The 57,671-nt window shown below is 29.9% G+C and carries 44 protein-coding genes and 2 tRNA genes (1 of these 46 running past the window's edge); 22 read left to right on the top strand and 24 right to left on the bottom strand.

Features of this window, described 5'->3' with window-relative positions:
* The 5 genes from MC378_RS03485 to MC378_RS03465 form a co-directional block, all read right to left on the bottom strand.
* Positions 1–799 carry the beginning of a glycoside hydrolase family 13 protein gene (locus MC378_RS03485; RefSeq protein ID WP_242177334.1) on the bottom strand. 1,100 nt of this gene lie to the left of the window's left edge, so the window shows 799 of its 1,899 coding nt (coding positions 1–799); its start codon is at positions 797–799; the stop codon falls past the left edge of the window.
* Positions 800–843: 44 nt separating this feature from the next.
* Positions 844–3,150, bottom strand: a complete 2,307-nt coding sequence (locus tag MC378_RS03480) for a glycoside hydrolase family 65 protein (protein ID WP_242177333.1) — start codon at positions 3,148–3,150, stop codon at positions 844–846.
* A 90-nt stretch (positions 3,151–3,240) separates the two neighbouring features.
* Positions 3,241–3,894, bottom strand: a complete 654-nt coding sequence (pgmB, locus tag MC378_RS03475; protein ID WP_242177332.1) for a beta-phosphoglucomutase — start codon at positions 3,892–3,894, stop codon at positions 3,241–3,243.
* Positions 3,895–5,424: an MFS transporter gene (locus tag MC378_RS03470; RefSeq protein ID WP_242177331.1), complete on the bottom strand. Its 1,530-nt coding sequence runs from the start codon at positions 5,422–5,424 to the stop codon at positions 3,895–3,897.
* A gap of 144 nt (positions 5,425–5,568) precedes the next feature.
* Positions 5,569–6,609 carry a LacI family DNA-binding transcriptional regulator gene (locus MC378_RS03465; protein ID WP_242177330.1) on the bottom strand — a complete coding sequence of 347 codons (1,041 nt, stop codon included), beginning with the start codon at positions 6,607–6,609 and terminating at the stop codon, positions 5,569–5,571.
* A 181-nt stretch (positions 6,610–6,790) separates the two neighbouring features.
* On the opposite strand from MC378_RS03465, the gene MC378_RS03460 reads away from it, so the two are divergent.
* The 8 genes from MC378_RS03460 to MC378_RS03425 all read left to right on the top strand — a co-directional run bounded on the left by MC378_RS03460 (position 6,791) and on the right by MC378_RS03425 (position 26,458).
* Positions 6,791–9,727, top strand: coding sequence for a SusC/RagA family TonB-linked outer membrane protein (locus MC378_RS03460; RefSeq protein ID WP_242177329.1), 2,937 nt, complete (start codon positions 6,791–6,793; stop codon positions 9,725–9,727).
* 17 nt (positions 9,728–9,744) lie between these two features.
* Positions 9,745–11,367: a RagB/SusD family nutrient uptake outer membrane protein gene (locus tag MC378_RS03455; protein ID WP_242177328.1), complete on the top strand. Its 1,623-nt coding sequence runs from the start codon at positions 9,745–9,747 to the stop codon at positions 11,365–11,367.
* 19 nt (positions 11,368–11,386) lie between these two features.
* Entirely contained in the window at positions 11,387–12,517 is a 1,131-nt protein-coding gene (locus tag MC378_RS03450) for a SusE domain-containing protein (protein ID WP_242177327.1), read from the top strand.
* 22 nt (positions 12,518–12,539) lie between these two features.
* Positions 12,540–14,219, top strand: coding sequence for a SusE domain-containing protein (locus tag MC378_RS03445; RefSeq protein WP_242177326.1), 1,680 nt, complete (start codon positions 12,540–12,542; stop codon positions 14,217–14,219).
* A 65-nt stretch (positions 14,220–14,284) separates the two neighbouring features.
* Positions 14,285–17,071, top strand: a complete 2,787-nt coding sequence (locus MC378_RS03440; protein ID WP_242177325.1) for an alpha-amylase family glycosyl hydrolase — start codon at positions 14,285–14,287, stop codon at positions 17,069–17,071.
* Positions 17,072–17,085: 14 nt separating this feature from the next.
* Positions 17,086–19,284, top strand: a complete 2,199-nt coding sequence (locus tag MC378_RS03435) for a T9SS type A sorting domain-containing protein (protein ID WP_242177324.1) — start codon at positions 17,086–17,088, stop codon at positions 19,282–19,284.
* A 22-nt stretch (positions 19,285–19,306) separates the two neighbouring features.
* Complete coding sequence (locus MC378_RS03430) at positions 19,307–19,471, top strand: hypothetical protein (protein ID WP_242177323.1); 165 nt, start codon at positions 19,307–19,309, stop codon at positions 19,469–19,471.
* A gap of 708 nt (positions 19,472–20,179) precedes the next feature.
* Complete coding sequence (locus tag MC378_RS03425; RefSeq protein ID WP_242177322.1) at positions 20,180–26,458, top strand: proprotein convertase P-domain-containing protein; 6,279 nt, start codon at positions 20,180–20,182, stop codon at positions 26,456–26,458.
* A 66-nt stretch (positions 26,459–26,524) separates the two neighbouring features.
* On the opposite strand, the gene MC378_RS03420 is transcribed toward MC378_RS03425, so the two are convergent.
* Both MC378_RS03420 and MC378_RS03415 read right to left on the bottom strand, forming a co-directional pair.
* Entirely contained in the window at positions 26,525–27,658 is a 1,134-nt protein-coding gene (locus MC378_RS03420) for a cysteine desulfurase family protein (protein ID WP_242177321.1), read from the bottom strand.
* Between the two features lie 20 nt (positions 27,659–27,678).
* Complete coding sequence (locus tag MC378_RS03415; RefSeq protein ID WP_242177320.1) at positions 27,679–28,227, bottom strand: Smr/MutS family protein; 549 nt, start codon at positions 28,225–28,227, stop codon at positions 27,679–27,681.
* Between the two features lie 63 nt (positions 28,228–28,290).
* Here MC378_RS03415 and MC378_RS03410 point away from each other — a divergent pair, with 63 nt between their 5' ends.
* Positions 28,291–28,923, top strand: a complete 633-nt coding sequence (locus tag MC378_RS03410; RefSeq protein WP_242177319.1) for a low molecular weight phosphatase family protein — start codon at positions 28,291–28,293, stop codon at positions 28,921–28,923.
* Here MC378_RS03410 and ppk2 (MC378_RS03405) read toward each other — a convergent pair.
* Together ppk2 (MC378_RS03405) and ppk2 (MC378_RS03400) are read right to left on the bottom strand one after the other, a co-directional pair.
* Positions 28,920–29,705, bottom strand: coding sequence for a polyphosphate kinase 2 (gene ppk2 / locus MC378_RS03405; protein ID WP_242177318.1), 786 nt, complete (start codon positions 29,703–29,705; stop codon positions 28,920–28,922). The two genes, MC378_RS03410 and ppk2 (MC378_RS03405), sit on opposite strands and share 4 nt — an antisense overlap.
* Position 29,706: 1 nt before the next feature.
* A complete protein-coding gene (gene ppk2 / locus MC378_RS03400) occupies positions 29,707–30,567 on the bottom strand; it encodes a polyphosphate kinase 2 (protein WP_242177317.1) in 861 nt (286 codons plus the stop codon).
* A 92-nt stretch (positions 30,568–30,659) separates the two neighbouring features.
* On the opposite strand from ppk2 (MC378_RS03400), the gene MC378_RS03395 reads away from it, so the two are divergent.
* Positions 30,660–31,607, top strand: a complete 948-nt coding sequence (locus MC378_RS03395; RefSeq protein ID WP_242177316.1) for a lipid A deacylase LpxR family protein — start codon at positions 30,660–30,662, stop codon at positions 31,605–31,607.
* Here the strand turns inward: MC378_RS03395 and MC378_RS03390 are convergent.
* The gene (locus MC378_RS03390; protein ID WP_242177315.1) at positions 31,604–33,028 is read right to left on the bottom strand and encodes an ATP-dependent DNA helicase; all 1,425 of its coding nucleotides are present in this window, start codon (positions 33,026–33,028) and stop codon (positions 31,604–31,606) included. The genes MC378_RS03395 and MC378_RS03390 overlap by 4 nt on opposite strands.
* Before the next feature lie 104 nt (positions 33,029–33,132).
* Between MC378_RS03390 and MC378_RS03385 the strand changes: the two genes are divergently transcribed.
* Genes MC378_RS03385 through MC378_RS03375 form a run of 3 tightly spaced genes read left to right on the top strand, consistent with a single transcriptional unit; the run spans position 33,133 to position 35,205 of the window.
* On the top strand, positions 33,133–33,870 hold the full coding sequence (locus tag MC378_RS03385; protein ID WP_242177314.1) for a TMEM165/GDT1 family protein: 738 nt from the start codon (positions 33,133–33,135) through the stop codon (positions 33,868–33,870).
* On the top strand, positions 33,836–34,672 hold the full coding sequence (locus MC378_RS03380; RefSeq protein WP_242177313.1) for a DUF3822 family protein: 837 nt from the start codon (positions 33,836–33,838) through the stop codon (positions 34,670–34,672). Before MC378_RS03385 ends, MC378_RS03380 begins: the two co-directional genes overlap by 35 nt.
* Positions 34,669–35,205 (top strand): RsmD family RNA methyltransferase, encoded by a 537-nt coding sequence (locus MC378_RS03375; RefSeq protein ID WP_242177312.1) that lies wholly within the window; start codon positions 34,669–34,671, stop codon positions 35,203–35,205. The genes MC378_RS03380 and MC378_RS03375 overlap by 4 nt, the downstream gene beginning before the upstream one ends.
* Positions 35,206–35,462: 257 nt before the next feature.
* Here the strand turns inward: MC378_RS03375 and MC378_RS03370 are convergent, their stop codons facing one another.
* The 5 genes from MC378_RS03370 to MC378_RS03350 are packed head-to-tail and all read right to left on the bottom strand — an operon-like array spanning position 35,463 to position 40,532.
* Complete coding sequence (locus tag MC378_RS03370; protein WP_242177311.1) at positions 35,463–36,416, bottom strand: AAA family ATPase; 954 nt, start codon at positions 36,414–36,416, stop codon at positions 35,463–35,465.
* A complete protein-coding gene (locus MC378_RS03365; protein WP_242177310.1) occupies positions 36,416–37,798 on the bottom strand; it encodes a peptidylprolyl isomerase in 1,383 nt (460 codons plus the stop codon). The genes MC378_RS03370 and MC378_RS03365 overlap by 1 nt, the downstream gene beginning before the upstream one ends.
* Positions 37,764–38,612 carry a hypothetical protein gene (locus tag MC378_RS03360; protein WP_242177309.1) on the bottom strand — a complete coding sequence of 283 codons (849 nt, stop codon included), beginning with the start codon at positions 38,610–38,612 and terminating at the stop codon, positions 37,764–37,766. The genes MC378_RS03365 and MC378_RS03360 overlap by 35 nt, the downstream gene beginning before the upstream one ends.
* Positions 38,612–40,246 (bottom strand): peptidylprolyl isomerase, encoded by a 1,635-nt coding sequence (locus tag MC378_RS03355; RefSeq protein ID WP_242177308.1) that lies wholly within the window; start codon positions 40,244–40,246, stop codon positions 38,612–38,614. Before MC378_RS03355 ends, MC378_RS03360 begins: the two co-directional genes overlap by 1 nt.
* A 4-nt stretch (positions 40,247–40,250) precedes the next feature.
* Complete coding sequence (locus MC378_RS03350) at positions 40,251–40,532, bottom strand: DUF493 family protein (RefSeq protein ID WP_242177307.1); 282 nt, start codon at positions 40,530–40,532, stop codon at positions 40,251–40,253.
* 95 nt (positions 40,533–40,627) lie between these two features.
* Between MC378_RS03350 and MC378_RS03345 the strand changes: the two genes are divergently transcribed.
* The 5 genes from MC378_RS03345 (at position 40,628) to MC378_RS03325 (ending at position 45,103) form a co-directional block, all read left to right on the top strand.
* The gene (locus MC378_RS03345; RefSeq protein ID WP_242177306.1) at positions 40,628–41,170 is read left to right on the top strand and encodes an AAA family ATPase; all 543 of its coding nucleotides are present in this window, start codon (positions 40,628–40,630) and stop codon (positions 41,168–41,170) included.
* Positions 41,167–43,059 (top strand): RecQ family ATP-dependent DNA helicase, encoded by a 1,893-nt coding sequence (locus tag MC378_RS03340; RefSeq protein WP_242177305.1) that lies wholly within the window; start codon positions 41,167–41,169, stop codon positions 43,057–43,059. The genes MC378_RS03345 and MC378_RS03340 overlap by 4 nt, the downstream gene beginning before the upstream one ends.
* Before the next feature lie 2 nt (positions 43,060–43,061).
* Positions 43,062–44,006, top strand: coding sequence for a methionyl-tRNA formyltransferase (fmt, locus tag MC378_RS03335; RefSeq protein ID WP_242177304.1), 945 nt, complete (start codon positions 43,062–43,064; stop codon positions 44,004–44,006).
* Positions 44,007–44,193: 187 nt separating this feature from the next.
* A complete protein-coding gene (locus MC378_RS03330) occupies positions 44,194–44,466 on the top strand; it encodes an HU family DNA-binding protein (protein WP_091893855.1) in 273 nt (90 codons plus the stop codon).
* Positions 44,467–44,545: 79 nt separating this feature from the next.
* Positions 44,546–45,103 (top strand): YqgE/AlgH family protein, encoded by a 558-nt coding sequence (locus tag MC378_RS03325; RefSeq protein WP_242177303.1) that lies wholly within the window; start codon positions 44,546–44,548, stop codon positions 45,101–45,103.
* On the opposite strand, the gene MC378_RS03320 is transcribed toward MC378_RS03325, so the two are convergent.
* Positions 45,100–45,933, bottom strand: coding sequence for an aminotransferase class IV (locus MC378_RS03320; protein ID WP_242177302.1), 834 nt, complete (start codon positions 45,931–45,933; stop codon positions 45,100–45,102). The genes MC378_RS03325 and MC378_RS03320 overlap by 4 nt on opposite strands.
* Positions 45,934–46,037: 104 nt before the next feature.
* Positions 46,038–46,421: an START-like domain-containing protein gene (locus MC378_RS03315; RefSeq protein ID WP_242177301.1), complete on the bottom strand. Its 384-nt coding sequence runs from the start codon at positions 46,419–46,421 to the stop codon at positions 46,038–46,040.
* A 112-nt stretch (positions 46,422–46,533) separates the two neighbouring features.
* Between MC378_RS03315 and MC378_RS03310 the strand changes: the two genes are divergently transcribed.
* Positions 46,534–46,607 (top strand) — tRNA-Met (locus MC378_RS03310).
* Between the two features lie 677 nt (positions 46,608–47,284).
* Positions 47,285–47,357 (top strand) — tRNA-Gly (locus MC378_RS03305).
* A 48-nt stretch (positions 47,358–47,405) separates the two neighbouring features.
* On the opposite strand, the gene MC378_RS03300 is transcribed toward MC378_RS03305, so the two are convergent.
* On the bottom strand, positions 47,406–48,062 hold the full coding sequence (locus tag MC378_RS03300; protein WP_242177300.1) for a rhomboid family intramembrane serine protease: 657 nt from the start codon (positions 48,060–48,062) through the stop codon (positions 47,406–47,408).
* Between the two features lie 83 nt (positions 48,063–48,145).
* On the opposite strand from MC378_RS03300, the gene MC378_RS03295 reads away from it, so the two are divergent.
* On the top strand, positions 48,146–49,036 hold the full coding sequence (locus MC378_RS03295; protein WP_242177299.1) for a lysophospholipid acyltransferase family protein: 891 nt from the start codon (positions 48,146–48,148) through the stop codon (positions 49,034–49,036).
* Here MC378_RS03295 and MC378_RS03290 read toward each other — a convergent pair.
* The 4 genes from MC378_RS03290 to rpsA all read right to left on the bottom strand — a co-directional run bounded on the left by MC378_RS03290 (position 49,031) and on the right by rpsA (position 54,894).
* Positions 49,031–50,497, bottom strand: a complete 1,467-nt coding sequence (locus tag MC378_RS03290; protein ID WP_242177298.1) for an aminotransferase class V-fold PLP-dependent enzyme — start codon at positions 50,495–50,497, stop codon at positions 49,031–49,033. The two genes, MC378_RS03295 and MC378_RS03290, sit on opposite strands and share 6 nt — an antisense overlap.
* A gap of 2 nt (positions 50,498–50,499) precedes the next feature.
* Positions 50,500–51,339, bottom strand: coding sequence for a hypothetical protein (locus MC378_RS03285; RefSeq protein WP_242177653.1), 840 nt, complete (start codon positions 51,337–51,339; stop codon positions 50,500–50,502).
* A 1-nt stretch (position 51,340) separates the two neighbouring features.
* Positions 51,341–52,732, bottom strand: a complete 1,392-nt coding sequence (gene glmM, locus MC378_RS03280; RefSeq protein ID WP_242177297.1) for a phosphoglucosamine mutase — start codon at positions 52,730–52,732, stop codon at positions 51,341–51,343.
* Between the two features lie 341 nt (positions 52,733–53,073).
* A complete protein-coding gene (gene rpsA / locus MC378_RS03275; protein ID WP_242177296.1) occupies positions 53,074–54,894 on the bottom strand; it encodes a 30S ribosomal protein S1 in 1,821 nt (606 codons plus the stop codon).
* Between the two features lie 243 nt (positions 54,895–55,137).
* On the opposite strand from rpsA, the gene MC378_RS03270 reads away from it, so the two are divergent.
* A complete protein-coding gene (locus MC378_RS03270; protein ID WP_242177295.1) occupies positions 55,138–55,767 on the top strand; it encodes a 7-carboxy-7-deazaguanine synthase QueE in 630 nt (209 codons plus the stop codon).
* A 3-nt stretch (positions 55,768–55,770) separates the two neighbouring features.
* Here MC378_RS03270 and cmk read toward each other — a convergent pair whose 3' ends face one another.
* Complete coding sequence (cmk, locus tag MC378_RS03265; protein WP_242177294.1) at positions 55,771–56,463, bottom strand: (d)CMP kinase; 693 nt, start codon at positions 56,461–56,463, stop codon at positions 55,771–55,773.
* A 1-nt stretch (position 56,464) separates the two neighbouring features.
* Positions 56,465–57,487, bottom strand: a complete 1,023-nt coding sequence (porQ, locus tag MC378_RS03260) for a type IX secretion system protein PorQ (RefSeq protein ID WP_242177293.1) — start codon at positions 57,485–57,487, stop codon at positions 56,465–56,467.
* Between the last annotated feature and the right edge of the window lie 184 nt (positions 57,488–57,671).

The following is a 57,671-nucleotide window of genomic DNA, read 5'->3' as shown; positions in this document are numbered from 1 at the left end:
TTTGATTATTTACCCAATCACTAAAAGGCAAATCTTTCATCCACCAATGCTCTAAACCACAATGATTAGCCACTTGATCCATGATTAATTTCATTCCTTTTTCTGATAATTTATCGGCTAATTTTTTATAATCAGATAAATTTCCAAAACGAGGATCTACTTTATAAAAATCAGTCATTGCATACCCATGATAAGAACCTTTAGGCATATCATTTATTAAAACTGGTGTTGGCCAAATAGCTGTAAATCCTAAATCAGAAATATAATCCACATGATTTATAATTCCCTGTAAATCACCTCCGTGACGTTTATATCCATCAGATCTATCTAAAGAAGTATCTTTTAATTTTGTATTTACATCATTACTTTCAATTGCATTTGAAAAACGATCTGGTGTAATTAAATAAATAGCATCAGTACTATTAAAACCAATATAATCTTCTGCTAGTTTTTCTCTTGATTTTAATTCGTATGTATGAGTTTTCTTTGTGCCATCTTTAAATGTAAAAATGATATCAAACTTTCCGGATTTTGTTGATTTATCAATTTTTAAATCGATAAATAAATAATTATTGCTTTTTGCTTTGTTTACTTTATCAATAGAAACTCCAACATAAGAAATACTTGGTTTTGACGTTCCAATATTATCATCTTTTACCAACAATTGTAATGAAGTATTTCTTAAACCAACAAACCAATTGGGAGGCTCAACTCTTTCTAATGTTGAATGAGAAATAGAAACTACAGAAACATTTTTTTTCTTTTCTGCATGACTACAGGAAGATATAAAAACGAACATTGATATGATAAAAAAAATGTTTCTGAATAGCTTCATATTTTTATTTAAACAGTTAATAAATTATTAGGAGAAACAGTTACAATTTCTCCATTTACAAAAATGTTAATTTCTTGTTTTCCTTCTAATTCAAAATGAGTTCCATTCTGACCCACATTTACAGTAATTACTTGATTTCTAAAGTTAACTTTAAATGAATATCTTTTCCATCCTTTTGGTATTTTTGGTGAAAAAGAAAGTGTATTATTTAGAACTCTCATTCCTCCAAAACCTTCTACAATACTCATCCAAGTTCCTGCCATAGATGTTATATGCAAACCTTCTTCTACTTCGTGATTATAATCGTCTAAATCTAAACGAGAAGTACGCAAATAGAATGTATATGCTTGTTCCATTCTATTTAACTTTGCTGCTTGAATACTGTGTACACAAGGAGACAATGAACTTTCATGCACAGTAAATGGCTCATAAAAATCGAAATGACGCTCTAATTCTTCTGTTGAAAAATCATTTTCAAACATATAGAAACCTTGTAAAGTATCTGCTTGTTTTATATATGGAGAACGTAAAATTCGGTCCCAACTCCATTTTTGATTGATTGGACGCTGACTTTTATCTAAATCTGCAACGGTAATTAATTCTTTGTCTAAAAATCCATCTTGTTGTAAGAAAACATTGTGCTTTTCTGAATATGGAAAATACATATTATCAGCCACATTTTTCCATTGAGCTAATTCCTCATCAGAGAAATTTACTTTTTCTTTAATTCGGATATAATCTGAAATATGATCAATTTTTACTATATCAATATTTTCTAACGCATAATTGATACACCATTTTGCAATATAATTGGTGTAAAAATTATTGTTTATATTATTTTCGTACTCATTTGGACCTGTTACGCCCAAAATCATAAATTTATTTTTATCTGTTGAAAAAGTTGCTCTTTGTTGCCAAAAACGAGCAATACCAATTAAAACTTCTAATCCTTTTTCTGGAATGTAAGAATAATCATCTGTAAAACGGTAATAATTATAAATAGCAAAAGCGATGGCGCCATTTCTATGAATTTCTTCGAAAGTAATTTCCCATTCGTTATGGCACTCTTCACCATTCATAGTAACCATTGGATACAATGCTGCTCCGTTTGAAAAACCAAGTTTTTCAGCATTTTCAATCGCTTTTTCTAAATGATTGTATCTGTACTCTAACAAGGTTCTAGCAACAGATTGATCTTTGGTTGCCATGTAAAAAGGAATACAATAGGCTTCGGTGTCCCAATAGGTACTTCCTCCATATTTTTCTCCTGTAAATCCTTTTGGACCGATATTTAAAGAAGCATCTGTACCTAAATACGTTTGATTCAGTTGAAAAATATTAAAACGAATTCCTTGTTGTGCTTTTACATCACCTTCTATAGTAATATCCGACATATTCCAGATTTGTGCCCAAGATTGTTTTTGCATTTCTAATAAAGCATCAAAACCAAAACCTACCGCTTTGTCTAAAATATCTTTTGCTGCAGCTACTAACTTGTTTTTATCATGATTTCTATCAACCACATAACCACCAAATTTATGAATGGTAAAAGTTTGATTTTGTTTAATTTCTTGTTGATAAGTGCACGAGGTATAATTTAAAGTTTGCTCGTTATTACAACCAGTAATTACCTCATCATTATTGATAAACAATCGAGACTCCATAAACGTACATGTATAAAAATACGTTTTCATGGTTCTTGCTTGAATGAAAGATTGTTGATTGTTTTGAGAAACTTCTAACACATCCCAAAATTGGTCATCCCAATTGGTATCTTCATTTGTAATTCCTGCATCTAAATAAGGAATATATGTAATTTTAGCATCAGAATTTAAAAGAGTCACATTGTAGTTAATGGCTCCTACTTCATCCAATTCTAAACTTAAAAAACGTTTTGTGTCTACTTTAATTTTGATTCCATTTTGTAAAACGGCTTCAAAACTTCTTGACAACCAACCTTCTTTCATGTTTAGTTCTCTCTTAAATTTTGAAACTTCTCTACAGGTATGTAAATCTAGTTTTTCGTCATTTATTAAAACGTTAATTCCAATCCAATTTGGTGCATTTAAAACTTTTGCAAAATACTCTGGATATCCGTTTTTCCACCATCCAACTCTGGTTTTATCTGGATAATAAACACCAGCAATATAACTTCCTTGAAAAGTTTCTCCCGAATAATTCTCTTCAAAATTAGCACGTTGTCCCATGGCTCCATTACCAATACTAAACAAGCTTTCTGAAGATTTTACTTTATCCGAATTAAATCCTTCTTCGATGATAGACCATTCATTTGGTATGATATAATCTTGATTCATTTTATGTCTTTTTGAGGGAAAAGAACAATAGTATTAGAACAAAGAAATTTTTAGGTTTCTCTTTTCTTAATTTGATCTTTTCAATTCTTTTTATCTATTTATTAACTCTTGTACGAAATATGTATCAATTTGAGTAAAGTCATTAAAATTATACTTTGCTTTAGTAAGTACATTTTTATCACCTATACCGATACTTATCATTTCTGCACGATTAGCAGCTTCTACACCTGCAACAGCATCTTCAAAAACAACACAATCTTCTGGTTTAACACCTAATTGTTTTGCCGCCAACAGAAAAACTTCTGGATCTGGTTTTGCCTTTGTTACATTATTTCCGTCTACAATCGTATCAAAATAATGTAGCAGCCCCACTTTCTCTAAGATTGGTTGTGCATTTTTACTTGCAGAACCAAGAGCAATAGGGATGTTTCTTTCTTTTAAAAACTGTAAAATTTTTGGTACATCTGGTAAGATTTCTGATGCATCCATGTTTTTTATATAAGCTAAATAGTCTATGTTTTTTTCGACCATCCAAGTATCAAACTCTTCTTGAGTTGCTTTTCTATTGCCAATTTCTAACAATATTTCTAAACAACGTTTTCTACTTACACCTTTAAATAATTCGTTTTGTTCTTTGGTAAAGTCAAAACCTAATTGATTAGCTAGTTTTTTCCAAGCTAAATAATGATATTTTGCGGTATCAACTATTACACCGTCTAAATCGAATATAAATCCTTTTTTCATTTAATTTGTTTCATTAGATGTTTTATCATCTACTGTTAATGATATAATTCCAGCTAAAATCATTGAGATACCACCAATCAATAATGCATAAATTGGTTGATTGTCAAAAAATGTTGAAACTAAAAACCCTAAAATTGATGCTGCAACTAATTGAGGAATAACAATAAAGAAGTTAAAAACTCCCATATAATATCCCATTTTTGATGCTGGTAAAGAACCAGAAAGCATTGCATAAGGAACAGATAAAATACTTGCCCAAGCAATACCAACCCCTATCATAGGTAACCATTCTATAGTAAAAGTAGTAGGTTCTGAAATAAAGTATAAAGACATTAACCCAAAACCACCTAGTACTAATGCTAAGAAATGAGTAAATTTTCTACTTGTTTTTTTCGCTAAAAGCGGAAGTAAAAAAGCTACTGCTGCTGCAATAATATTATAATTTGCAAACATTTCTCCAACTTGATTAGCTCCCGTATTAAATGCTTCTGAAGTAGTATCGGTAGTTTTATAAATATGTTCTGTTACTGCACTTGTTGTATAAATCCACATAGAAAATAATGAAAACCAAGAAAAGAACTGAACCCAAGCCAATTGCTTCATTACTTTGGGCATAAATTGAAAATCATTTACAATGGTTACAAAACCATTTCTATAATTTTTATTTTTTTGCAAATACCCAGAAATAATTAAAATAATACCTCCTAATGAAATTAAACCTAATGTTAAAACATATAAATCTTTTTTAAGAGCATAATAATTGATAACATAAGTAGAGAGAAGACCAATAAGTAATGTAATTACACCTTTTATAAGATGAGATTTTCCATTGGAAATAAACCAAGATTCTGGTTTTTCTATTTCCTCATAACTAGATTCTTCAGCCTCTTCAAAAACTTTCATTTCTTCTGGAGAATATTCTTTAGAACGCAACACCGTCCATAAAACCGCTATAAAAAAAGCTGCTCCACCAATATAGAATGAATACTTTACTGAATCAGGAATTACGCCTTCAGCAGCTGTATTAGCTACACCAAAATAAGTTAAAACTAAAGGAAGTTTAGAAGCTACATAAGCACCTATACCAATAAAAAAACTTTGCATTGCAAAACCTTTTGTTCTTTGAGAATCTGGCAAATTATCGCCAACAAAAGCTCTAAAAGGTTCCATTGAAACATTAATAGAGGCATCCATAATCCAAAGCATACCTGCCGCAAACCAAAGTACAGAAGAATTTGGCATTATAAATAATGCAAGTGATGCCAAAATTGCCCCAACTAAAAAGTAAGGTCTTCTTCTTCCTAATTTAGGATGCCACGTTCTATCGCTAAAATATCCGATGATGGGTTGTACTATAAGCCCTGTTAAAGGGGCAGCAACCCAAAGTATAGGTATATCTTCTACCTCTGCTCCGAGTGTTTGAAAAATCCTACTAACATTTGCATTTTGTAGAGCAAAGCCCATTTGTATTCCTAGAAATCCAAAACTCATGTTCCAGATTTGCCAAAAACTTAATTTACGCTTTTCCATTATCGTAATTATTAGTTCATACTACGATAAGTACTTTAGACTTATCAATTCATAAATTTTGTGGAATGTAATTTATTGATAAATCTTAATATGGTAACAAATATATGTTATTTTTACAAAGTTGATAAAAAGTCTTTATAAAATTTACGACGACGGTTTCGTAGATTCTCGTAACTTTAAGTCGCTAGAAATCACAATCTTTTTTGGTTTGTAAATTTCCGATTCATTCTCTATTCTTTCTATTAAAACATCAACAGCTTGTTTCCCCATAGTAAAACCATGTTGTGCAATTGTAGTGATAGAAGGAGATGAATATTCTGAGATTAAACCATCTGTAAACCCTATTATTGATATTTCTTTAGGAATACTTAACCCCTTTTCTTTTGCTATTCTCATTGAGTTTGCCGCATAAATTTCATTCACAGCAAAGACAGCATCAATATCTTCTTCAAAAACTTTTTCTATTTGTTTTTTAATATCTTGATTTTCATCAATCTCTACAATTAAATTTGCATCTGTTTTAATATATTCTTCTATTAAAGCTTTTTCATACCCTTGTCTTCTTAAAGCTCCTACATTTACATGGTTTGGAGTTGTTATTAAAGCAATTCTTTTACAACCATTTTCTAACAAATGCTTGGTTGCTTTATAACCAGCACCAACATCATCAACCACCACTTTATCACACAAAATTTCATCAACAACTCTATCAAATAAAACAAAAGGAATCTCTTCAGAAACCAACTCTTTAAAATGGTTAAAGTCTTTATTTTTAAGAGTTTCACTAGCTACAGATAAAATAATTCCGTCTACACTTCCGTTAGACAAAACCTTTAAATTTTCAACTTCTTTCTTATAGGATTCGTTTGAAAAACAAACCATAATATTGTACCCTTTTTTATTAGCTCCTTCTTCTATTCCCATAATAACTGTAGAGAAAAAATGGTGCACTATTTTGGGTAGAATAACCCCTATTACCTTAGTCTTCTGGTTACGTAATTGAAGTGCTAAATGATTGGGTTTATAGTTATAAAGGTTTGCATAAGCCTGAATCTTCTTTTTAGTTTCAGTACTAATCTCATGACTATCTCTTAAAGCTTTAGAAACTGTAGAGGTAGAAACCCCTAATTCCTTTGAAATAGTTTTTATTGTTACTTTTTGCTTCGTTTTTTTATGAAAAGACAAAATTTAAGGTTGTTTTTTTGTTAATATAATGATTTTCATGCTTAAAAGTTTTCAACACGAAACCGTTTTCGTTAGTTTTAAAACATTGAAAATACTGCTTTCATTTATATATTTACTACTGTGGAATGTAAATTTATTGTTAAACAAATCAAATTTACAGTTATTATTTAACAAATTATACATGAAAAAATTTAAATTATTTTTAATTGGTATTCTTTTAAGTACATCTTTTACCATGTTTGCACAACAAACAGTAAAAGGTATTGTAAAAGAAAAATCATCGGGAGATCCTTTACCTGGTGTTAGTGTTGTAGTAAAAGGTACAAATAACGGGTCGGAAACTGACTTTAATGGAAACTTTACTATAGAAAAAGTAAAAACGGGTGATATACTTGTTTTTAGATATTTAGGTTATGCTAATAAAGAAGTTGCAATTACAAGTAATTATAACTTAATAGTAGAACTAGAAGAGTCTTCAGAACAATTAGATGAAATTGTTGTGGTTGGTTATGGTACCACTACAATCAAGGATGCTACAGGTTCTGTAGAAGCAATTACCAGTAAAGAGTTTACTAAAGGTAACATTGTTACTCCAGAAAACTTATTAAGTGGTCGTGTTGCTGGTGTAAATATAATTACAAGTGGCGCACCTGGTTCTGGTTCTCAAATTAGAATTCGTGGTGGGTCTTCTTTAAATGCATCTAATGATCCTTTAATTGTTGTAGACGGTTTAGCAATGTCTGGAACAGCAGGTGGTTCTAGAGGCGTTTTAGCAAGTATCAACCCAAATGATATTGAGTCTTTCTCTGTATTAAAAGATGCTTCTGCAACGGCTATTTATGGGTCTAGAGGTGCAAACGGTGTAATTATAATTACAACTAAAAAAGGTAGAAAAGAATATTCTTTAGATTATGATTTTCAAATGGGTTTTGGTGAAATTAGAGACAGAGTAAATGTTTTTAGTGGAGATGAATTTAGAAACTTAATTAACTCTCAACCAATCACTGGTACAACTATAGACGCAAGTTTATTAGGAACAGCAAATACAAATTGGCAAGATGAAATCTTCCAAAAATCAGTATCTACTCAACATAACTTAACCGTTAGAGGTCAAATATTTGCAAGAATACCTACAAGACTTTCGGTTGGTTTTTCAACAATAGAAGGTAATATACTTACTTCTAACTACGATAGAGCTACTGTATCTGTATCTATGAACCCTAGTTTTTTTGACGATCATTTAAAAGTAAACTTAAATTATAATAGAGCTTTTGAAGATAATAGATTTGCAGATTCTGGTCAGGTAGGTGCGGCTTTAAGATATGATCCTACACAACCTGTTTATGATGCTAGTTCTCCTTTTGGTGGTTTTTATCAGCACTATACAAGAGATGGTTTAGGAAGAGTTTTACTTTCTAACGGGGGTACAAATCCGGTAGCTAATTTATTGCAAAACAGTAATCTTTCTAACGTTTTTAGACATTATGGAAATTTAAAAGTAGATTACAAATTTCATTTCTTACCAGAATTAACAGCAACATTTAATGTTGGTTTTGACAAATCTACAGGAGAAGGTACAAACGTAAGCTCTTCTCAAGGTCCTGCTAGTTACAATAGTTTGTATGTAGGAAACGATTCTGCATATACTAGTGAAGTTTTAAATGAATCTTTAGATGGCTATTTAAACTACGTAAATACTTTTGGTAAAGTAAAAACAGATATTATGGCTGGTTATTCTTATCTAAGGTTTAACGGTTCTGGAACAAGTACAGGAAACAGCAGAAACCCAAATGACCAAGGAGCAACTACTAGTGTATCAACACCTGTTGTTTTAGTCGGATTCTTAGCAAGAGCTAATTTAACTTATAATGAAAAGTACTTATTAACTTTAAACTACAGAAGAGATGGAACTTCTAGATTTGGCCCACAAAACAGATGGGGTAATTTTGGAGGAGCTGCCTTACCTTGGAGAGTTAGTGATGAAGATTTCTTAAAAGACAATGAAGTTCTTTCTGAATTAAAGTTACGTGCTAGTTATGGAGTTAATGGACAACAAGATGGTATTTCTGGAGATTTATATTTAGATAGATATCGTTTTGGAAATACAAATTCTCAATATTTATTTGATGGGACTCCAATTCAATCTACAATTCCTTCAGAAAGAAGTAATTTAAAATGGGAAAACACAGCTACTATAGAATTTGGTGTAGACTATGGTTTATTTAATAATAAATTAACCGGATCTTTCAATGCTTTTAGAAAAAACTCTACAGATCTTTTATCGGATGCTCCAGTAGCAGACGGTAGTAACTTTACAAACAGGGTTCTACAAAATGTTGGAGACTTAGAAGTAAATGGTTTAGAATTCACATTAAATGCAGATGTAATTAAAACCGAAGATTTAAATTGGAACATTAACTTTAATGCAACTTATTTAGATAGAGAAATTAAAGAATTGGCCTTGGATCAAGATATAACTACTGGAGTAATTTCTGGTGGTACTGGAAACTACATACAGTTATATAGTGAAGGTTTTGCTCCTAATTCTTTTTATGTATACAAACAATTATATAATACTGCAGGAGAACCAATTGAAGGTGCTTATGCAGATTTAAATGGTGATAGTATTATTAATTCAAAAGATCGATATTTAAAAGGAGATCCACAAGCAGATTTTACTTTCGGTTTTCAATCTAACATTAATTATAAAAACTTTGATTTAGCTTTTAACTTAAGAGCAAGTGTAGGAAATTATGTTTACAACAATGTAAATTCTTCAACATCACAATATAGTTTATTACTAGATCAAGCTGTTTTAGGAAATATTCCAACAACTGTATTAAACACAAATTTCCAAAGAACTGCTGATGTAATTTTATCGGATATTTATTTAGAAAATGCATCTTTCTTAAAAATGGACAACATTACTTTAGGATATACTTTTGATAGACCTATCAAAAAATTTGCTTCTAACAGTATACGTTTATGGGCTGGTATGCAAAATGTATTTACCATCACAAACTATTCTGGTTTAGATCCTGAAGTATTTGGAGGTATAGATAATACTATTTACCCAAGACCAAGAACATTCTTGGTTGGTGCTAATATTAAATTTTAATTAATAAAAAATTAAAGATGAAAACAATATTTAAAATCGAAAAAATAGCAGCAATACTTCTTGTTATGGTCGTGGCTTTGTCTTCTTGTACGAAAGACTTAAACATTACACCAAAAGATGATCAAGATTTATTAGGTGAAGAGTTTTTTGCAAACGAAACTTCATATAAAGAATTATTGGCAGGAGTATACGCAAACCTTTCACTAACAGGAGTAGATGGTCCTGGATCATCAAACATCGATGGTTTAGATGCAGGAACAAGTCAGTTTGGTAGGGTTTTATTATACCTACAAACTTTATCTGCAGATCAAATGATTTGGTCTTATGAAAATGACCCTGGTACAAGAGAAATGCAACGTAATTTATGGAATGCAGACGATCCAATTATCTTAGGAATGTTTGGTAGAAGCCATGTAACCATTGCTTTTGCAAATAACTTTTTAAGAGAAACTACAGAAGCTAAATTAAACGAAAGAGAAGTTTCTGCCGCTACAAGAACAGAAATTACAAAGTACAGAGCTGAAGCTCGTTTACTAAGAGCAATGTCTTATTATTATATGCTAGACTTATTTGGGCAAGCAAATTTTTCTACAGAAGATGATGCAATAAACGCACAACCACAAGCCTACAACAGAGCTCAACTTTTTGATTATGTTGAATCTGAATTAAAAGCAATTGAAACTAATTTAGCAGATCCATTGACCAATGAACACGGAAGAGCAGACAAAAGTGTTGCTTGGATGATTTTAGCTAAAATGTATTTAAATGCTGAAGTTTATCTTGGACAAGATAAATATACAGATTGTGTAGAATACTGTAATAAAATTATTGGTGGTGGTTATTCTCTAGCCACAGATTATGCTCATAACTTTATGGCAGATAACGATGTCAATTCTGCTAAAAATGAAATCATTTTCCCTTTAATTTCAGACGGAACTTATACGCAAAACTATGGTCCTACAACCGTTATGATTAATGGATCTGTAGGAAGTATAGAAGAAAACGGTGCTGCTTTAGGTGTTGGTGCTACTGGATGGGGTGGAGCTATTAGATTAAGAAAAGAGTTTGTTCAGTTATTTGATGATGGAATTTTTAATAACGATACAAGAAATACCATCTTAAAAGGAACTGCTGCTGAGCCTAGAAGTATTGTAATTACAGATATCTCAAATAAAGATCAAGGGTATGTTTTAGAAAAATATTCTAATGCAAAATCTACAGGAGGTTTCGGTTCTGATCAAACATTTGTAGATACAGATTTTCCTTTATTTAGATTAGCAGATGTATATTTAATGTATGCAGAAGCACATTTAAGAGGCGCTACAAATTCTACAGAAGCAAATGCTTTATTATATGTAAACTTACTAAGAACAAGAGCTAATAACCCACAAAACAATCTTTCTTCTTCAGACTTAACTTTAGATTTTATCTTAGATGAAAGAGCTAGAGAATTACACTGGGAAGCACATAGAAGACAAGATTTAATTCGTTTTGGGAAATTTACTGGTGGTTCATATAACTGGGCATGGAAAGGTAATGGTACTAATGGTATTTCACTACCTGCTTACATGAAATTATTTCCAATTCCAGCAGCAAGTTTAGCTTCTAATCCTAATCTTACTCAAAATGCAGGATACTAATATTAAAAACAAATTACAAATGATGAAAAATATAAAAAGATTTTCAGCAGTTACAATTATTGGGTTGGTTTTACTCATGTTCAATTCTTGTGATGATAACTCTGAAATATTTACAATTTCAGCACCCACAGCACCTATTTTATCTGAATTAAATTTTACTGATTTAGAATTGGATGCTGTAAATACGGCAAATCCTGCTGTAACTTTAAATTGGATTGAAGCAGATTATGGACAACAAGCATCTATAAACTATGCAATACAGTTTTCTAATGATGATGCCTTTACAGCACCAGTAACTGCTGCTACTGTAACTGGTTTAAGTTCTATTACACTATCTGTAAATGAAGTAAATGCGGCAGCTGGTAATGCTGGTTTAAATCCATTTGAATGGTCAACGCTATACATTAGAGTAATCGCTTCTTTGGGTTCTCTAAATAATGAGGCTTCAAATTCAAATACAATTCAAGTGAATGTATATCCTTACTTTAATTATGTCTTTAATGATTATTATTTAGTGGGAAATGGAGTTGCTCCAGGTTGGAACAATAACAATAATAACCCTTTCCTATTTAGAGATGAAAGTGATAGTAATGTTTTCTATTATACTGGCTTTTTCAACAACGCAGGAGGATATGACGAAGGAAGATTTAAGGTTTTAGAAACCAAGGGTTTATGGCAACCTCAATGGGGAGTTACGGACTCTGAAGGTAGTGATGACCCAAGTACTAGTGGAGATATTGCAGGAAACCCAGGAACTCAATCTGATGATCCGGGAAGATTCGGTGTTCCCTCATCTGGTTTTTACACCTTTACTATAAATTTTGCATCAAAAAAATATACTCTAGAACCTTTTGATGCTACAGGAATTACAAGTCCTACTAGCTTAACTTTAACAGGATCTAGTACTGCAGATATTACAATGAATGCTTTAGCTTTTGATGGACACATCTGGTACGCTACAGCTGTAAGATTAACTCCTGGAGATGTAACATTTTTAACAAACTCAGGTGCGTCGTTAGGTAGTACAACCTCTTTTTCTGGTGTAGCTACTGACGGAGGTGGCGCAATACCTGTAATTGTAGAAGATGATTATGATGTTTGGTTTAATGATTTAACAGGTCGTTATATCTTAATCCCATTAAACATATAGTATTAATTTTAAAAGATAAAAGATGAAAATTAATTTAAAAAAATTAAGCTACTTATTTCTTTCTCTAACCCTATTATTAGGTTCATGTGAAGTAGAACAAAGCTTAACAGTTACGAGTCCAGATCCAGAATTTGTATTAGATACCCCTGGAATAAGTAGTGTGTTCTTAAATTTTGCACTACCTAATAATCCTGCATTTACAATTACTTGGAAAGATGAAATAGCTACAGGTGCAGATTATACTGTAGAAATGTCTACAGACAATGAATTTACAACTCCTTTAAGCTTAGGAACAACAGATAGAAATAGTTTTTCTATGTCTGTAGATAACTTTAACAATGCAATTACAAATGCAGGGGTTACAAGTTTTAGAGACGTTGCTATCTATATGAGAATAAAATCTGGTGACAGATTAACAAATACTATTTTACTATTAGTAACCACATATCCTGTAAACGCACCTACTTTTAGTGGGGTTGCAGATGGAGATGCTTTTGTTTTATCATTAGACAATAATGATGCAGTAGCAATTACTGTTGGTTGGGAAGATCCAATATTAGATTCTTCACTAAGTATTGATGTAGAATATATTTTAGAAGCAGCTTTTCCTGGTACTAATTTTGCTACGCCAATTGAAGCGGGTAGAGTCACAAATATGAACTCTATAACGCTTACAAATGCACAGTTAAATGCTGTTGCAATTCAAGCAGGAATTCCAGTTGATACTGCAGGTGATTTAGAATTGAGAATTAGATCAATTATTACCGATAGCGCATCAAGTAGTGTTCTAGAAAGAACTAGTGATTCATTAACAATTAATGTTACAACATATTTAACTGTTTTAGATTTATCTACAACTTGGGGTATTGTTGGTTCTGCTGCTAATGATTGGGGAGCTACTCCAGATTTACCTTTCTTTAAAACTGATGTGGATGGAGTTTTGACAGCCTATGTTACCTTAACTGATGGTGAATTTAAATTTAGAGAAAATAATGATTGGGCAAATAACTTAGGTAGTGACTCTTCTACCGGAGGTGCTTTAACTTCTAACGGAGCTAATATGACTGTTTCTGCAGGTTCATATAAAATTGTACTAGATTTAAACAACATGAATTATACTATCGAATCTTTTTCTCTTGGTATTGTTGGAGGTGCATATAATGATTGGGGAGCTACGCCAGATTTCATGTTAGAATATGATCAATATTCAGATGTTTTTAGAGGAATTGTAACTCTTATTGATGGAGAAATGAAATTCAGAATGAACAATGATTGGGGTACTAACTGGGGTGATAATGGTGCAGATGGTAGATTAGAACTTGATGGAAGTAATATTGTAGTTACAGCAGGAATATACATTGCAACTGTAGATATGAATGATTTATCATACTCTTTAGAACCAATTACTAATGTTTGGGGTCTTGTTGGTGCTGCATATAACGATTGGGGAGCTACTCCAGATGCACAATTTAAAAGAGATTGGTCTAGACCTTTTGATGATATTTGGATTTTAGAAAATGTTACTCTTATAGATGGTGAATATAAATTTAGAGCTAATAATGATTGGGGTCTAAATTATGGAGACAATGATTCTGATGGCGTTTTAGAAGAAAATGGATCCAATCTTTTAGCAACTGCAGGGACTTATACATTCATATTAGATTTCTCTGATCCTGCAAACCCAACTTATACAATAAACTAAGTTTTTATTACTCATATACAAAGGCTATTCTTTTAGAAATAGCCTTTGTTTTAATCTTATCTTTTATGAAAAAAATTACTCTTCTTTTTTTACTTTTTACTTCTTTAGGTTTTAGTCAAGTTACTATTTCCCCTACCCCTTTCGAAGTAACAGAATCTATAACCATTAGTGTAGATGCTACAAGTACTGCAACAGATTGTAATGGATTTAACAATCCAACAAAAGTGTATATGCACTCTGGTGTTGGAGATGAAACAAATGCATGGGGAACAAGTGTTGTTGGTAACTGGGGAACGGATGATGGCGTTGGAGAAATGACCTTTAACTCTTCTAATAACAAATGGGAAATTACTTTTGTTCCTAAAACCTACTACAATTTAACAGATGCACAAGCGGCAACTGTTACTAAAATGGGAATGGTTTTTAGAAATGAAACAGGTGCCCAAGAAATGAAAGACAATGGTTGTGTAGATTTTTTCTTTAATGTGGGGAGTTTTCAACTTACATTAAATTCACCTACAGACCAAACAACTATTTTAAATGCTGGAGATGTTTTACCTATTTCAGCAACTACTACATTACTAGGAGACTTTACTTTAAAAGCTAATGGAACAATTGTAAATCAACAAACAGGTGCTACGTCTTACTCCTTCTCTCCTAACGTTACAGAAAACACTACTTATGTTTTAGAAGCCGTTAATAACGGAGAAACAAAAAGCGTAACTTTTAACGTCATTGTTACACCAACCGTTACAGAAGCTGCTGTCCCTACAGGAATGAAAGACGGAATTAACTTTAATGTATTAGACAATACAAGAGCAACTTTAGTATTTTATGCTCCAATGAAAGATTTTGTTCATGTTATTGGTGATTTTAATAACTGGACCGTTGATAATAATTATTTACTAAAAAAAGACAGTACACAAGATCGTTTTTGGATTGAACTTACTGGGTTAACACCACAAACAGACCACACATACCAATACTTAATTAACGGTACATTAAGAGTGGCAGATCCATACTCTACAGTTGTTTTAACAGAATATAACGATCAATATATAAACACTACTACATATCCAAATTTACCAAGCTATCCAACAGGCTTCACAAACCACGCTGTAACTTTATTAAGAACAGGAGATACGCCTTACAATTGGCAAACAACAAATTTTCAAAAACCTAAAAAAACCGATTTAGTGGTTTATGAAATTTTAATTAGAGACTTTGATGCACTTCATACTTATGATGCTGTAAAAGCAAGACTAGATTACCTTGAAGATCTTGGTATAAATGCCATAGAATTTATGCCTGTTATGGAATTTGATGGCAATGAATCTTGGGGATACAATCCTTCTTTTCATATGGCATTAGACAAGTATTATGGTAATACAACAGCTTTTAAACAGTTTATAGACGAGTGCCACAGCAGAGGCATTGCCGTAATTATAGACGTTGCTTTTAACCACGCAACAGGGCAAAATCCTTATTACAGAATGTATAACACAGATAATGGTGGTTATGAAGGACAAGCAAGTGCAGACAGCCCATTCTTTAATCAAACAGCAACACACTCTTACAGTGTTTTCAACGATTTTAACCATAGCAAACAAGCTGTAAAAGATTATGTAAAAAGAGTTTCTCAATATTGGATTGATGAATATAAAATTGATGGATTTAGATGGGATTTAACAAAAGGTTTTACCCAAAATTGTACTAATAACGATACTTGTACAAATTCTTATCAACAAGATAGAGTAGATATTTTAAAAGAATATGCTGATTATCAATGGGAAAAAGATCCTAATTTCTTTATTATTTTTGAACATTTAGGTACAAATAACGAAGAAACACAGTGGGTAAACTATAGATTAGGTGAAGGTAAAGGAATTATGGTTTGGGGGAATCATAACAACAACTACAACCAAGCAACCATGGGTTTTGGTAACGATGCTGACTTTTCTTGGATTTCATACAAAAACAGAGGTTGGTCTGTACCAGCAAACGTAAGTTATATGGAAAGCCATGACGAAGAACGCTTAATGTATAAAAACCTAACTTTTGGAAATTCTAATGGAAGTTACAATATTAAAAATTTAGATACTGCTTTAGATAGAGAAGAACTTGCTGCTGCCTTTTTCTTTACCGTTCCGGGACCTAAAATGATTTGGCAATTTGGAGAATTAGGATATGACATTTCTATAGAACAAAACGGCAGAACAGGTAACAAACCTATTTTATGGAACTATTTTGATGTACAAGCAAGAAAAGACCTATACAACACTTGGGCTAAATTAATTACATTAAAATTAAAATACGAAATTTTTGAAGCAACAGATTTTACCTTAGATGTAGGAAACGCTAACGGATTAAACAAAATTCATCTTACAGACCCTTCTGCAGCAGAAATACAAAACATTGTAATTATTGGAAATTTTGGTGTTACCACACAAAGTATTGCCCCTTATTTTCAACAAACAGGAACATGGTATAATTTATTAGAAAACAATGCTAGCATAACGGTTACAGATACTACGGCTCCTATTACATTAGCACCAGGAGAATTTAAAGTGTATGCCAACCAACCTGCAACACTTTCTAATGAAGACATTACTTTAGAAAACAATACAATTACCAACATATTTCCTAATCCAACATCAACACATTTTGCAATTTCTAAGGAAGCAACTGCGGTTGATGTTTTTGATATTACAGGAAAACTAGTAAAAAAATACACAGTAAAAAACATTAAAAACAACAAGTTCTTAGTATCAGATTTAAATACCGGAATGTATTTTGTAAGAATAAAAGAGGCCTCTAACAAAACAATTACCAAAAAATTAATTATTAACTAACTAAAACAAAAATTATGAAAAAACATTATTTAGTTACTTTATTAACTACAATGCTTTTCAGCACACTTAGTATTGCACAAACTACAGTTAACTACCCGCAAAGAGAAGCTAATTATCACACTCATTTTGGAAGTGGAGGAGGTAAATATGATAACGGTGTAGATGAACTTGGGATGTGGGCAAATTTTGATGCTAAACAAGCTATAGCTTGGAGAAACTTTACAGATGATGGAACTACAACAGGTAATGCAACAACCATGGAAGTTGGTGATACTTTCAAAATTTCACTTGCTGCTTATCGAGCTTATGGTCAAATAGGAATTTCATTATTATCTTCACCTACTGCCACTGCAACGTGGGAAGATCGAATAAATAATTATGCCGTTCAAGTAAATTTAAATGGTAATGGAGGAGCATATACCCCTTGGGAAATTGTTTCAAATGGAGCAACTGTAAACCCTTCTACTATTTATGGTTCTGAAACTGGTACAATAAATGAATTTGTTTTTACTTTTACTTTAGTTTCTCCAACTAAATTGGAAGTTACTATAGAAAGAACAAATAATACAGCAACTTCATTTACAAAAACTGTTACAATCAATAATTCAGATATCTCAGGTTATTCTATATATGTTGCTGATAATTGGGATGGTGACTCTAATCAAGATATTTTTTGGAAACCAACAACAGAATACGTTTACGCTAATGTTTGGAATGGTAGTACTAGCTCTGATTGGGAAACAGCAGCAAACTGGAGTTCAAATTCAGTGCCAAACTCAGCAACTGCAAACGTTAGAATTCCATCAGGATTAAGCAATTACCCAACTGCATTAAACTCAACAACAGTTAATTATGGTTATATTGAATCTGGAGCAACTTTAATCGCACAAGATGCTTTTACAGGAACTTTAACTTATGAAAGAAGTTTAGGTACAAATAATTGGTATTTAATTTCATCTCCTGTAACCGGTGAAACTGTTACAGATTTTATGGGAGCTCATACTTTAGCTACTGGTACAATTAATACAGATAATAGAGGTATTGCTAAATATATTAATGACGGTTCTGCTTGGAATTATTATCAAGATGGTTATGCAGGTGGAGATACTTTTGCAAACGGACAAGGTTACTCTGTAAGTTTAGCTAACCCTGATGATATTTCATTTACTGGAACTATGCCTATTAATGATGTTACTATTCCAATTACTACTGATACAAATGGTTTCAATTTAGTCGGTAATCCTTATCCTTCTTTTATTGCAGCTAATAACAACGCAAATGGTACAAACAATGTTTTAAAAATAAATGATACTGATAATGATTTCTTAACAGAATCTACAATTTGGTTATGGAATGAAGGCAATAATTCTTACGATATAGTAAATCACACTACCAATAATGCTAGTTTTCAAATTGCTCCAGGACAAGGATTTTTTGTAAGTTCTAATGGTAACAATACACTTAGTATTACAGAAGCTATGCAATCTCATCAAGGTACAGATACTTTTCAAAGAAGTGCAAATACAAGAACTGAAATACAATTGATTGTATCTGATGGAACTAATACCAAAAATGCAGATATTTTTTATATTGATGGTACTACAACTGGTTTTGATAATGGTTATGATAGCTCTATTTTTGGAGGAGTTTCTCATTCTTTTGCTATTTATACTGAAGCCGTTTCCAATGGAACCGGTAAAAAATTAGGGGTTCAATCTTTACCAAACGCAGATTTAGAAACAATGATTATTCCTGTAGGAGTAAAAGCAGCAGCAGGAAAAGAAATTACCTTTACTGCAGAAGCATTTAATTTACCATCGGATATAAAAGTATTTTTAGAAGATAGAGCTACCAATACATTTACACGTTTAGATGAAACAGATAGCCATTACACCATTACTTTAAACAATGCTTTAAACGGAATTGGTAGATTTTATATTCATACAACACCAAGTGTTTTAAAAGTAAACAACAATACTTTAAATACAGTAAGTATTTTTAAAACAAATACCTCTACAATAAGAATAAATGGCTTACCACAAGGAAAAGCAACAGTTTCTTTATTTAATGTGTTAGGAAAACAAGTCGTTAACAACTCTTTTAGTGCCAACGGGGTAAAAGATATTTCTTTACCAAAGTTAGCAACAGGAATTTACATTGTAAAACTGCAAACTGAAACAGGAAATTTAACTAAAAAAATTATTTTAGAATAATCACTAAAAAACGACACAAATCATGAAAAAAAATATAAAAGACACAGATATTACTCGTAAAGAAGCATTAAAAAAAATTGGTAATTATGGTAAATACGCAGCCTTAACGGCCTTAGGAACCTATATGATTTTAAACCCACAAAAGGCACAGGCATCTTCACCTGAAGCTCCTGGTACAGGTTTTTAGTTTTTAAACAACCAAATACATTCCATTTTAAAGGTAGTAATTTTAAATTACTACCTTTTTTTTGTTTTCATTTTTGAGTACATTTTTTTTTAAAAATGTGACTATTTTAAACATCATTTTGTTGATATATAAAATAATTTTTTGTTGATAACGAATTAAAACTTAAATTTGCAGCGTATTCCCCTGTTAAAAAATACGATACTTATGAAAATGTTTTTTTTTCAGTTATTTAATTTTAAGGAAGTTAAACACACACCTACTAACAATTTGAGTATAAAAAACATCTTTTTTCTACATTCTTTTTTTGAGATTTCTTCACATCAAAAACACCACTTAGAAAAAAAACTTCAATACATAACGATACAACTAAAAATGGGGAAAGTCTCTAAGAGACTACAAAAATTTAGGCCAGAATTACAGTTTGTTCACAACTAAGTTAAGGCACAAAAACAATTAGTAAGTTAGGTATTTACACTTTTATGTAGCCACTTATAATCATTAATAAGAGAAAACTGCCATTCACTAATTGATGTAACTCACGTTAAATTGTTCCGAAATAAAGCACTCAATTACAGATAAGAAGTGACTTTTTACATAATAGTGTGTCATAGTTTAGTAAATTGTATATCAAAAAATTACATTGAAAATGTATTTTGTATTCGTAACATAAAAAAAGAAATTATTTTAGATAATAAATCGTTAAAAAAAATGAAAATCAATACCATAAAAACCCTGAAGTTCCCCCTATTCTTCTTCGTAGTATTTTTTTCTTTTTCTCTAGCCATACAAGGGCAAACTACAGAATCAGACACCAATTCAATAATAACATCTATTAATGACAATAGCGATATTGATAAAAAGTTTACAATAACAAATAATGGAGAAATATCTAAAGTAACCATTTTGATAGATATTACACATAGCTGGAGAGGAGATTTAAACATCACATTATCATCTCCAAGTGGTACAACTATTGAATTAATTTCTAACGAAGGTGGTGGTTTAGATAATCTAAATGTTTTATTTGATGACAATGCATCAATTAGCATCACAGATGATGTTGATAATCATAATGCTAATGTGATAAGAATTCCAGAAGAAGCCTTAAGTGCTTTTAATGGTGAAAATCCAGTAGGAATCTGGACTTTAAATATTGCAGATCAAGCCGGTGGAGATACGGGTGCTTTTAATTCTGCTACTTTAAACATTACAAACTTTCCTACAGATGCTGACAACGATGGTGTTACTGATAGTGATGATTTAGATGCAGACAACGACGGTATTTTAAATTCTGATGAAGGTTGTGTTACTACTACATCAAATGGTTTTACATTAAATTCCGCTTTAAGTGTTGCCGGAGATATAAATGCTGGTGGAAAATTAGTCTACGAAGATGCAAACGGAAACCAAGTTATTTTAGAAGCTGCAGGTAAGGCAGGAAGCAATAATGAAATTACAAATAACGGCCCTTTTGATGGAACCATAATAACCAACACCACTACTGGAAATATTGCTTTTGAAATAGGATCAAGTGACGTTAATGACCAACCAAAACTAAAAATTTCTGCATTCTCTGCTACAGGAATTCCTTTTAAAGTAATTTCTATTAATTTTGGTGAAATTGGGAATATGGACAATTCTACTGCTTTAGATGCTATTGCAATGAATATCCCAGGAAAATGGTCTAATTTAACTTCTGGTACAAATACCTTAGGGTCTGCACAAATCACAACCAATCCTGCAGGAGCTACACTAATTCCAGGAAATAATACAACAACACAAGCAGAATTAGATAGTTTCGATTTTACTAACTTTGTAGCACAAGGGGCAGTTTCCGAAGTTATTTATAATAATAGTGATGATACCATACAATTTGGTTATGGAGCAACTTTTACCCCAGATACCCCAACCCCTTCATTTTTCTTAATTGTAGATGATATAAATGTAAGTGGTGGAGGTCGTAATATTTTAGCTGAACTAATAACAACCTCTATAACAGTTAAAGGAATCATTTGTAGAGATACAGATGCAGATGGTACACCAGATTATTTAGATTCAGACAGTGATAATGATGGTTGTAGTGATGCAAACGAAGCCTATTCTGGTTCAATAGCCAATGCAGATGTAGATCAAAACGGTTTTTATGGTACGGGTACTCCTACCGTAGATAATGATGGAAAAGTTATAAGTGCTGCTTATAGTGCTCCTCATTCAAATTATATAAATAATGCTGTAAATACTTGTAATGCTTTAGACACCGATAATGATGGCGTACCAAATATAACGGATTTAGACAACGATAACGACGGTATTTTAGATTTTACTGAAAAAGGTTGTATAACAATTCCTGCGGCTCCGGTAAGTGCAATAGCATCACAAAATAGTATAAGTGACAGCGGTAATATTTATTCGTCGAACAACGAAAGAGCTTCTTTAAATAATGAAAGTGATTATTTAATTTTAGAATTAAACTCTTCTTACAATGTTCCTTCAGGAACTAATATTAATATTGAATCTTATGTAACAAATCTTGGGTTATTTTCTTCAATAGATTTAATCGTTGAACAGTCATTAGATGGTTCTACTTTTACCAATTCAAAAACTATTACAAAAAGTAGTTCAGAAGAAATAAGTACCTATACTTTAAATAATGTAGCCAAGTATATAAGAATTACGATGGAACGTAATGGTGTAAGTATAGCAGGCTCTCTATATATCGACTACGTAGAAGTGCAAGAATTCCCAGGCCCATGTGCTGATGAGTTTTTAGATACCGATGGAGACGGACTACCCAACTACTTAGATTTAGATTCAGACGGTGATGGAATCCCAGACAATATAGAAGCACAAAGCACCTCTGGTTATGTTGCTCCAAGCGGTACTATAAATGGCAACGGAGTATATACCAATTATACAAGTGGTTTAACACCCGTAAATACAGACGGAATAGACAACAAAGATTATTTAGATACAGACTCTGATAACGATGGTGCTTTAGATAGAGAGGAAGCAAACTTATCTTTAAGTGGTACTTCTGGTGTAAATGGTTTAGATAATAATTACGATAACGGAGATAATTACACAGATGTAAACGGTAGTTTCGATAACACTCCTTTTGGAGAATTCCCAAACAATGGGGGTGGAACAGAAGTCGATTGGAGAAATGACCATTTTATTTTTACAGACAATGACAATGATGGTATCCCAGATGCTACAGATATAGATGATGATAATGATGGTATTTTAGATACAGAAGAACTCCCTAATTGTTATGGAAAACTGAATTATGAGTTTTATGATGGTACACCTAGCGGAAATTCTGTAGACAATATACCCACAACAGGGGCCGCTGGTACTGGTACTATAGATAACTTTGAAGTAACAGACGTTCAAAATATTGTTACACCAGCAGATAATGTGACATATAGTATTAGATATTCTGGCTATATCAATATAGCTACGGCAGACACTTATACCTTTTATTTAAATTCAGATGATGGTTCTAAACTATATATCGATGGTATCGAAGTTGTAAATAACGATGGATTACACGGTGCAGGGGCTTATATAACAGGTACCTCGGCACTAAATGCTGGTTTACACGAAATTAAAGTATTATTCTTCGAAAACATAGGAGCACATTCATTAAAAGTACAATACTCAAGTTCTACTTTATATCAACAAAATATTCCATTTTCTATTTTATCAACATCTTCTGATTGTAATTTTGACAATGATAACGATGGGATTCCAAATCATTTAGACCTAGACTCAGATAATGATGGGATTCCAGATAATATAGAAGCACAATCTACAAGAGGCTATATAGAACCTTCTGGAAATGATGCAGACAATGATGGTTTAGATGATGCTTATGACACAACACCAAATGGCAATGCAGATGGTACTGGTTCAATAGGTCTTATCCCTGCAAACACCAATTCTGGAGACGATTCGATACCAGATTATTTAGATTTAGACTCAGATGGAGATGGCATATCTGATATAATTGAATCTGGTAGTAATCTAGCAAAATTAGCAGGAATGGTTACTGGGACTGTTGGGAGTAATGGTTTAGTTGATGATATAGAAAGTGGTGATACAGACCAAGGATATACAGATATTAATGGTGAGTATGATAATACACAAACAGACAACTTTACAGATTCTGATGGAGATGTACTTACTATTGGTGATGTAGATTATAGAGATACAACCACAGACGGAACTCCTATGATTACACAAGTATATCAGTTTGGAGATGAAAGATGGATCGAAATCACAAACATTAGCAACACAAATAGTATTGCTGCCAATAGCATTCAAATTCAATTGTATAAAGACAAAAGTAGTACCGATTTAGATGCTGCTCCAAATACAATTCCAACTGTTGCATATACGATTACTTCTGCTTTAGCAGCAGGTGAATCTGTATTAATTAAAAACTCTAATAACAACATATCGATAGGAGTAGCTATAGATGTTGAAGAAAACGATGCTTTAACAGACTTTGAAGGAGCAGATGATATCATTACATTATCACCAGATAATGATGATAATTCTTGGGCAAACAAATACGATATTATTGAAGCTTTTGCAGATAAAACATCTTATGTAAGAATAGATGAAACATTATTACCAAATCCAACTTATACAGAGAGTGACTGGGTGGTATTTGTAGATGATGCTTTAGATCCTTATAAACTTAAAGGAGATGGTGGTCCTGAAAGACATCCTCACGATCCTTTAATTTCTGAAATTACAGGTGCTAATGCAGATTCTAATACATTATTAGGTTTGCATAGAGTAAACCTTACAACTAGAAGAAGTAGTACTTGGCTAAATGGATATCCTGATAGATCTCGTTATGTGGTAATTGATCAAAATTTAGTAGATCCAAACGTAAGCTTAAGTGCTAGAAAATTAAAAGTAAACTCAGGGAAATTAATAAGAATTACAAATGAACCTCTAATAGTAACCAATGAAGTTATTTTAGATGGAGACATTATTGTGGCAGGTACTTCACAATTTATACAGACACATACTAATTCAAGTAAAGTTAGTGGTTCGGGTCGTTTGGTTATAGAACAAAATTCTACAGTACCAAGTAAATATAGATACAACTATATGGGTTCTCCTGTAAATACTATTGGACAAACAACGTATACCATAGAAAATGTGTTAAAAGATGGTACAAATTCAGTAGTTAGTTATTGGGGAGCTATAGGGGTTGGGTCTTTTGCTAGAGATATTACATTTATTAATGGCTATGATGGATATTATAATAATACTGGTATAACATTAGCAGATTATTGGATTTACACGTATGCACCAAGTAGCAATGGAAGATCTAATTGGCTACATAAATATAAAGATGGGGCTATAAACCGTGGTGACGGTTTCATCTTCAAAGGACCAGGAAGACCTCAAAACTATGCTTTCTTAGGTTCTCCTAACGATGGAGAGTTTAATACCGTAAATGATATTGGCCCAGATGAGTCATATTTAATCGGAAACCCTTACCCTTCTGCATTAAGTGTTAAAAAATTTATTGAGGACAATATTGACTTTACAACTGGTACTTTATATTTTTGGGAGCATGTTGGAGAAGCTAATGTTATAGGTGGTCACAATTACAACGGATACATTGGTGGGTATGCTACCAGAGGGATTGCAACTGGAGTTAGTGCAAAAGCAGCTGCCACTGGCGCTGTAGACGTTAACATACAAGCAGAAACGGCAATCATTACTGGTGGTACTACAACAACTGTTTCTGAAGGTAGTACTAATGTAGATGTCGTAAAACTAGATGATGCAAGTCAATCAATAAAATTTGAGGACATTACTTATGGAGTAGATACCTTAAGAATTAGATATAAATCGGCTATTGATAAAAGAATTAAAATTAAAGTAAATTCACAAACAAGAACTGAAGTTGATTTACCTCTAACAACTGGTTTTGAAATTTTTAAAATTAAAATGTGTGTAGAGGCTGGAACTGACATTAGCTTTGAATCTTTAGATACAGACGAAATTCTAATTGATTATCTAAAATTAAAAGATGATGGAGATTTAATTTGTGCACCTAATATTGGTAATACAAGTTATACTTATACAGAACCTAAAGAATATATTCCTGTTGGTCAAGGATTTTTTGTACAAGGAGATCCGATAGTTGGTGGAAAAATTGAATTTAACAATAGTCAAAGAGAATTTATAAGAGAAGGAAATCAATCTGTCTTTTTTAGATCTGAAACAAGTTCTGCTGTTCAAAACAATAGTATTTTTGACCTACCCGTTATTAAAATTGGAATGGACTATAATGGTGATGAAAATGGTGAGAAATATCATAGACAAATTGGTATTTCTTTTAGTGATTACACTTCATTTAATTATGACAAGGGTTACGATTCTGAAATTTATGATATTGGTTCTACAGACGTATATTGGAAATTCCCAACCGATGATAAAAAATATGTAATTGCTGGAGTACAAAATATCTCAGATGATTTAGAAGTTCCTTTAGAAATTATAATGGGATATTCTGGTGACGTTACTTTAATGGTAGATGAAATGAAAAATGTAAGTGATTATGTATATATTACTGATAAATTAACAGGAAATTCATATGAAATTACGCAAGGTAAAGCAACATTAACTTTAGATTCTGGAGTGTATACAGATAGATTTGTTCTAGCCTTTAAAGAAAGTTCTGCTCTTAATATAGAGGATAACGTTTTACTTAAATATTTAAATATTTATGCAGATAATGATAATGACTTAATTGTAATTTATAAAAACGAAGAAGTAACTATCAAAAATGTTCAATTGTATAACATTCTTGGAAAGAAAGTAAGTCTTTGGAATATTAAAGAACAAAAGAATTCATACGAGTTAAAGATAAAAAACCACCTTCCTACAGGAATCTACATTGTTAGAATAAACAGTGATAAAGGTAAAATGATTAAGAAAGTTTTAATTGAATAGTTTTAACTTTCCAATAAAAAAGAGCCATCAAAATTTTGATGGCTCTTTTTTTTTATTAAAATATTTTTAGATATTATTTCTCAAGACTTTTATAGCCAAATCTAATTCTTCTTTTGTAGTAAATTTAGAAAAAGAAAAACGTACAGAAGCTTTTTTTTCATCATCTCCAGAAAGTATTTCCGATAAAACATGAGAACCTTTATTACTCCCACTTTGGCAAGCAGAACCACCAGAAACTGAAATCCCAGCTAAATCTAGACTAAATAAAAGCATCTCATTTAAAACGGGAAATTGTACATTCAAAATAGTATAAGTACTATTCTCTAAATCAGAAGAAAGTCCATTAAATTTTATATTTTCCGATATTTTTTTTAATTCAGAAATAAAGTAACTTTTTAAATTTTTTATATGTTTTTGATCCTTTTCTAAATTAGAAATTGCAATATCTAAAGCTTTTTCCATTCCTAAAATAGCATGTACATTTTCTGTACTAGACCTTGCTCCTCTTTCCTGATCGCCACCATGCAACATTGGTTTAATTCCAAATCCTTTTTTAAAAAATGCAAAACCTACACCTTTTGGTCCATGGAATTTATGAGCACTAGCCACCATAAAATCTATGGGGGTATTTTGTAAATCTATTTTGTAATGACCAATTGCTTGTACAGTATCCGAATGGAATAAGGTATCATACTTCTTACAAATATCACAAATCTGTTTTACTGGTAAAATAGTACCTATTTCATTATTGATAAACATTAAACTAACTAAAGTCTTATCATCATAATCTGATAACAACTCTTCTAAGTGAATAAGATCTACAACTCCAAATTCATCAACATTTACATAATCTACACGTATATCATATGTTTTTTCTAAATATTTACAAGTATGTAAGACAGCATGATGTTCTATTCTAGAAGTAATAATTCTTTGAACTTCGAGGTTTAATACTGCATTATGCAATATTAAATTATCTGCTTCTGTACCACCAGCAGTAAAAATAATTTCGCTTGCAGAAACATTAAATTGTTTAGCTATATTTATTCTAGCTGTTTCTACAGCAGATTTTGCTTTTCTTCCAAATTGATGTGTGGATGAAGGGTTTCCATAATTCTCTTTCATAGAAGAATACATGGTTTCTATCACTTGATCATCAATTTTTGTTGTTGCTGCGTTGTCTAAATAAATAGGATTCATAGTACAAAAATACGTTTAATTTATTCTACAAGATTTTGGTATATATAAACTTCTGTAGCTCCTAAACCATATTTTTTATATGAGGCGTCATAGTATTTTACAGGATATTTATTTAGTAAATAGTGTAATTCTGATTTTAAAACCCCTTCTCCTACTCCATGAATAAAAACTATCTTAGAAATTCTTTTATTTATAGCAAACTCAACTTTTTGTTTTGCAGTATCTAGTTGAATATTTAGCATGTCAAAATTATCTAAATTTCTTATAGATTTAGTCAACTTTTGGATATGTAAATCAACTTCTAAAACAACTTCCTTTTTAATTTTTTTAAACAAACTTTTTTTAGGTGAATTTTGAGATATTTTTTCACTAAAAAGCGGATTGTTTATATCAGAAAATTTAGTTAACTCATGTTGTTCAACATCAATTTTCACCAATTCAGATTTGTTAAAATTAAAAATCATACCATCTTCCGTTTCAATAGAAATATCATTTCCATTAACAGAAACTACTTTTCCTTTTAAAACATCATCTAAAACAGCTACTCTATTCCCAATTTCTAAACACATCCTTAACTTTATTTTAATTTAAAAAACTTACTTAAAGTTTATATTTAATGCAAAAATAAGAACATGAAGAGTACTATTACCGTTTCTACAGAAAACTTTTTTAAGGATGCTATAAAAAAAGTAACAATTCATGAAGACAGGAAAAACTTACTGCTAGGAATTGCTGAAGGAGTTGCAAAAGAATATGCCAAAAACAAAACAGTACATCTAAATTTTATATGTACACATAATTCCAGAAGAAGTCAACTAGGGCAAGTTTGGAGTTTTTTTGCGGCTAATTTTTTTGGTTTAAATATCAAAGCATATTCAGGCGGTACAGAAATAACTTCTTTTCATAGAAATACTATAAAAACATTACAAAAAGTAGGCTTTACATTTCAGCTCGTAGATTTTTCTCATCAAAACCCTAAATATTTAATTTCATTTAATGGAACTAATAAAAGCATTTTAGGCTATTCTAAAAGATTTGATTGTTTAGAAAACCCAGAATCTTATATCGCTATAACTACTTGTAATGATGCCGATAAAAATTGTCCTTTCGTACCAAAAGCCACATATCGATTTCATTTACCTTATGTAGACCCAAAAGATTCTGACAGCACAAACTTACAAGAAACTATTTATCTAAAAATAAATAAAAAAGTTGCTGCTGAAATGTTTTTTATTTTTTCTGAGATTAGTAAATTAATTTCCTAAATCTCTAAATTTTTATCATAAGGGATACTATTTAAAATGTGATTTATCACATTTACCCGAGCCTCTGTTTTTCTATTTGCTTGTATAATTTTCCAAGGAGAAATATCTGTATTTGTTTTTTTAAACATTGCATTTTTGTACTCTGTATATTGATCCCAAAGTTCTTGTGCTCTCTCATCTACTTTAGTCATTTTCCATTGTTTTAATGGGTCTCCTTTAATATCAGCAAAACGTTTCGCCTGTTCTTTTTTAGAAATAGACATATAAATTTTAACCAAATGAATTCCAGATTCTAAAATCATTCGTTCAAAATCATTTACCTGATTCATAAATATTTCGTACTCTTTTGGTGTACAAAAACCATTTACAGGTTCTACCACTGCCCTATTGTACCAACTTCTATCAAAAAAAACCATTTCTCCTGCTTTCGGAAACTGTTCAACGTATCTTTGAAAATACCATTGAGATTGCTCGTCTTCTGTTGGTTTTGGCAAAGCAACAATACGCATATGACGCGGATTAATCCTTTCTGTTATCCTTCTAATAGCACCGCCTTTTCCTGCAGCATCTCTTCCTTGAAATACAACAATAACTCGCTCGTTATTATTGATTGCCCAAGTTTGCATTCGAATCAATTCTACTTGTAACTTTTTTAACTTTCTTTGATAGTCTACATATCTTATTGCTCTATCCGCATTTAAAGGTTCTTTAGACAATAAAGCTAATAGTCCTTTTTTGGAATTGAGTTTTTTTAATTCTAATTCAGATAATTTCTTAATCATATTAATCTATTTGATGAATATTTGATCTATAATAACGCATAACCACATTTGGATCTGGACTTAAAGTGATAGATGCATCTGACTTTCCATCATAACCAAAATGAGATAAAACATGTCGCATCGCTTCTAACCTAGCTACTTTTTTATCATTTGTTTTTATAATTATCCAAGGACTATATGTTGTGTGTGTTTTACTAAACATTTCATCTTTGTAATACGTATATTTATCCCAAAGCTCTTGTCCTCTTTGATCTACTGGACTAAACTTCCATCTTTTTAATGGGTTTTCTTTTCTATCTTCAAAACGTTTTATTTGCTCGTCTTTTGTAATAGACAGCCAAAATTTTATAATAATAACGCCATCTTCGTACATCATATGCTCAAATTCTGGTACCTGCACTAAAAAATCTTTATATTGATTTTCTGAACAAAACCCCATTACAGGCTCAACTACCGCTCTATTATACCAACTTCTATCAAAAAAAACAATTTCTCCTGGATTTGGAAGTTCTTTAATATATCTTTGAAAATACCACTGTCCTTTTTCTACTTCAGTAGGTTTATTTAGAGCAACTAACCTGCTAGAACGAGGGTTTAAATGCTCCATAAACCTACGAATATTCCCCCCTTTTCCTGCGGCATCCCTTCCTTCAAAAATAACGGCTACTCTTTTATTATTTTTAGAAATCCAATGTTGAAGCTTAACAAGCTCTATCTGTAATAATCTTAATTCTTTATCATATAAATGAGTGTCTTTTACTTTTTGATAAAAAACATCTTTTTCTTTAATCAATTTTAATAAATCCTCATTATTTTTTGCTTTTTCAAAATCTTCGGATGTGAGTCTGTTGTCTAGATTCATGTAGTTTTATTTACTGCTCTAAAATAAATACTTTTTTTCATTAATTCCTTAAAAAAAGATTATTTTAAATAAGTTATTTATATTTGTAGACTATGAAATATCGTCTATTCTTTTATTTTTTTTTGATATCTCTTTATTCTTTTTCTCAAGAAAAATTCTCAAAAGAAATTAGCCTTATTACCGATAATGATTTGTATGTTTCTAAAACTAAGGATAGATATTATACTAGTGGCGTTTTCTTAAAATACAGATATCTTTCAAAAGTAAAAAAAGAAAATCAAGAAAAGAGAATTTTAGAATGGCAAATTGGTCAAGAAATGTATTCTCCTTACAAATCTGTTGTTACAAGCATTGAACAGCACGATAGACCTTTTGCAGGTTACTTGTATGCTAGTTTTGGTATAAATAGAGTTTATAAAAATTATAAAGCATTTAATACAACATTACAAGTTGGTCTTATAGGTCCAAATTCTTTTGCAAAGGAATTACAAAGTATCATTCATAATATTTATGGTTTTGTTGATGCTGTAGGTTGGAAACATCAAATAAAAGGAGCTTTTGCTTTGAATTTTAATGCTGATTATAATACTTTTTTAGCAAAAGACGCGTCTAATCACTTTGATATTTCTTGGATTAATTCGGCAAAAATAGGTACCGTTTATACAAATATTTCTACCGGATTTTACGGAAGAATAGGATTTAAACCTTTACAAAGCATTTTAAATTCTATTGCATTCAATAACAATTTAAACAACGAAACAACTAACTTTACGAGAGAAGCTGAATCCTTTATTTATATCAAACCAACACTTAGATATTCTCAATATGACGCCACATTACAAGGGAGTTTTTTAAATAAAAATAGCGATGTGACTAAAGAATTAATTCCACTTATTTTTCATTTAGAACTTGGGTTTCAAGTTACACTAAATAGGTTTAGCTTGGGATATGCCTTTCATTATCACACCAATAAATCTAAAGGACTAAGGTACAACGGGAATAAATACGGCACAATTGGAGTTAATTATTTATTGCATTAATCAATAAAAAATTCATCTTTAAAACCAATTAGATACAACTTTTTTTCAGCTCTAGTTATTGCTGTGTATAGCCATCTAAAGTACTCTTTAGAAACTCCATCTGGCAAATATGGTTGTTCTATAAAAACAGTTTTCCATTGTCCTCCTTGTGACTTATGACAAGTCATTGCATACGAAAACTTAACTTGTAGAGAATTAAAATACTTGTTCTTTTTAATCGCCATAAATTGTTTGTACTTCGATTTTTCTTCTGCATAATCTTCTTTTACTGCTTGATATAATTTATTAGATTCTTCATAACTTAAAGAAGGACTCTCACTTGTTAAGGTATCTAACAATAAAACGGTTTCAAAAGGTTGCATTTCTGGATAATCGACCATTCTTAATTCTACTTCGGCAAATTTAAATCCGTATAACTCTTTAATCGAAAATATTCTTTGCACTTCGCAAATATCTCCATTTGCAATAAAACCTGCAGCTGAGGATTCTTTTAACCAGAAATAATTGTTTTTTACAATCATTACATAATCTCCATATGAAATTTCATTTTCTTGTCCGCGAATTTTTAATCGAATTTGCTCATTATATTGATTGGCTCTTTTGTTAGAACGAACAATAAAAGCAGTATCTTCTATTCCATCTGAATCGTAAGCAGAAACGAGTGCATCTTCAATATCATAACCATCTTCTAATCTAATAATGTCTGGAAAACCAACATCAAACTTATAATTAGTTGCATTATTTTGCATTGAAAACCTTAATTGAGTTGCATTTACAAGAATTCCTGAATTTTCATGCTGACGCATAACTTCGTCCAATTCTATTTCTGTAACATTTTTATGATAATCATAATGTAAAGTATCTTTTTCTAATGCAGGGCTTACATCAAGTTTTACTGGTGGAAGTTGCGCTGTATCACCAATAAAGATTAATTTACAATTATGCCCAGAATATACGTACGAAATTAAATCATCTAACAAAGAACCCGTTTCAAAAATTTTTTGATTTTGTCTACTATCAGGAATCATAGATGCTTCATCTACAATAAAGACCGTATCTCGGTGCTTATTGGGTTGTAAAACAAAGTCTACAGAACCATTCGTTTGCTTCTTTGGAAAATATATTTTTTTATGAATAGTAAAAGCAGGTCTTTTAGCATATAGTGCTATAACTTTAGCTGCTCTTCCTGTTGGAGCTAATAACACTGCTTTCTTACCTGTTGTTGCCAAACTATTTACAAAAGTACTTATGGTTGTTGTTTTTCCGGTACCTGCATAACCTTTTAATAAAAACAAGGCATCTTTATCATCTGTAAAAATAAAATTACTTAAAAGGTCTAATAATTGATTCTGTTTTAAGGTCTGTTGATAAGGGAACTTTTTAATAAGTTCTTTGTAAAAATCGGAAGGTATTTTTATCATATAAAAATTAAAGTATCAAAGATACATTGATTTATGAATAAAAATTTTTATCATTAAAAAAAAATTGTAGATTTGCGATAAGACTATTAAAAAAAATATATCAAATGGGATTATTAGGAATGATTTTAGCAGCGGTTATTGTTGCTGTACTTTTAGCTTATATTGTTGTTAAATATTTGCCTTTAAAATTAAGATGGATTGCCTCTGTCTTATTGTTGTGTTTAACTGTATTTTTAGTTATTAAGATTTACGACGGAATAATGGAACCAATAATTTTTAACAAACAAAAAGTTGAAAAATATGCGGGTGTTGTAGAAAATTTAAAAATAATTAGAGATGCTGAAGTAAAATACTACGAAGTAAATGGTAACTACACTAAAGATAAAGCTGTTTTAATTAAATTTATCGATTCTGCTCAATTAGCTTTAACAGAAACCAAAACTATTGTTGAAAAAGAAAATAGAGGTGGTGGAGTTATTGTAGATGTTGAAAAAAGAGTAACTGATACAATTGGTTATGAACCCGTTTTAAAATACTTTAAACACAGAGATTACAAAAATATGTTTAAAGTTCCTGGAGTTCCTGGAAAAGAATTTGAATTAGAAGTAGGAACAGTAGAAAAGGTACAAGGTTTAGTAGTACCAACGTTTATTGCTAAGACTCCTAAGAAAGATATTTTATCAGGAATGAATGAATCTCTTGTAAAACAAGAATTAGAAGCTATAGAAACAGACCAAATTAAAGGTGAATTTGTTTCTGTTGGATCTTTAGAAGAAGTTTCTACAGGTGGTAATTGGCCTCCTTCTTATGATAAAAAAGATAGTGCAAAGAAAAAAGAGTAATACCATTTTTCAGCAAACAAAAGATATAGAATTATCCATCCAATTTAGTTTGGATGGATTTTCTTTTTGCGTTACCAATGCAACTTCTAAAAAAGATCTCTTTTTTTCTGAATATGTATTTGAAGAAACACAGAATAATCCTGAGTTGTTATTAGAAAAAATAGAAAGCATTTTTAAGAATGACACAAGCTTACAGCATGAATTTACTTCCGTTTTAGTTATTCATCAAAATAATTTATCTACACTCGTTCCCAATAAATACTTTAGCGAAAAGAATTTAAGTGATTATTTAAACTTTAATATAAAAACATTAGCTACCGATTTAATTGCTTTTGATGATATAAACAATCTTGAAGCAAAAAATGTATATGTACCTTATGTGAATATTAATAATTATTTATTTCAAAACTTTGGTGAATTCGAATACAAGCATCATTTAAGTATTTTAATTGAAAAATTATTACAAATAAAAAATACAGAAGCAACAACAATGTTTGTAAATGTTTCTAAAAATAACTTTGACATTGTTGTTTTAAAAAATCAAAAACTTATTCTATCAAATACTTTTGCATTTCATACAAAGGAAGACTTTATCTACTATATTTTATTTACAGCAGAACAGCTACAATTAAATACAGAAGAATTGAAACTTCAATTTATTGGTGATATTGAAGAAGCATCTGAAATTTACAAAATAACTTATCAATACATTAGAAATGTTTCTTTTTTAGAAAGTAAAAACAGCCTTTTTAATGATTTCAAAGTATCTAAACATTCTAACTTTATACTATTAGGTTCATGAGAATAATTTCTGGAAAACACAAAAGTAGACGTTTAACAGCGCCTAAAAACTTACCTGTTCGTCCAACAACAGATATGGCCAAAGAATCGTTGTTTAACATCTTAAATAACACCTATTATTTTGATAATATTTCTGTAATAGATTTATTTTCCGGTACAGGAAACATCAGTTATGAATTTGCTTCAAGAGGAACCAAAGACATTTATGCAATCGATGCTCATTTTGGTTGTATAAAGTTTATTAATGAAACTTCAAAAGAGTTAGACTTACCCATTAACACGTTTAAAAGTGATGTTTACAAATTTTTAGAAAAAACCACTTTGCAAGCTGATGTAATTTTTGCAGATCCTCCTTATGATTTTGACGCAGAACAATTTTTAAAAATTGTAGATTTAGTTTTTACTCAAAAACTACTTAGAGAAGAGGGGGTTTTAATTGTTGAACATTCTAAACATACAGATTTATCAAAACATGAAAATCATAGTTATGATAAACGTTACGGTGGAAATGTTTTTAGTTTCTTTGAAAACTAATTCTTTATATTTTCCCTAAGTACTCTTTCACTTTTTTAGCTAATTCAGTCTGTAAAGCTAGCTTAAAGCAATAACTTTACACAAGTTATAAATTATTAGAAAGAATTACTTTTGTTTAAATAAACCTCACATACAACACCTTCTTCTTTTTTATCTCTATGATTTTAATATTTTAAATTACACAACAAGATTCATAGAGTTAGAGCAAAAAAAATACGGCAGATGCCGTATTCTTAAGTTTTATGATAATTATAATTTTATAAAAGCGAAGTTATAATATCTGAAATAGTAATTCCTTCTGCTTCTGCTTTATAATTTTTTACAATTCTATGAGATAAAATTGGAATAGCAACTGCTTTTACATCTTCTATATCTGGAGAAAACTTTCCATTAATTGCTGCATGAGCTTTGGCTGCTAAAATTAAATTTTGTGATGCTCTTGGACCTGCACCCCAATCTAAATAAGTTTTTACTTTTTCTGTCGCTTCATTAGATTTTGGTCTAGTTTTACCCACCAAAGAAACGGCATATTCTATTACATTATCTGCTACAGGAATTTTTCTAATTAAATTTTGTATGGCTACAATTTCTTGTCCTGTTAATATGGCTTCAACATTTTGTTTTATAGTAGATGTTGTACTCTTTACCACCGCTACTTCTTCTTTAAAAGTAGGATATTCTAAATTTATAGAAAACATAAACCTATCTAACTGAGCTTCTGGTAAAGGATAAGTACCTTCTTGCTCAATTGGATTTTGTGTTGCTAACACAAAGAATGGCAATTCTAATTTATAATGATTACCAGAAACAGTTACAGAACGTTCTTGCATTGCTTCTAATAAAGCTGCTTGTGTTTTTGGTGGTGTTCTGTTAATCTCATCTGCTAAAATGATATTAGAAAAAATAGGTCCTTTAATAAATTTAAAATGTCTGTTTTCATCTAAAATTTCACTTCCTAAAATATCAGAAGGCATTAAATCTGGAGTAAATTGAATACGTTTAAAGTTTAATCCTAAAGCATCTGAAACTGTATTTACCAATAATGTTTTTGCTAAACCGGGTACACCAATCAACAATGAATGTCCACCACAAAATATTGATAATAAAGTAAAATTAACAGCCTCATGCTGACCAATTATTACTTTACCTATTTCAGATTTTAATAAGTTATATTTATTGACTAACTCATTTACAGCTTTAACATCAGACATTATTTTGCTATTTCTTTTTTCCAGTTTTTCTTAAAATCACATTTTCTATGAGATTCTCCTAATTTAATATAAGTGTCTTTTATTTTGTCTTTAGACCATTTCGTAATAGTTTCTTCTTTCTTTTTTTGCAATGCTAATTGTTGAATTTTAACATAATCTTCTACTAAATCTGCAGTATGGGTATCTGTTCTATCTTTCATCAAAATAAACTTATACATTTTTTCTCCAGCGCCATCTTCATCATAAAAAGCATAGGTCATTTCTCCTTTCTTTAAATCATTAACTCTTGCATATAAAGCAGGATCCATTCTAGTTAAATCAAATTTAGATTCTCCTGTATATGGATTCAGAATTAAACCTCCATTAAATTTTGTGTCATCATCTTCTGAATATTTTTTTACAGCTTCTTCAAATGTTATTTTACCTTCTTTTATTTCTGTAATAATCTTTTCTACACTCTCTTTTATTTCCTTTAATTTTTCTTCAGGAATTTCAGGTTTCAATAAAATGTGTGAAGCAATTCTTGTATTTCCTTTAACTTCATGTAATTGCATTAAATGGTATCCGAATTGAGATTTAAAAGGTTCTGAAATTTGACCAACATCTAATGTAAAAGCCATTTCTTTAAATTCTTTAATAAAATTAGATTCTTTAGTTACTGGATATTTTCCTCCATTTTGTGTAACTCCTGGATCTTCAGAATTAATTATCGCTTTCATTTTAAAACTTGCACCGTCTTCAATTTCCTTTTTTATTTTATTCAACTTCGCAATAATTCTTTCTTCTTCTTCTTTTGTTGCTGTTGCTTTTATAACAATCTGTGCCAATTCAATTTCTGCAGGAAATTGTGGCAATTGACCACTTTCTTTTAAACCATTAAAATACAAACGTACTTCTTCTGGAGTTACGTCAACTTTTTCAGTAATTTTTGCTTGTTCTTTTTCTATTAACAAGTTTTCTTTTTGAACGGTATGCAATTCTTTTTTTAAGTCGTCTAAATCATTAAAACCATAAGCTTTAATTACTTTATCTAAAGAACCGTATTGTTGTGTAAAGTATTGAATACTTTTTTCTACTTTAGAAGAGATTTCTGAATCAGCAATAACAACACTATCTACCACAGCATGATGAGCTAAAAGTTTTTGTTGCATTAATTCTTCTAACATTTCGCAATCTGTAATACTTACTTTTCCTTCTGTTCTAATCTCTATTTCTTGTTTAAATTTAGTGATATCAGAATCTAATACAATATTTTTACCTACGACAACTGCAACACCGTCTATTTTTACTTTTTGTGAATATAATTCTGTACTAGAAAAACCAATAAAGGCTATAATTGCAATAAGTTTAGTATATTTTAAAATTGTTGTTTTGTATGGCATCTTTTACTAATATTTTTTCTATTTCTCTTATTAATTCTATTTTACGTTTGTGTAAAATCATTTGTTTTATTGTCGGTTTTATATAGCTTAAAGGAGCTGTATCATTTCTTAATAAAACATCTTTTATAGATGCCAAATATAAACCTATTGAATCTTGTTTTTGAATGAATTTTGATTTTTTTAACAGTTTTTCCTTAGAAAATGGAAGTTTTAACAAAATGTTATCTAAACGTGTCCATATAGAATCGTTAAACTGAAAGAATTTAAAACTTAATTGTTGTTTTTCTAAATCTTCTAAATCTTCTATTTCATCTGATTTAAATAAATTAATCAGCTCTTTTTTATTAAATACTTTATTATCAAAATGAAGATATTTTACCATCACCAACTCTTCATTTAATTTAAAGTTTTCTTTATTCAAATTATAAAAAGCTGTAATTTCTTCATCAGAAACTATTGTATCTAATTGTTGTTTAACAAGTAACTCTTTATAATTATTAATTAATAAGCTTTCTTTGTAATTATTTACAAGATTATTAATTTCGTTTATTTCATCTAGACTACTATTCTTTTCTGCTTTATTTAACAATAATTGTTTTATTCCCCAATCATTTATATAGCTTTTTACAAAAACAATACTATCTGACTTTGATAAATTCTTTGGTAAAGCATTTATTAAATCTTCTCTAAATAATTTTTCGGTGTTAACAATAGCAACAATTTCGGATGTTTTATCTTCTTTCTCTTGTAATGTAAGATAATTACAAGATGATAAAAACATAATGATGATAAAGAAATTTGCTATGTTTTTCATTATTTTTTTTCGTAAAATTTAATTAATTTCTTTAATTGTCTTTTATTGATTTTAATCTTACTTTTTCTTCTTAAATCTGCAATCCAATTCTTTTCTAAAAAGTTTTGATAATCATTCATCACTTCTCCTTTGATACGCTTTAACTCTTTGGTTTTATAATTACTTTGATGTGTTTCAAAATAATGATTTAATCCAATAGAATCTTTTGAAGATTTATTCCAAATTTTTTGTTGCATCAATTCAAACAACAATAGTCCGTCTTGATACTCTTTTAGAGTATATGCATATTCAGGCTCAGTATTTGCTAAATTTTCTTTATAATATGCTAAAATTTCTGCATCTTTAAACATATCAAATAAAAGAAAAACTGGTAAATGTCTTCTATTTCTAATGTAGTTGATAAATTTTTCTTGAGTAATATTTTTATCGTTAATACTTAAAATTGTGTTTTGCAAAGAATCTTTAGGAATGGCTCTTAAATTTTTTTGATTTAAAATTTCTTTCGATTTTTCATTCTCTAAAATAACATATTTCTTCTTTAATTTATTGATTACAGCTTTTTCTGACAATTGCATTCTAGAACTTTTCTTTATTTTATTTGTAAGTTCTTTTTCTAGTTCTAGAAATGGTTTTAATGGATGTTTTTTTAATAATTTTACAATATGCCAACCAAAACGTGTTTTAAATGGTTTAGAGTATTCTCCTTCTTTTTCTAAACTAAAAGCAGCTTTTTCAAAAGGTTTTACCATAACACCACTACCAAACTTCATCAATTTACCTCCTTTTTCTTTAGAGCCAAGATCGTTTGAATATACTTTTGCTAAATCCTCGAATTTTTCATTCTTTTTCAATTTATCAAATACTTCGTTTATTTTATCTTTTCCTTTTGAAGTAGTATCACTTACTAAAATATGAGCTACTTCTACTTCTCCTTTGGTGGTTCTTAAATCATCAACTTTAATGATATGATATCCAAAACTTGTTTTAAAAGGCATAGAAATTTCACCTACTTTTGTAGAATACGCTGCTTTTTCAAAGGGATATACCATTTTAAAAGCAGAAAAATAACCTAAATTTCCTTTATTTCCTTTTCTTCTAGTTTTGGGATCATCTTGTGCTGATTTATCTTCAGAAACTTCAACTGCAACTTTTTCAAAACCTTCTCCTTTAATTATTCGGTCTCTGATTTTCATAATTTTATTATAGGCAACTAATGTATCTTTTGGAGCAGCATCTCTTGGCATTCTTATTAAGATATGTTTTGCTTTAATTTCATTTTTAGTTCTAAAATAAGCCTCTTTAACCAATGATTTTATAAAAGTTGTATCTTGCATATAAGGTGCAAATAGCTGATTTTTATACGTTTCTATCTCTCTTTTATAAGACGGAAGTGTATCTAACTTAATACTGTATGCTTCTTTAACTTTTAGTTTGTAATTAATAAAAAGTTCTAAATTATTCGTTACATTTTTAGACTCTTCATTATCTATTGCATCTAGATTTTTCTCGTAAACTCTTTTAAACTCTGCAACTGTAGTTTTATCATTATCAATAGTCAATAATGTTTTGCTATTTTGTTGTGAAAAAACTGATAATGAACAACTTAAAATAAATAATGTTAAAATTTTTCTCATACTTTTATAATGATATTATACCTTTAATTTTCTCTGCTTTTAAATAATACGAAATTACTTCGTCTGCATCTTTAATCTTTAAAACTATAGAAACACTAATATATTTTCCGGTTTTAGATTTTTTTGTATTTATAACCGCCCCGGTATTATTAAATAAGTCTTCTACTTCTTTTTCTTGATTTTCATCTGTAGGCACAATAAATTTATACAAATAATCTGCAGGAAACTTAGTAGTACCTTCTAATTGAGATTTTAATTTTTTGTAGAACTCTTTTTTGTCTTCCATAATTTCATCTAGTATTACAAACTATTTTACAAATAGCAAACCACAAAATTACATTAAAAATTAGTTTTATAAAGCGAATGATTTATTTTTGTAACATGCAGCAGAAAATTGTTTTAATTGGTGGCCCTGGAACAGGAAAAACTACAGTACTTAACGAAGTAAAAAAAAGAGGGTTTTATTGTTTTGAAGAAATTTCTAGAGAAGTTACTCTCAAAGCTCAAAAACAAGGAATAGATCAATTGTTTTTAACAGAACCTTTATTGTTTAGTAAAATGCTTTTAGAAGGAAGAGAAGAACAGTATCTTTCTGCCCACAAAAGCAAAGAAAACCTTGTTTTTTTTGATAGAGGAATCCCTGATATTCATGCTTATATGAACTATTTCAAAACAGATTTCCCTTCTTACTTTTTAGAAAAAAGTTTAAAATACAAGTATGATAAAATCTTTCATTTCTCTCCTTGGGAAGAAATACATACAACCGATAACGAACGTTACGAAACTTTCGAAGAATCAATCATTATTGATGATTTTTTAATCAATGCGTACCAAGAAGTAGGCTACAATATTATTAATGTTCCTTTCGGCTCTATTAAAGAACGTACCGATTTTATCATTAATTCGCTTGCATGCGGTTTATGATTTCTGCAAAAGAAATATTATTAAAATATTGGGGATTTTCTACTTTTAGAAAACCTCAAGAAGAAATTATTAACTCCGTTTTAAACAAAAAGGATATTATAACTTTACTTCCTACAGGTGGTGGAAAATCTATTTGTTTTCAAGTTCCTGCATTAGTGCAAGAAGGTACTTGTTTGGTAATTTCTCCATTAATAGCACTCATGCAAGATCAAGTAGAGAACTTAAAAAAGCTGAACATTAAAGCAACTTTAATTCCTTCTAACAAAAAACAAGAAGAAATAATTACCCTTTTTGATAATATAAAATTCGGTAATTATAAATTTCTATATATTTCTCCAGAAAGATTACAGTCAAATTTTATTCAACAAAAAATTAAGCAATTAAACATTAATTTAATTGCAATTGATGAAGCTCATTGTATTTCTGAATGGGGACATGATTTTAGACCCTCCTACAGAAATATAAAAATTCTTAGAAGTTTAAAACCAGAGGTAAATTTTATTGCTTTAACAGCTACAGCAAATAAAAAAGTATTAGAAGATATTGCTAATAATTTAGAGTTAAGCAATCCTATAATTTGTAAAAAATCTTTTTTTCGAAAAAATTTAGCTTATCAAATTTTTACAGTTGAAGATAAATTACTTCGATTACAACAAATTTTTACTAAAACGAAATCTCCTGCAATAGTCTACGTTAATTCAAGAAAAAAAACAGAAGAAATTTCAAATTATTTAAATGCTAACCATTTTAAAAGTAGTTTTTACCATGGAGGATTATCACCCATAGAAAAGCAAAGATCTTTTACAAATTGGATGATTGAAGAAACACCAATTATTGTAGCAACAAATGCTTTTGGAATGGGAATAGACAAACCAAATGTAGGATTGGTAATACACTATAATTTACCTTCTAGCATAGAAAACTACATACAAGAAACAGGTAGAGCAGGCAGAAATGGTAAAAAATCATTTGCCGTTTTATTACAAAATGAAAATGATGTTTTTCTTTTTAAAGAGCAAATAAAAAAATCTTTACCAAATATTCCTGAAATTAAAGAAATACATAAAAAATTATACCAGCATTTTCATATCGCTAATGGAGAAATTCTCGAAGAATCTTTCAATTTTAATTTGTTAGATTTTAGTAAAAAGTACAATTTCTCTACATTTAAAGTAGATGCTACCCTTAAAATTTTAGCTAATAATGGAGTTTTTGAAATAAGCAATAATTACAACCAAAAATCTAGTTTACAATTCATTGCAAATCATAAGAGTGTACTAAATTACATTCATAAAAATGATTCATTAAAAAAATTCGTCAACACTATTTTAAGAACTTATGGAGGTCTTTTTGAACAAGAAACAAAAATAAACGAATTTATAATAGCTAAAAAATCTGGTATTACTTCTAAGCAAGTTGTCCATAATTTAAAACAATTAGAAAAAGCAAATCTGGTAGAGTATAAACCAGTAAATTCTGATGCAGAAATTACTTTTTTAGTTCCAAGAGAAGATGACAGAACAATAAACCGTTTTTTAAAAGAGATAAAACAATTCATATCACAAAAAAACAAAAAAGCTTCAGATTTTATAACATTTATAAAAAACAATAAAGTTTGTAGAAGTATTCAACTTTTAGAATATTTTGACGAACACTCAAATATAAAGTGTGGTATTTGTGATGTTTGTTTATCAGAAAAAAGAAAAACAAAAAAAGATCTTTCTCAAGAAATTTTAGATTTACTAAAAAACGACAAAAAAATGACATCACAAGAAATAAGTTATTTTTTAAATACAGATGAACAAGGCATTTTAATACATTTGCGACAATTATTATCAGAAGATAAGTTACAAATCAACAACCAGAATAAATTTCTACTAAACAAATAAATATGAAAGATTTACGTATCGTTTTTATGGGAACTCCAGATTTTGCAGTTACTATTTTACAACATTTGGTAGAAAACAAATACAATGTAGTTGGGGTAATTACTGCCCCAGACAAACCAGCTGGAAGAGGAAGAAAACTAAATCAATCTGCAGTTAAAAAGTATGCTTTACCTCAAAACCTAAAAATTCTTCAACCTAAAAATTTAAAAAATCAAGATTTTATAGATGATTTAGAAAGTTTAAAAGCCAATTTACAAATTGTTGTTGCTTTTAGAATGTTACCTAAAGTTGTTTGGAAAATGCCCCAATACGGAACATTTAATTTACACGCGTCTCTCTTACCAGCATATAGAGGAGCAGCACCAATACATTGGTCTATAATTAATGGAGAAACAAAAACAGGTGTTACCACTTTTTTTATTGATGATAAAATTGACACCGGAGAAATTATCTTGCAAGAGGAAATTACTATTTCAACAAAAGAAACCGTTGGTTCTTTACATGATAAACTAATGTTTTTAGGAGCAGATTTGGTTGGTAAAACTGTAGACTTAATTGCTAATGGTAATGTTATAACTAAAAAACAACCAGAATTAGAAGAAAAATCGGCTCCAAAACTAAATTCTGATAATACAAAAATTGATTGGACAGATACCTTAGACAATATATATAATAAAATTCGTGGTTTAAATCCGTTTCCAACAGCATGGACTGTTATATTTAATGACAAAGAAGAAATCTCTGCTAAAATTTATGGTATTTCTAAAGAAGAAGAAAATCATAATTTTGAAATTGGTAAAATAATTGCTTCAAAAAAAGAGCTAAAAGTAGCTGTAGTAAAAGGATTCATTATTATTAATGAAATCAAACTTTCGGGTAAGAAAAAAATGGATGCAAAAAGCTTGCTAAATGGCTTTACTTTTTCTTCAGAAGCCAAAATGATGTAACCCCTTTATTAGTAAGCTTTCTATCGATTTTGTGTTTTACAAAGCATCTTTATTAACAATTTGCATACTTTTATTAACAAAAAGGCACTTTTTTCGCCTTCATATTTGCGTAAACCCTTAATCCGTCTATATTTGTTAAGCTTTTAAGCACAAAATAATATTCAATTAATTTAAAAATCTATTTATTATGAACAAGTCAGATTTAATCGATGCAATGGCTGCTGATGCAGGAATTTCAAAAGTAGCTGCTAAAGCTGCATTAGAATCTTTTACAGACAATGTAACTGCTGCTTTAAAAGGTGGAGATAAAGTTGCATTAGTTGGTTTTGGAACTTTTTCTGTTTCTAACAGAGCTGCAAGAAGTGGAAGAAACCCACAAACTGGTAAAACTATCCAAATTGCTGCTAAAAATGTAGCAAAATTTAAAGCTGGAGCTGGATTAAGCGACGCTGTAAACTAAAAACTTTACAGTTCAGTTATAAAGAAACTCTCTTTTTAAGGGAGTTTTTTTTATTCTTATATTTTACATATATTTACTTATGAGCCACTTAAAACCTAGAAAAGGTAGATTATTAATTGCTGAACCTTCTATTTTAAATGATAATTCTTTTAATAGAGCAATCATTTTAATTACAGAATATACAGATAATAATTCTGTTGGTTTTATTCTTAATAGACCTTTAAATTATACTATTAACGATTTATTACCTGATATAAATTGTGATTTTAAAATTTATCAAGGAGGTCCTGTAGAACAGGATAATTTATACTTTATTCATAGAATTCCTAATTTACTTCCAGAAAGTATTGAAGTTGATAAAGGTATTTTTTGGGGAGGAAATTTTGATTCTTTAAAACATTTATTAAATAATAATTTACTAGAAGAAAATGATATCCGATTTTTTCTTGGTTATTCGGGTTGGGGGAAAGATCAACTTACAAACGAACTAAAAGAAAACTCTTGGTTTGTGTCCGAAAATGATTTTAAAAACATTTTTTCTAGTGATAATGAACCCCTTTGGAGAAATAAATTACTACAAAAAGGAGGTAATTATAAACTTTGGGCAAATGCGCCAAGTGACATCAACTTAAATTAGGCCGTAGTTACTTCTAATATTTTTAAATTACTGCTTATTCTCTCAGAGAGTTTTGTTGTAAAAACTTTCTTTTTGTAATTACTAACAGGTTGAATCCCTATAATTGCATTTGTTATAAAAACTTCGTCTGCTTTTTGAATTTCAAACGGAGAAATTGAAGTTTCTTCTAAAGTATAATCTTGATTTTTTTGAAGAATTTCTATTACTTTGTTCCTCACAACACCTTTAATACAACCTTCCGTTAAAGCTGGTGTTTTAACAACAGTATTTTTTACTATAAATATATTTCCGTTAGTAACTTCTACAACACCTTTATTTTCATTAATTAAAATACAATTATCTAAATTATTTTCTTTAGCATAAATACTAGCTAAAGTATTAAGCATTCTGTTATTGGTTTTTATCGTAGATAATAACCCAGAATAATTATAAAAATCTTTAAAAACATCAATCTTATAGTTTTTTTTGATTTGATAGGTATTAGCTTTTACATCTATTAAATAATTAATTTCATTGGTTAAAGGAGTGTAAAGGCCTCCATCTTTTCTAAAAACATTTAATCGAACTCTAAAAGAAGAAGATTGATCTTGAACAGCAACTGTTTTTAAAATTTCTTGTTCAAGAAACTCTAAGGTAAACTTCATTGGAATTTTCATACGCAACATTCTCATAGAAGCCATTAGCCTAAAGTAATGATCTTCCCAAAACACCACCTTCTGGTTTACAACTTTAATCGTTTCAAAAATAGAATCTCCATATTTAAATCCTCTATTCTCTATAGAAAGTTTCACTTTTTCTTCAAATAACAATTCACCATTAAAATTAACCATTCGTAATCTATTTTTTAGAAATACAAAATTAAGGTATTTTACAAGAAAAAGAGCATAAAAAAACTCAGCTATTAGCTGAGTTTTTAATTTTATTTGACATTTAATTATGCCCCAATTGTATGTTTTAATTCATCAATTTGATTTTCCCATAATTGTTTTGCCTCTTCTACTTCATCTTCATCTTCTGCAAAATCAGTAATAATTAAAGAAACATCTTTAGTTAAAGCATCTACTTGAATCAAAATTTCAAAATAACTTTCATCATCTTCACTCTCTAACCATTTAAAACGGATTCTTTCACCAGACTTTTTAGCAATTAATTCGGCCTCTTCTTCTGTTCCCTCCCAAAAAAAGCTAAATATTTTTCCTCTAGAATTTACTTTATCTGCAAACCATTCTTGCAAATTAGATGGAGATGAAATATATTGATACAACATGCTTGGAGATGCATGAACTGGTATTTCTAAAGTGTATTTTACTTTACTCATTTTAATTTTTTCTTAAGTTGACAAGATAGGTATTAATTCTATTTTAAAAAAATTAAAAACACATCTTGCTCATTTATAAAAATCGATTATATTTGCACCCTCAAATACCAATGGCGAGGTAGCTCAGTTGGTTAGAGCGCAGGATTCATAACCCTGAGGTCACGGGTTCAAATCCCGTTCTCGCTACTAAAAATCTCAAACAATTTGTTTGAGATTTTTTATTTTACATTAGTTTTCAGGCTTTTATAAACAATTAATCGAACTCTTTCTGCTTAACACTGTTCTTTAAAAGAATTACATAGTTCTCTATCTTTTTCACATCTCTTAAAAATTTAAAATTTTATAGAAATCATTTTATTCTTAAAAGTTTCCTTTTATATTTCCAAACAGAGTTAAATTCTATTATAAATGCTACTTAAAATAATATATTAACTAAATCATTTTAGTAAAAGCATGATTAATTACATTTCAAAAAAAAGAAATTTAAACAATTGCTCCTTTATTATCAGTATTAAAAATAAGCCTCAAAAATTATTTATTGTGAAAAAAATCTCATAAATGAAGATAAAAACCTTTTATTGATAAAAATTGAATAAGAATCTTTGGTCATTGATATTTTAAAAAACATAATATTAATAAAACAGTAGAACCAAATTATGTAATTATGAATGTCTCTTTTAAAGATCAAAACATTGATAAACAATTTTTTAAATAGATTGACAATTCTGTAAAAATTTAAGCTTCCAAAATTTCTGGTTTCCTTTTTCTAAAGGTCATACGTCAAGATGAAAATTTTTATTAATTTTTAAACAAAAAACATTGCAGAAGTAAAAAATGATTTTATATTTGCATCTCTTTACCACGCGAAAGTAGCTCAGTTGGTAGAGCGTCAGCCTTCCAAGCTGAATGTCGCCGGTTCGAACCCGGTCTTTCGCTCAAAAGACTTTACTTAATTGTAAAGTCTTTTTTTATGTTTTATTTTCTCTACAAATCTTTTAATTTATCGCCAAAAAGAAATAATAAAATAATAGGTATTGCTAATAAAATAACCATTAATTTATTGGCTGTAAACAATATAGGATTTAATAATAAAGTAATCGCAAATCCTCCTATTGCCCCCCCTAAATGTGCTGAATGACCAACATTTCCAAGCTGCTTTTTCATTCCATAAATAGAATATAACAAATAACCTACTCCAAAAACATATCCCGGAATTGGAATAGGAATAAATAATAAGTACAAATTCATTCCTGGATATAGTAAAATTGAAGAATATATAATTCCAGAAACAGCACCAGAAGCACCAACGGCACTATAATATGGTTCGTCTTTATGATATTTTAAAGAATATAAACTTCCAGCTAACAAACTTCCAAAATAAATAATTAAAAATTCTGGGATTCCTAGAATAGTAGTAACAATATTTCCAAATAAGTATAATGCATACATATTAAAACCTAGGTGTAACCAATCTACATGTAAAAAACCAGAGGTTAATGTTCTAATTTTTTCTCCAGCTAAAACTCTACCTACTTGAAATTTATATTTATCTAAAAAAGAATAATCATTAAATCCTTTCATAGAAACCAGTACGTTAGCTATTATAATGAGTAAAACTGCTTGATTTATATTTCCTATCATATAACAAACATAGCAAAATCAATTTAGTAATGCTATTGCATTTTAAATTTATATACGATATTTGTATCTCAAAAAACAACTTTATGCAGTTTTTAATTTTCGCACTTACCTACCCTTTTATTTGGTTATTTTCTAGATTACCAATGAGAATTTTATATATAAAATCTGATATCTTTTTCTTCCTTTTATATTATATCATTGGCTATAGAAAAAAAGTCGTTTTCGAAAACTTAAAACTAGCTTTTCCTAATAAAAGTGATGAAGAACTAAAAACTCTTTCAAAAAAGTTTTTTAGACATCTAATGGATTTATTTATGGAAAGTGTAAAAGCTTTTTCTATTTCAGAAAAACAAATATTAAAACGCTACAAGTATAAAAACCCCGAATTGATAAATGAACTTACCAAAAAAGGAAAAAGTATTGCTTTAGTTGGTGCACATCAAGCAAATTGGGAATGGTCTATTAGCTTGCCTTTAGTTTTGGATATTGATGTATATGGAGCTTACACGAAACTGAATAACAAGTATTTTGAAAAAGCTGTGAGAGATTCAAGAGAAAAATTTGGCATTAACGGCTACAAAACTTCAGATACAGTAAAAGGTATGAAAAAGAATTTTGACGAAAAAAAACAAGGTTTATATGTCTTATTAAGTGATCAATCTCCTCAAATTCATAAAACATTTTATTGGAGAGATTTTTTTAATGTAAAGGTACCTGTTCACACAGGAGCAGAAATGCTATCTAAAAAGTTTGATTTAGCAGTTGTTAACTATGTAACTAGAAAAGTAAAAAGAGGTTATTACGAAACAGAATTTCAGCTAATAACTGAAACACCAAAAGAATTTGATAATTATAATATTACAGATAAATATATCAATTTAACAGAGCAAAATATTAAGAAACAACCAGCACTTTATTTATGGTCTCATAAACGTTTTAAACATAAAGATAAAGTGCCAGCTGAATTTTTATAAAGAAAACCAATCTGCAACTAACTTTCTTTCTATTGGGGTAGCAGTATTATGTACGAAATCATTTTTTATAGAATCGTACTTATAGTCTTTAGACCAATCTGCAATATTTTCTGATAATTCTTCTAAAGCATTACAAATAAAAGTAACTTCACTATTGGTTACTGTTGGATGAACTGATAAGCGAACCCAACCTGGTTTATCTGTATTACAACCATGCAAAATTTCATCTTTTATTCTATTTGAAGTTGCTTGATCTACGTTTAGTAAAAAGTGTCCGTAAGTTCCTGCACAAGAACACCCTCCTCTTGTTTGAATTCCGAATCTATCATTTAATAGTTTTACAACTAAGTTAAAATGATATTTTTCAAAATAGAAAGAAAAAATACTTAAACGTTCTTTATGATTTGGAGCCAATATTTTTACTCCTGGAAGTTTTTCTAAAGTAGTAAAAAGGACTTTGTTAATTTCATCCTCACGCAATTGAATCTTATCCGTTCCCATTTTTTCTTTTAACTGAATGGAAAGTGCAATTTTTATTGTTTGTAAAAAAGCAGGAGTTCCTCCATCTTCACGTGTTTCTACATCATCAAAATAATCATGTTGCCCCCATGGATTTGTATAGCTTACAGTTCCTCCTCCTGGATTATCTGGTACTGTATTCTTGTACAACCTTTTATTAAAAATCAATACTCCAGAACTTCCTGGCCCTCCTAAAAATTTATGTGGAGAAAAGAAAATGGCATCCAAATATTCATCTTCATTTTCTGGATGCATATTGATATCTGTATAAGGCGCACAACAAGCAAAGTCTACAAAACATAAACCATTGTATTGATGAATTAATTTTGCAATTTTATGATACTCCGTTTTAATACCTGTTACGTTAGAGCAAGCGGTTATAGAAGCTATTTTTATTGTTCTATGATTGTGTTCTTGAATACATTTTTCAAAACTTTTTAAACAAATTAACCCTTCATTATTACAAGGAACAACAACAACATCTGCAATAGTTTCTAGCCAAGAAGTTTGATTTGAATGATGTTCCATGTGAGATACAAAAACTATAGGTTTTATATCTTCTGGAATATTGGTATGTTCTTTTAAGGCTTCACAAACTTTAAGCCCTAAAATTCGTTGAAATTTATTGACAACACCTGTCATACCCGAACCTTCTGTTATTAAAACATCATTTTTACTTGCATTTACATGACGTTTTATAATATTTCTTGCTTCATGATACGCTAAGGTCATTGCTGCTCCAGAAGTTGATGTTTCTGTATGTGTATTGGCTACAAATGGACCAAATTCATTAGCAATTTTTTCTTCAATAGGTCGGTATAACCTTCCGCTTGCAGTCCAATCTGCATACATTAAATTTTTCTCTCCATAAGGAGATGTAAAGGTTTGATTGACACCTATTATTTGATCTCTAAATTGAGAAAAATACTTTTCTAAATTCATAATTACTTCTTTAAGATATTAAACCTAGCTCCAAAAACTATATTTCTTTGTAAAAAAGTAAAACTTTGCGAAGCTTTATCTTCTGGATTATTAGTAGTTCTTATATTAGGCATTTTTATATAACCATATTTTAAATCTGTTTGCACAAAAAAGTATTTAAAAAAAGTTAAGTTTAATCCTACTCCTGCAGAAATTCCCCAACCAGAAACATTAAATTCATCCCATCTTTCTTGGTCAAATAAAGTTGCATTTGTTCTAGGATATAAAATTCCTACTCCAAATCCTTCGGTAATATTTAATTGAAAATTTTTATTATTCATTCCGATTAAATGTCCAATTTCATCAAATCTTTTAAGCTCTACATTTACATAGTTTAAACCATCAGTATGTTCGAACTTTAAAAAATCGTGAGTTAACACTATATCATCATTATTGTATATACCATCAAAAGGCGTTCCTGCATTAATCACTCCATTAATTTTTACATTCTGATAAGGGCTCATTACATATTTCATATGATCTACACCTACAGAAATAGTATAGTTATCATTAAAAAAATAACCAATTCTTACATTTGTTTGTGGAATTGTAATTCTTAAAGGGTTGAAATAATCGTAAAAATTAAACGGAGTTATTCTATCTTTTGCTTTTACATTTTGTAAAGTAAAATTGTAATTTGATCCTGTAAAAGTGATATCTGAATTTGAGTAGTTTGCCCTATTCCAACCCCAATACACAAACATTTTACCTTTGTTAGATACTTTCTTAACTTTTTTTTCTTGTGAAAAAACAGTAGTTGCAATTAATAAAAACGATAAAAATACAAGTTTTAGTTTCAAAATATTATGCTATTATTTCTTTAATTTCTTTTATAAATCTTACTGCCAAATCATCTGCAGCTTGTTGTGTTTTTGCTTCTGTATAAATTCTAATAATAGGTTCTGTATTAGACTTACGTAAATGAATCCATTCATTAGCAAAATCTATCTTTACACCATCAATTGTATTTACATCTTGATTTTTGTAGGTAGAAGCCATTGTTTCTAAAATATTATCAACATCTATTTCTGGGGTCAATTGAATTTTATTCTTGCTCATAAAATAACTTGGATAGGAGTCTCTTAAAGTTTTACAAGATACTTTTTGATGTGCTAAATGCGATAAAAACAAAGCTACACCAACTAAAGAATCACGTCCGTAATGAGAATCTGGATAGATAATTCCACCATTTCCTTCACCACCAATTACCGTGTTGGTTTCTTTCATTTTAATAACAACATTTACTTCTCCAACTGCAGAAGCAGTGTAAGTTCCTCCATGTTTTTGAGTAACATCTCTTAGAGCTCTAGATGATGATAAATTAGAAACAGTATTTCCTCCTCCTAAACGTCCTAAAACATAATCTGCACAAGCCACCAAAGTATATTCTTCTCCAAACATAGAACCGTCTTCAGAAACCAAAGCCAATCTATCTACATCTGGATCTACTACGATACCAAAATCTGCTTTTTCTTTTACGACAAGATTAGAGATATCTGTTAAATGTTCTTTTAAAGGTTCTGGATTGTGAGGAAACTGACCGTTTGGTGTACAATATAATTCAACACATTCTACATTTAACTCTTTTAATAAAGCAGGAATAAAAATTCCTCCAGTAGAATTTACACCATCTACAACTACTTTAAAATTTGCTTTTCTGATAGCTTCAACATCAACCAAGTCTAAATTTAATACTTCTTCAATATGTTTTTGTAAATAAGAATTGTCTTTTGTATAAGTTCCTAAATCATCTACATCTGCAAATTCAAAATCTTCGCTTTCTGCTAAGGCAAGAATTTTTTCACCTTCTGCTCCGTTTAAAAATTCACCTTTCTCATTTAATAATTTTAAAGCATTCCATTGTTTTGGATTATGAGAGGCAGTTAAAATAATTCCTCCATCAGCATTTTCTAACGGAACAGCTACTTCTACTGTTGGGGTAGTTGATAAACCTAAATCGATTACATCAATTCCTAATCCAACTAATGTGTTTGCTACCAAACTAGAAATCATTTTTCCAGAAATACGCGCATCTCTACCAATTACTACTTTTATATTTTTTTTATCGGAATTTCTTGTTTTAATAAAGGCTCCGTAAGCTGAAGCAAACTTTACAGCATCTATTGGTGTTAAATTATTTGCTGTTTTCCCACCTATAGTACCTCTAATTCCTGATATTGATTTTATTAATGTCATTGTCTTTTTTTATTAGCAAAACAAAGATAAATTATTCTGATTTAGTTCTTTGAAAAAAGCATAAAAAAGTATGGAGAATATATAATTATAACAAAAGTTGGCAAATAATCTGCGTTAGGGATTGAAGCATTTGTTTGAGCTCTTTTGTGAAGTATGAACAAAAAGCGAGTGCGTAAAGCCCGACCTAAAAGGAAACGCCCAAATAAAAAATTAAATATTGTAAAAACACAAACTATGATTCAAGTTTCAAATTTAGAAATCGCAGAAAAATTAAACAAAAAAAGCCGATGCAAATTGCACCGGCTTTTGTAATATTAAATATTAGCTTTGTTTAAAAAGAATTACTTCTTTTTACTACCAGCTTCCATTTTCTTTTTAAGATCAGCTAAACCACCTATGTCTCCTAAAGTAGTTTTCTCTGCATCAGCAGATTTTTTAACTGCAGCTTTTACATTTCTCTTTTCTTCTTCTTTAAAAATAGAAGTATGAGAAACTACAACTCTTCTGTATTCTTTAGAGAATTCTAAAATAACAAAAGGTACTGTATCTCCTTTTTCTAATTTAGAACCATCTTCTTTTTCTAAGAATCTTGTTGGTGCAAAACCTTCTACTCCATCAGCAAAAGTTACAACTGCTCCTTTATCATTCTTTTCTTTGATTGTTCCTTCATGAGTAGATCCAATAGCGTAAGTAGCTTCATGAGCATCCCAAGGGTTATCTTGTGTTTGCTTATGACCTAAGTTTAGCTTTCTGTTTTCTACATCTAATTCTAAAACCTGAACTTCTAATTTATCACCAACAGTTACAAAATCTGATGGATGTTTAATTTTCTTAGTCCAAGATAAGTCAGAGATATAAACTAAACCATCAATTCCTTCTTCTAATTCTACAAATACACCAAAGTTTGTATAATTTCTTACTGTACCAGTGTGAGTAGAACCTACAGGATATTTAGTAGTAATATCTGTCCAAGGATCTGGATGTAATTGTTTGATACCTAAAGACATTTTACGGTCTTCTCTATCTAAAGTTAAAACTTGCGCTTCTACTTTGTCTCCAACTTTTACGAAATCTTGTGCAGAACGTAAGTGAGTTGACCAAGACATTTCAGAAACGTGAATTAATCCTTCTACTCCTTGTTCTACTTCTACAAATGCTCCATAATCAGCTAAAACAACAACTTCACCAGTTACTTTATCTCCTACTTTTAAGTTGGTATCTAAAGCTTCCCAAGGATGAGCAGATAATTGTTTTAATCCTAATTGAATTCTAGATTTGTTATCATCAAAGTCTAAAATTACAACGTTTAATTTTTGGTCTAATTCTACAACCTCATTTGGATGGTTGATTCTAGACCAAGATAAATCAGTAATATGTACTAATCCGTCTACACCACCTAAATCAACAAAGACACCATAAGAAGTAATATTTTTAACAATACCTTCTAATACTTGTCCTTTTTCTAATTGACCAATAATTTCTTTTTTCTGTAATTCAATATCAGCTTCAATAAGAGCTTTATGAGATACTACAACGTTTTTAAATTCGTGGTTGATTTTCACAACTTTGAATTCCATTGTTTTCTCAACATATTGATCGTAATCTCTAATTGGCTTAACGTCAATTTGAGATCCTGGTAAAAATGCTTCGATTCCGAAAACATCTACAATCATACCACCTCTAGTTCTACATTTAACGAAACCGTTAACTACTTCACCAGTTTCATGAGCATTGTTAACACGTTCCCATGCTTTAATTACTCTTGCTTTTTTGTGAGATAATACTAATTGACCAGAAGAATCTTCTCTTTTATCAACTAATACTTCTACTTTATCTCCTTCTTTTAAACCAGAATTGTAACGAAATTCGTTTAAAGAAATAACTCCTTCAGATTTAGAGTTGATATCGATGATTGCATCTCTATCAGTAATTCTGATTACAGTTCCTTCAATAACGTCACGCTCGTTTACAAAACCTACAGTTCCTTCTAACGCTTTTTCAAATGCTTGTAATTTTTCTTCATCAACAGCTTCAATACCTTGTTCGTATTTGTGCCAGTTAAAATCAGCTAAAAATTGTTTTGGATCTACAGCTGGAGTTGCTGTTTCTTGTACTTCAGTAGCAACTACTTGCTCTTCAGTGTTTTTTGTTTCTTCAGACATTTCTGAATAATAATTTGTATCTTATTGTTTACCAGATTTTTAACGAAAAAAACGCAAAGAGTTGTTTTTATAAATTGTTTTATCTTTTCCTTTTCTAAATCTGTTATCGTAAAAAGGAGTGCAAATTTACAAAAAATACTTGATTTTTAACTAATTAGAATTAATTAATTATTCTTTTTATTCTTGATAATCAAAAAACTACCTTTGCACCTTTAAAACCTTATTGGGTAGATTTTAATGATAATGGATAAAAAGACAAAAGATTTAGTAGATAAAGGAATAATGCTTCCATTAATGGAAGAGTTTTACACCATACAAGGTGAAGGTTCTCATACAGGTACAGCCGCTTATTTTATAAGAGTTGGTGGTTGCGATGTGGGTTGCCATTGGTGTGATGTTAAAGAAAGTTGGAATGCCGATTTACATCCACCAACATTAGCAGATACTATCGTAAAAAACGTAACTAAAAATGCTAAAACAGTTGTTATTACGGGTGGTGAGCCTTTAATGTGGTCTATGGATTATATTACAGAACTGCTTCAAAAAAACAACATAAAAACGCATATAGAAACTTCTGGTGCATATCCTTTTTCTGGAAAATGGGATTGGTTTTGTCTTTCTCCAAAAAAAACAAAATTACCATTAAATGAATGTTACGCAGAAGCTGATGAACTTAAAATGATCATTCACAATAAATCTGACTTTGACTTTGCAGAACAAGAAGCTACTAAAGTTGGAGAAAAATGTCAATTATTTTTACAACCAGAATGGAGTAAAAAAGAAAAAATGACCGAACAGATTGTAAATTATGTAATGAAAAATCCTAAATGGAAAATTTCATTACAAACTCATAAATATTTAAATATCCCTTAGTCGTTAACTTTTTAATTTTTCATCTACTAGAGAACAAATTCTTTCAAACTGTTCTTGAATTCCCATATCTGAATTATCAAATTCAATAGCATCATTTGCCTTTATTAAAGGTGAATCTTCTCTTGTAGAATCAATTCTATCTCTCTCTTGAACATTAAAAAGAATCTCTGAAAATTTAACATTATCTCCTCTATCTATCAACTCTTTATAACGTCTTGTCGCTCTTTTATCTGCAGAAGCAGTCATAAATAATTTTAAATCTGCATTCGGAAAGACTACCGTACCAATATCTCTTCCATCCATTACAATCCCACTATTTTCGCCCATTTTTTGTTGTTCTGCAACAAGTTTTTTTCTTACTTCTGAAATTGTAGAAACTTTACTTACTAATTGAGAAACTTCGAGTGTTCTAATATCTTTCTCAACATTTATATTATTTAAAAACATTTCAGCAAAACCTAAGTTTTTATTAAATTTAAAAGAAAGTGTAATCTGTTTCAGGTTTAAAATTAAAGCATTATCATCTAAAAAATCTTTATCTACAAAATTATTTTGCTTTGCAAATAAAGTTACGGCTCTATACATTGCACCAGTGTCTACATAAATATAATTATATTTTTTAGCTAGTAACTTTGCTATTGTACTTTTACCTGTAGATGAAAATCCATCAATTGCAATTATTATTTTTTTTTTCATATTATCTTCTATATAAATCAATTTCTAAACTAAAAGTACTTGCATTTGCTGCAGAATGAAATTTAGAATATGCATAATTAAATTTAAATTTATTCATTTTTATTCCAAATCCGAAAGAAATTCCACTAAAAGTTCTTGCATTCTGTAATTTTAATTCAGCAGCTCTTCTAAAATTATAACCTACTCTTAAATTAATTGCGCTCTCTGGGAATAATTCAGCCCCAACTACAATATGTCTAAAAGTATTACCTAAAAATCCTATTTTTTCTTCTGTTACGTTTCCTTCCAAATCAGAAGTTTGTTCCGATGGATTTGCTACTGAAACATCCCATTGTTGTAAATTATCTATTGTGAAATGCCATTTTAAAGGTACGTGTTCTAATTTATAAGATCCTGCAACGGCAATTTTAAGTGGAAGCTTTTCAATTTTACCATTAAAAGATTTTATTTGAGTACCAACATTTCTTGCAACCAATGTTAAAGAAAATGGTTTATAAGGGCTATAATATAATATTGCAAAATCAGCAGCAACACCATAAGAAGTATAATTACTAATATTAGAGTTAATTAATTTCAAGTTAGATCCCATATACAAATTTGTCCATGGTAAATTAAAAGCATAACCAACAGAAATAGCAATATCACTTGCTCCAAAATTACCCGTTTCATTTCCATCCTCATCTGCACCAACTAAAGAACCATAATTAAGATATTTAATACTACCATGAATAGTTCCAGTTCTTCTTGATATTGTTTTGGCATAAGAAATAGATCCCACATTAATTCCTGCTAGATAACTAGAATAATTTACAGAAAACTTATTATCAATATTCTCGTTAATTACTGATGGATTCCATATTGGTTGATTTACATCATCTAAAAGAGTAAATACATCACCACCTAAAGCTATTTGTCTCGCCGAAGTAGAAAGATTTAAAAATTGATATACACTTTCTCCACCTACTTGAGCATTAATACTAGTAGATATAAATAAAAGAATTAAAGAAAATTTATATAATTTCATAGAATAGCAAAGAAACAAAGTATAAAAACAATAACGAAAATAAAACTAATTATTTTACATAAAAGAAATATATTATAATAAATCTCAATATATACAATCAAACTACCTTCACAATTAGAACAAAAATCAATTTGAATAAATTTTGTATAAAAAAAAATCCTCATATCGTAAGATATGAGGATTA

Origin of the sequence: Polaribacter marinus, from assembly GCF_022662535.1 — a bacterium.
Classification (GTDB): Bacteria; Bacteroidota; Bacteroidia; order Flavobacteriales; family Flavobacteriaceae; genus Polaribacter; species Polaribacter marinus.
The sequence above is the reverse complement of the archived record's forward strand: the minus strand, read 5'-3'. Positions and strand labels throughout refer to the sequence as shown.

What these genes read in the sequence shown, in the direction of transcription:
- MC378_RS03480 (WP_242177333.1), bottom strand. Translation starts at nt 3,150, where the DNA reads ATGAATCAAGATTATATCATACCAAATGAATGGTCTATCATCGAAGAA.
- pgmB (WP_242177332.1), bottom strand. Translation starts at nt 3,894, where the DNA reads ATGAAAAAAGGATTTATATTCGATTTAGACGGTGTAATAGTTGATACC.
- MC378_RS03470 (WP_242177331.1), bottom strand. Translation starts at nt 5,424, where the DNA reads ATGGAAAAGCGTAAATTAAGTTTTTGGCAAATCTGGAACATGAGTTTT.
- MC378_RS03460 (WP_242177329.1), top strand. Translation starts at nt 6,791, where the DNA reads ATGAAAAAATTTAAATTATTTTTAATTGGTATTCTTTTAAGTACATCT.
- MC378_RS03455 (WP_242177328.1), top strand. Translation starts at nt 9,745, where the DNA reads ATGAAAACAATATTTAAAATCGAAAAAATAGCAGCAATACTTCTTGTT.
- MC378_RS03450 (WP_242177327.1), top strand. Translation starts at nt 11,387, where the DNA reads ATGATGAAAAATATAAAAAGATTTTCAGCAGTTACAATTATTGGGTTG.
- MC378_RS03445 (WP_242177326.1), top strand. Translation starts at nt 12,540, where the DNA reads ATGAAAATTAATTTAAAAAAATTAAGCTACTTATTTCTTTCTCTAACC.
- MC378_RS03440 (WP_242177325.1), top strand. Translation starts at nt 14,285, where the DNA reads ATGAAAAAAATTACTCTTCTTTTTTTACTTTTTACTTCTTTAGGTTTT.
- MC378_RS03435 (WP_242177324.1), top strand. Translation starts at nt 17,086, where the DNA reads ATGAAAAAACATTATTTAGTTACTTTATTAACTACAATGCTTTTCAGC.
- MC378_RS03430 (WP_242177323.1), top strand. Translation starts at nt 19,307, where the DNA reads ATGAAAAAAAATATAAAAGACACAGATATTACTCGTAAAGAAGCATTA.
- MC378_RS03425 (WP_242177322.1), top strand. Translation starts at nt 20,180, where the DNA reads ATGAAAATCAATACCATAAAAACCCTGAAGTTCCCCCTATTCTTCTTC.
- MC378_RS03420 (WP_242177321.1), bottom strand. Translation starts at nt 27,658, where the DNA reads ATGAATCCTATTTATTTAGACAACGCAGCAACAACAAAAATTGATGAT.
- MC378_RS03415 (WP_242177320.1), bottom strand. Translation starts at nt 28,227, where the DNA reads ATGTGTTTAGAAATTGGGAATAGAGTAGCTGTTTTAGATGATGTTTTA.
- MC378_RS03410 (WP_242177319.1), top strand. Translation starts at nt 28,291, where the DNA reads ATGAAGAGTACTATTACCGTTTCTACAGAAAACTTTTTTAAGGATGCT.
- ppk2 (WP_242177318.1), bottom strand. Translation starts at nt 29,705, where the DNA reads ATGATTAAGAAATTATCTGAATTAGAATTAAAAAAACTCAATTCCAAA.
- ppk2 (WP_242177317.1), bottom strand. Translation starts at nt 30,567, where the DNA reads ATGAATCTAGACAACAGACTCACATCCGAAGATTTTGAAAAAGCAAAA.
- MC378_RS03395 (WP_242177316.1), top strand. Translation starts at nt 30,660, where the DNA reads ATGAAATATCGTCTATTCTTTTATTTTTTTTTGATATCTCTTTATTCT.
- MC378_RS03390 (WP_242177315.1), bottom strand. Translation starts at nt 33,028, where the DNA reads ATGATAAAAATACCTTCCGATTTTTACAAAGAACTTATTAAAAAGTTC.
- MC378_RS03385 (WP_242177314.1), top strand. Translation starts at nt 33,133, where the DNA reads ATGGGATTATTAGGAATGATTTTAGCAGCGGTTATTGTTGCTGTACTT.
- MC378_RS03380 (WP_242177313.1), top strand. Translation starts at nt 33,836, where the DNA reads ATGATAAAAAAGATAGTGCAAAGAAAAAAGAGTAATACCATTTTTCAG.
- MC378_RS03375 (WP_242177312.1), top strand. Translation starts at nt 34,669, where the DNA reads ATGAGAATAATTTCTGGAAAACACAAAAGTAGACGTTTAACAGCGCCT.
- MC378_RS03370 (WP_242177311.1), bottom strand. Translation starts at nt 36,416, where the DNA reads ATGTCTGATGTTAAAGCTGTAAATGAGTTAGTCAATAAATATAACTTA.
- MC378_RS03365 (WP_242177310.1), bottom strand. Translation starts at nt 37,798, where the DNA reads ATGCCATACAAAACAACAATTTTAAAATATACTAAACTTATTGCAATT.
- MC378_RS03360 (WP_242177309.1), bottom strand. Translation starts at nt 38,612, where the DNA reads ATGAAAAACATAGCAAATTTCTTTATCATCATTATGTTTTTATCATCT.
- MC378_RS03355 (WP_242177308.1), bottom strand. Translation starts at nt 40,246, where the DNA reads ATGAGAAAAATTTTAACATTATTTATTTTAAGTTGTTCATTATCAGTT.
- MC378_RS03350 (WP_242177307.1), bottom strand. Translation starts at nt 40,532, where the DNA reads ATGGAAGACAAAAAAGAGTTCTACAAAAAATTAAAATCTCAATTAGAA.
- MC378_RS03345 (WP_242177306.1), top strand. Translation starts at nt 40,628, where the DNA reads ATGCAGCAGAAAATTGTTTTAATTGGTGGCCCTGGAACAGGAAAAACT.
- MC378_RS03340 (WP_242177305.1), top strand. Translation starts at nt 41,167, where the DNA reads ATGATTTCTGCAAAAGAAATATTATTAAAATATTGGGGATTTTCTACT.
- fmt (WP_242177304.1), top strand. Translation starts at nt 43,062, where the DNA reads ATGAAAGATTTACGTATCGTTTTTATGGGAACTCCAGATTTTGCAGTT.
- MC378_RS03330 (WP_091893855.1), top strand. Translation starts at nt 44,194, where the DNA reads ATGAACAAGTCAGATTTAATCGATGCAATGGCTGCTGATGCAGGAATT.
- MC378_RS03325 (WP_242177303.1), top strand. Translation starts at nt 44,546, where the DNA reads ATGAGCCACTTAAAACCTAGAAAAGGTAGATTATTAATTGCTGAACCT.
- MC378_RS03320 (WP_242177302.1), bottom strand. Translation starts at nt 45,933, where the DNA reads ATGGTTAATTTTAATGGTGAATTGTTATTTGAAGAAAAAGTGAAACTT.
- MC378_RS03315 (WP_242177301.1), bottom strand. Translation starts at nt 46,421, where the DNA reads ATGAGTAAAGTAAAATACACTTTAGAAATACCAGTTCATGCATCTCCA.
- MC378_RS03300 (WP_242177300.1), bottom strand. Translation starts at nt 48,062, where the DNA reads ATGATAGGAAATATAAATCAAGCAGTTTTACTCATTATAATAGCTAAC.
- MC378_RS03295 (WP_242177299.1), top strand. Translation starts at nt 48,146, where the DNA reads ATGCAGTTTTTAATTTTCGCACTTACCTACCCTTTTATTTGGTTATTT.
- MC378_RS03290 (WP_242177298.1), bottom strand. Translation starts at nt 50,497, where the DNA reads ATGAATTTAGAAAAGTATTTTTCTCAATTTAGAGATCAAATAATAGGT.
- glmM (WP_242177297.1), bottom strand. Translation starts at nt 52,732, where the DNA reads ATGACATTAATAAAATCAATATCAGGAATTAGAGGTACTATAGGTGGG.
- rpsA (WP_242177296.1), bottom strand. Translation starts at nt 54,894, where the DNA reads ATGTCTGAAGAAACAAAAAACACTGAAGAGCAAGTAGTTGCTACTGAA.
- MC378_RS03270 (WP_242177295.1), top strand. Translation starts at nt 55,138, where the DNA reads ATGGATAAAAAGACAAAAGATTTAGTAGATAAAGGAATAATGCTTCCA.
- cmk (WP_242177294.1), bottom strand. Translation starts at nt 56,463, where the DNA reads ATGAAAAAAAAAATAATAATTGCAATTGATGGATTTTCATCTACAGGT.
- porQ (WP_242177293.1), bottom strand. Translation starts at nt 57,487, where the DNA reads ATGAAATTATATAAATTTTCTTTAATTCTTTTATTTATATCTACTAGT.